The following is a 56689-nucleotide window of genomic DNA, read 5'->3' on the forward strand; positions in this document are numbered from 1 at the left end:
AATATGCCCCTGAAATCAGCGGCACCCTCAACCGCGCTGAGATCTCCTCTTTCCGCCCGCCCCCCGTACGGTCGGCATTCAATTTCGAAAGTCGCGAAAAAGCTGACCACTCCCAGCCAAGACATCTACCTTGCAGACGCAGATACCTGGAATTTCCGGAGACTACAGATGACGAAGACCCTTACTTCTGTTGCGGCCCTGTTTGTTCTGGCTGGCGCCGCTGGCGCGCAAACCCTGCCGTCCTGGAACGACAGCGCGTCCCGCGACGCGATCATCAGCTTTGTCGATGCAGTCACCGAAGAAGGTGGCCAGAATTTCGTTCCCGAAGCGGACCGGATCGCGGTTTTCGACAATGACGGCACGCTCTGGACCGAACAGCCTGTCTATTTCCAGGCGATCTACGCGCTGGACCAGGTCAAGGCACGGGGCGCAGAAGACCCCTCTCTGCTGACTTCCGATGTGCTGAAGGCCGCCGCAGCCGGAGATCTGGAAACGGTTCTGGCCAGCGGCATGGACGGCGTGCTGGAGGTCATCAACTTCAGCCACTCCAACGTCACGGTCGCGGATTTCAAGGCCAGCGCCCATGATTGGATGACCAGCGCAACCCATCCGCAATCGGGCATGGCCTACGCCGAGATGACCTATCAGCCAATGGTCGAACTGCTGGAATATCTGCGCGAAGAAGGTTTTGCGACCTATATCGTCTCGGGCGGCGGCATTGATTTCATCCGCGCGATTTCGCAGGACGCCTATGGCATCCCGCCCCAGCAGGTCGTGGGCAGCGAAGGCACCACCCATTACGAAGTCATCGACGGCACCCCCACCCTGATGAAGGACGGCGGGCTCAGCTTCAACGACGACAAGGACGGCAAGCCGGTCGGAATCGAACGCTTCATCGGCAAGCGCCCGATCTTTGCGGCCGGCAATTCCGATGGCGATTTCCAGATGCTGGAATGGACCAGCGCCGGCGAAGGCCCCAGCCTTGGCATGCTGGTGCATCACACGGACGACACACGCGAATACGCCTATGACCGCGAAGGTCATATCGGCGTCTTGAACATGGGACTCGACGAAGCCGAAGCTCGCGGCTGGGTTATCGTCGATATGGCTCAGGACTGGTCTGCCATCTGGACAGGTCAGGACTGACGCCAAGGAGCGGGTCTCGTCACATCCCCAATTGATGAGACCCGCGTACCTTTTTGCATGTCCCCTCGGGGACATGCGTTTCCGGCGCATTGATCCGGAGACCAGAGCGAAAAAACCAAAGCTTGTATGTGTTTCCCGCTCCTTGGGCCTATGGACGCTCCGAGGTCTCGCCTTGTGCGGGTGAAGCGACCCGAACGGCTCTGTGCCCTCCCCGTGGACGCAAATGAAATGACGCGTCGCCATCATTTCCTCGGCGTTTCCTCGGCGTTTCCGGACCCTCGGAATTCCGGCGCCCATGTCGCGATGCTGCCCAGCACGAAGCCCTGGCGTCGGATCATCTCGTCGACCTCGGCCATGACCGTTTTGGTTTCGGACCGTCGCAAGCCGTATCCCCACGTGCCGACGCAATGGTTTACCCCGGTGGACCGGGCGCGGCGGATCACTCCACGCGCATTGCCTCGGTCTCGATGGTGATCTGCACCTCGTCGCCGACCAGCCCGTTGTCGACGCCGTAGCGCATGCCGAAGTCGCTGCGCCTGACGCTGCCGCGCGCCGACAGGCCCAGCACAAAGCGCTTGTGGCCAAAGGGATAGGCCTCGGCCTTGTTCAGCGTCACCTCCAGGGTCAGCGGTCTGCTTTCTCCCAGCAGGGTCAGGGTGCCCTCGACCGTGCCGGAGTTGTCACCCTTCGGGGTGCCGCCATCGGCGGTGAAGGTCATCACCGGATGCGCGGAGACGTTCAGGAAATCGCCGCTGCGCAGGTGCTGGTCGCGCGCCTCGTTCAAGGTGATCACGGTGTCAGTCCTGACCCGGACTTTCAGGTCCGACAGCGCCTGCGTGTCCATGTCGTAGGTGAAAGCGCCCTCGATCCCGCTGAACAGGCCGAGCCTGCCGGCATACCCGGCGTGGGACACCAGAAAGGACACGGTAGTATGGCTCGGGTCGAGCTCGTAGCGGGCGGGGTCCGCCCGAGAGGGCGCCGCCAGCAGGACCAGGGAAGCCGAAAGCAGGAGGGTCTGTCGCATGTCCACTTCGCTCGCAGTGAGGGTACCGTACGAACGATAGCACGCGGGCGGCGCGGTACGAAGGGGTGTGAAAGCCACGGCTTCCTTTGCATGATCGTGCTGGTCCGTCCCCTCCTTGGCCGTTCCGGGCCGAGGCTTCCATGGCTCACCGCCTTCCACAACCAGATCCGTTCACCCGACAGTATCTCGGAAATGTGACCCGCGCGGTTTCCGCGGATTGACGCTCCGTCGCATCCATGGCCCGCCATGCGACCCCGAAACGCTTGACAGCGTGACCGCAAAGCTCACTTCATCTCCTATGGCAGGTTTCGCATATTTCCGTCTTCGCGCCCTCGACGGGCCGTTCTCCCGAGCGTTGGGATCGCCGCCGCGCAGCTTTCTGGCGGCGGTTCTGCTGTGTGTGCCTGCCGTGGGGCTGGGCGCGGCGGTCCTTTGCGCCACTGCGCCGACGCTCGCCGCAAACCTCGCCATTGCGCTGTTTCTGACCGCCTCGGCGCTGACCTACCCAGCCCTGCGCGGCACCTACCCCCATCCGGCTTTAGGCGCCTGCAACCTGATCACCACCCTGCGCATGGCCATGGTCTGCGTGTTGGGCGCAGCGGTCGCGCAGCCCGTGCCGCATGCCGTCCCGCTGTTCACACTGGCAATGGTCGCGCTGGCCCTCGATGGGGTCGACGGCTGGCTGGCGCGGCGGTCCGGTTTGGTGTCCGGCTTCGGCGCCCGCTTCGACATGGAGGTCGACGCCGCCCTTGCAGCCGTCCTCGCTCTGCTCCTGATCCGCATGGACGACGGAGGCATTGGGCCGACCGCCGCGCTGATGGTGCTGGGCGCGGCGCGCTACGCCTTCGTCGCGGCGGCGATGATGCTGCCCTGGCTGCGCCGCCCCCTGCCCTTCAGCCAGGCACGGCGCGCGATCTGCGTGGTCCAGATCGCCGCGCTGTCGCTGTTGCTGCTGGTTGGCCCGGCTAGCCTTGCCGGCCGGATCGGCCTGACGCTCGCGGCGGCCTTGATCCTGTGGTCCTTCGGGCGCGACATCCTCTGGCTGTACCGTCGGCGCGGGCTGCACTGCGCGTGAGGGACAAGCGCAAACGGGACCTGGAGATGGCCCTCGGCGCAGTGGCGCTGTTTGGCGTGCTCGCCCTTCCGGGACGCCCCTCTCAATTGGTGCCCGGTGCGATCTGGGTCGTGCCCCTGGAACTGCCCGCCCTGCTGGGGATGATGCTGGCACTTGGCGCCTGGCCCCGGATCGCCCGGGTCGTCGCCTTGTGTCTGGTGGCCCTGCTGACCCTTCTGACCGCGCTCAAGGTGGCGGACCTCGTGACCTACGAGGCCTTCTCGCGCCCCTTCAACCCGGTTGTCGATCTGTTCATGTTTCCCGCTGCAATGAACCTGCTGACCGGCAGCCTGGGGCGGCCTCTGGCCCTTGTGGTCGCCGTGCTCGCGGGGCTGGCCGTGGGGCTGACCGGCTGGCTGATCTACCGCGCCCTGCGCGCGTGGTGCCTGCCCTCCGCGCGCCCTGGTGCCCGGATCGCAGCCTCGGTCGTGGCGCTGTTCGCCCTGGGATGGACGGCGCTGGCCTCCGGGCAAACGGTCGGCCTGACGGCGCGGGATCTCGACCCGCCGGGCGACGCAATGACCACGCGGCTGGCGCTGGCCCAGGCCCGGCGCGGCGCGGATGCCGCGCGAAAGCTGGCAGCGTACCGCGTCGCGGCGGCGCAGGATCCCTATGCCCGGGGCGAGACCCTGTTCGATCTGCTGGAGGGCCGGGACGTCGTGATCGTCTTCGTGGAAAGCTACGGCCGCACCAGTTTCGACAATCCGCTCTACCGCCCCACCCACGTGCCGACCCTGCAGGCGGCCGAGGACGCGCTGCGCGACAGCGGCCTTGCCATGGCAAGCGGCTGGCTGACCGCGCCGATCGCGGGCGGGCAAAGCTGGCTCGCCCATGGGACGCTGGCCTCGGGTCTGGCGACGGCGGACCAGGCACGCTACGCCGCCATGCTGGCCAGCCCCCGACAGACGCTGTTCCACCTCGCACGCGGGGCGGGGTACCGCACCGCCGCCGTGATGCCGGCGATCACCCTGCCCTGGCCCGAGGGGCCGATGCTGGGGTTCGAGACGATCCTGGACGCCGCCGACCTGCACTATGCCGGGCAGCCCTTCAATTGGGTCACCATGCCCGATCAGTATACGCTCGACGCCTATCCCGACCTGCTGGGGGACGATCCGCGGCCCGATTTCCTGCAGATCGCCCTGATCTCGTCGCACGCGCCCTGGGTGCCGGTGCCGCAGATGGTCGATTGGGCCAGGGTGGGCGATGGCAGGATCTTTGACCGCTGGGCGACCTCGGGCGATCCGCCCCGGGTGGTCTGGAAAGACCGCGACCGGGTGCGTGACCAGTATCGCCAGGCCATCGACTACGCGCTGCAGGCCGCCTTCTCCTTCGCCGCGCGGCAGGGCGGCGCAAACGCCCCGCTGATGATCGTACTGGGCGACCATCCCCCGGCGGCCTTCGTGTCCCAGATCGACGGCAAGGACGTACCGGTCCACATCATCGGGCCGCCCGAGGTGCTGGCGCGGCTGGACGCCTGGGGCCTGAAGGAGGGGCTTGTCCCGGACGAGACAGCACCTGTCTGGCCCATGGAGGACTTCCGCGACCGCTTCATCACAGCCTACACCTCGACCCTCGCCGCGCAGGACGGGACATGAGCGCACGGCTCAAGACCCTGGCGCGGTTTGCCATGTCGGCGGCGCTGGTCGCGGGGGTACTTGTGGCCCTTGATGCCGGCGCAGCCTTGAAAAAGCTGTCCTCGGCGGATCCGCTGTGGCTCTTCGTCACGGCCCTTCTGCTGAGCGCGCAGACCTGGGCCATGGCCCTGCGCTGGCGGCTGGTGGCCGCGCGTCTCGGGGTGCAGATCGGGGCGGTGCGGGCGGTGACGGAATACTACCTTGCCCAAGCGGTGAACATGACCCTGCCCGGCGGGGTGCTGGGCGATGTCACCCGCGCCGCACGCAGCCGCGAAAGCGCCGGGCTTGGCCCCGCGGCCCTGGCCGTGGCGCTCGAGCGGTTGGCAGGGCAGATCGCCATGGGGACCATCCTTGGCTTGGGGTTCCTGCTCGCGCTGGTACTGCCGGGCGGCATGGCCTGGCCCCGGCCCATGGCGACGGGGATCAGCGCCGGCGTGCTGGTCGCCCTGTTGGCTGGCGTCGCCCTGCACCACATGGCACTGCGAAAGCCCGGCACCCGCGCGGCCCGCTTCGCCGCTGCCCTGTCGCGCGCGCTGTTCGCGCCGGACATCCGGGGACGCCAGATCGCCCTCGGACTGCTTGTCGCGGGGCTGAACCTCGCCGCCTTTGCCGCGGCCGCGCGGGCCACCGGTACCACGCTGCCGCCCGAGGCCTGGGTCACCCTGATCCCGCTGGTGCTGACGGCCATGGTCATCCCACTGTCCATCGGCGGCTGGGGCTGGCGCGAGGGGGCGGCGGCGGCGTTGTTCCCCATTGCCGGCGCCTCCGCCGAAGCGGGTGTCGCCGCCGCGCTGGCGTTCGGGCTGGTGCTTCTGGGGATCAGCCTGCCGGGCGCCCTGGTGCCCCTGCTGGCGCGACGCCGCTTGCCTGCGCCGGATCCCCCCCTAAGTTCAAAGACAGAAAAATTGTCCCGTTGTCAGGAGACCCCGCCGTGACCCATGCCAGTCCCGCGTACCGCCCCACCCTTACCCGCCGCCGCCTGCTGGGCACCGGCCTTGGCGCCGCGGTGCTGAGCCTTGGCGGGGGCCTGGCCCGTGCCCAAACCCGCGAGGTCGCGCTGCAACTTTCGTGGCTGCATTCGGTGCAGTTCGGCGGCAGTTATATCGCCAGGGACAAGGGCTATTGGACGGACCAGGGCCTGTCCGTCGCGTTGAACCCCGGCGGGCCGAACGCGCCGGTGGAGCCGCCCGTGGTGGCAGGCAACGCGCTGGTGGGCATTTCCGCCGCCGATTACACCGCCGCCGCCGTGGCGCAGGGCGCACCGTTCAAGATCATCGGCGTGGCGATGCAGAAGAACCCCTTCGTCATCGCCTCGCTTCCGGACAACCCGGTGAACGAACCGAAGGACCTCGAAGGCAAGCGCATCGGCATGGCGGTTGCGAACACCCCGGTGCTGCAAGCCCTGTGCAGTCTGAACGACGTCGACATCGACGCGATCGAAGTGGTGCCGACCCAATACGATGCCGCCCCGTTAGTGGCCGGCCAGGTCGATTGCCTGCTCTGCTGGGCGACGGACCTGCCCGTGGCCATGGCAATCCAGGGGATCGACAGCGTCACCATGCTGATGGCCGACCACGGGTACGCCGTCCATTCGCAGACCTACATCGCCACGCAGGACAGCATCGCCAACCGCCGCGACGACCTGATCGCCCTGCTGCGGGGCGAGGTTATGGGCTGGAACGACTACCACGCCGACCCCGCCGCCGCCGCCGCCCTGACGGTCGGAATGTTCCCCGATGCCGGCCTAGACCTGCAGACCCAGGAACTGCAGGCCGAACGCCAGGTGCCGCTGATGTTCTCGGACCTGACCGAGGAACACGGCTTCGGCTGGTTCACGGACGAAACTGTGGCCGCCAACGTCGAGACCCTCGCCCTGCTGGGGCGCGACGTCAGCCCCGACATGTGGGACCGGTCTCTGCTGCAGGACGTGCATGACGGGTAAGGACCACCCCCGTGGCGATGTCGTCTGCGACGGCGTATCGCACCGTTTCGACAGCCGGAACGGCGCGGTCGAGGCCCTGGGGCAGATCGACGTGACGCTGGAGGGCGGGCAGACAACCGCCCTGGTCGGCCCCTCGGGCTGCGGCAAATCCACCCTGCTGCGCCTGATCGCGGGACTGGACAGCCCCACCACGGGAACGGTGCACATCGGGGACGAGAGCCCCCGCGACCTGCGCCGCCGGGGCGCCTTGGCGATGGCGTTCCAGGATGCGTCCCTGCTGCCCTGGCGCACGTTGCGCAGCAACGTCGCGCTTGCCCTCGGCCTGTCGAGGCGCAGCCCCGATCCGGCGGCTGTGGACGCCATGATTGCCCGCGTCGGCCTTTCTGGGTTCGAGGCGCGGCGACCGGCTGAGCTGTCCGGCGGCATGCGCCAGCGCGCCGCCATCGCCCGCTGCCTCGTGGGGCGGCCCGAGCTGTTGCTGCTGGACGAGCCTTTCGGCGCGGTGGACGAGCTGACCCGCCGCCGCCTCAACCACGACCTACCGGCCCTTTGGCGGGAACGGGGCACCACGGCCCTGCTGGTCACCCATTCGATCACCGAGGCGGTGCTTCTTGCCGACCGCATCCTGGTCATGTCGCCCCGCCCGGCCCGGATCGTCGCCGACTTCGCGGTAAAGCTGCCCCGGCGCGAGGACCCCGGCACCGAGGACACCGACGCCGTCCGCACCCTGCGCGCCGAGGTCTCTGCCGCCCTGCTCGAAAGCGCCGACCAGCGGGTTGCCGCACAGTGATGCGCCGTTTCGCGACCTTCCCGGCGGTTAAGGCCCTGCCAGGCCTCCTCGCCGTTGTCGTCCTGTGGGAGATCGCCGCGCGGCTGAACGCCGGCAGCTTCGTCCTGGCCGGTCCGGGGGCGATTGCGGTCTACCTCTGGGACAATGCCGGGCTGCTGGGGCGGGCTTTGGCGGCCAGCCTTCACAGTGCCGCATGGGGGTTTTTATGGGGGAACCTGGCCGCCATGGCGCTTGCGGTTACGGTGGTGCTGGTGCCGCGCAGCGAGCGGCTGATCGGGACACTGGCGCTGATCGTCTTCTGCCTGCCACTGGTGGCGACGGGCCCGATCCTGCGGGTGCTGTTCGGCACCGGAGCGGGGCCGCAGATCACCCTTGCCGCGCTGGCCGTCTATTACACCACCTTCCTGCCGCTGGTCGTGGGGCTGCGCGCGGTGCCGCGGGGGTGGCTTGATCTTGTGGAAATCCACGGGCGGGGGCGGTTGTCGCAGATGATCCATGTCCGCGCGCCCGCTGCCTTGCCCTACCTGCTGGCCGGGTTCCAGATCGCCGCCCCCGCGGCGGTGCTGGGCGCGCTGGTGGGCGAGTTCACCGGGGCCGAGCGGGGCCTGGGCGTTCTGACCGTGCGCGCGATGAGGGCGATGGACGTCAATGCGACCTGGGCCGTGGCCATCCTGGCAGCCACCGTTTCGATCGCGGCCTACGGGGCGCTTGGCCTGCTCGCCCGGCGCCTCAGCCGCGCGGGCCCGGCGCTGCTTCTGGCGCCTCCCGGCGTGCCCACGGACCGGTCGCTCTGGTCCGGCGGCCTGTCGATGGCAGGCGTCGGGCTGGTGGCGGTTGTCCTGTGGCAAGGGGTCATGGACCTTTTCGATCTCAACACCTTCTTCGCCAAGCGACCCGGCGACGTCTTCGCCTTCCTCTTCACCGGGCCCGACGCTGCGGCCAACCGGGCCGTGCTGTTCGCGGCCTGCGGCGAGACCCTGACCTTTGCCTTGCCCGGCTACCTGGTCGGCCTTTTGCTGGGGGCGGCACTGGCCTGCGCCATCGTACTGGTGCCCGGGCTGGCCCACACGGCCCTGCCCGTATCGGTTGCGCTGCGCTCCATCCCGATCATCACGACGGCCCCGCTGATCGTGCTGGCCCTGGGGCGGGGCGCGACGGGCACCATCACCATCGTCGCCGTGATGATCTTTTTCCCCACCCTCGTGACCTGCCTTCAGGGCCTGCGCCAGACGCCGGGCCAGATCATCGACATTTTCGACACCTATGCCGCCGGGCGATGGCGCGTGCTGACCCTGGCGCGGCTTCCGGCCATGCTGCCCGCGTTCTTCGCCTCGGCCCGCATGGCGATCCCGGCCGCGATCCTGGCCGTGACCACCGCCGAATGGCTGGCGACCGGCAAGGGGATCGGCGCGCTGATGGCGCTTACCGCGTCAACCTCGGCCTACGGGATGCTTTGGAGCGCCGTCCTTCTGGTCGCGCTTGCCGCGGCCCTGGCCTATGGCGCCGTGGCGCGGATCGAGGCGCGGGTGCTGGCCGTCTTCGCGCCGGAACAGGGGGCGCGATGACACGGCTGTCGATCACCTTTGCAATTCCCGGCGACCGATACCAACGCACCGGCGGATACATCTACGAATCCCGCGTTCTCGACGCCCTGCGGGACCTAGGCCACGACGTCGAACACCTTGAATTGCCTGACGGCTTCCCCAACCCCACCCCGACAGAGCTGGCCGAGACCCGCGCCCTGCTGCGCGCCGTGTCCCCCGGGCGGATCCTGCTGCTGGACGGTTTCCTGCCCGGCTGCCTTGGGCCCGAGGGACTGACCGGGATTGAAGCGCCAATGGTCCCCATCATCCACCACCCCCTGGGCCTCGAGACCGGTCTGGACCCCGCCCGGGCCAGGCAGTTGCTGCGCGATGAAGCCGCAGGTCTGCGCCTGGTCCGACGCATCGTGGTGCCCAGCCCTCACACCGGCCTGCTGCTGACGCGGGACTTCGGAATCGACAGCGCGCTGATCGACATGGCCGCGCCGGGTTTCGACGCGCCCGAAGCGGCGCCCCGCCCGATCTCGCCACCCCTGATCCTGTCGGTGGGTCTGCTGGCACAGCGCAAGGGCCATGACGTCCTGCTGCGCGCGCTGGCCCAACTGGGCGATCTCGACTGGCAGGCCCGCATCGTCGGAGGTGTCCACGACCCTGCGCTGGCCAAGGCCCTGCACGGCCAGGCGCAAGACCCGGCGCTGCGCGGCCGTGTCACCTTCACCGGCCTGCTGAGCGACATCGAGGTCGATCGCGCCTACGCCGAGGCGTCCCTGTTTGCCCTCGCCACCCGTTTCGAGGGCTACGGGATCGTCTTCGGCGAGGCGATGCTGCGCGGCCTGCCCATCGTGACCTGCCGCGCCGGCGCCGTCCCCGACACTGTGGGCGAGGCCGCCGACCTGGTGCCCCCCGACGATCCCGAGGCCTTCGCCGCCGCCCTGCGCCGCAGTCTCACGGATCCCGCACACCGCGCCCGTCGCGCCCACGCATCACGCACTGTCGGGGCCGCACTGCCCTTGTGGCAGGACACCGCCCGCAGCATCGCGCAAACGCTGGCCGTGGCGCAGGGCGATGCAGGCGGCAAATCGGTTTGACCGACTGAGAAGCGGTGGCCCAAAACGACAAGCTGCGAACCTCGTTCTTGACGTCTGCTTTCATGACACCTTCACGCATTTGGAAGCGCCATGAGACAAGTGCGTCTCGGGGGCGTCACGGATTGTCGACGGGGACATCACGGGGGCATCCATCCACGCACAAATCGTTTGATGGCCGAGGCTCGCCTTTCCCCGAGTGGACTTAACCGAAACCTCCCGGGTCGGGTAGTCGAGCGCGGTGTAACCGTTCGAGACGGCAATGCGGACCTGGCGTGCGGCGACCAGAGCCACCCTGAAAACTCTGACGAAGAGCGGGCCGCACCCTGCGGCGAAGTCACCGACACGGCCGATCGGCATCCGACAGGTTCAGAAGGCCAACGAAAGTCTTCGTGATGCGATTGGAGTGTTTCACGGCGAGGATCGCCCTGTGCCTCACAGATCGCACTACACCGCGGCCAAGACGTTGGCCGATGCGGGTGTCGACATTTCCGACATTCAAGCGGTGGCTGGGCACAAGACACTTGAAACGGCTCAAAAACATGCCTCTGGCGCAGACCAGAAGAATGCATCCAAATGCGATCAGCAGAAGCGGAACCGAAACAAGGAGAAATCCGAAAAGCGCAAGACAAACTGCGAAACCGTTCCGGGACCGCAGTGGCAAGCTAGGCAGACTCGAGAGAATGATCAAAATTCCAATGTGGTGCGGGTGAAGGGACTCGAACCCCCACGCCATAGGCGCCAGAACCTAAATCTGGTGCGTCTACCAATTCCGCCACACCCGCAACACGCCGTGGGTCTGTCGCCCGCCGCGCAAGGCGGTTAGTAGCAAAGCCCCCGCCCCGATAGAAGCCATAATCGGCAGGCAGGACGCATAACTTCCGGCATGAGCCGGCAAAGGGCCGAAAGGCCCTGTATGACTATTTTCCACCCGACTACGCCACGGGGATGCGCAGCCCCGGAACTTTCCGATGGACGGGATCTTCAAAACCTCCGTTTTCGGGTCAATTCCGCTGCTCTCATGGGGTCTGTTCCATGGCGGTTCCTGGTCCGGTGGCAGTTCGAAGGGTCGTTACCGCCTTGCCACCTGCACGGATTGCCTGCCGGTACCGCCGTCCTGACGCCGGCGGGCGAGCGCCCCTTCGAAACCCTCGCCCTCGGGGACCGCATCATCACCCTTGGCACCGCGGTCCTGCGGAGCATTTCGCGCCACCAGATCACCTGCCTTGCCGTGCGCTTTTCCTGCTGTCAGGAGCGACGCATGCGGGCCGTGATCCTGCCCTGCCGGGAACCAGTCCTCGTGCGAAACCGGCGCAACCTCGCAAGCCGAACCAAGCCGAGGCCGCCCCATCCCCTTGCCATGCTGACACCGACAGTGGATCGGGTCGACGACGTCCGAGCCCATGGCCTTGGCCATCTCGACGTCACGGTGCTTCGATGGCGCTTTGCGCGGGATCAAATCATCCATGCCTCCGGGCTGGAACTGCTTGCCTCGGACGACTGAAGCGCCCTCAGCACGGCCGGGATCGCCTCTGGCAGGTCCTCGGAGATCAGACCGGGACCATAGCCGCGTGCGGCCTCGACATGCAGCCAGGCAGCCATTCCTACGGCATCGAACGGCGCGAATCCGCGGGCCAGCATCCCGGTTACCAGACCGGCAAGAACATCGCCCGTGCCGGCCGTGGCAAGCCAGGGGGCTGCGCGGCCCCTCAGCGCGGCGTGGATTCGCACCCGTCCGTCCGGAGCGGCGATGACGCTGGTGGGACCTTTCAACAGCACCACGGCGCCGGACCGACGCGCCGCGTCCCGGACAGCGTCCAGACGCGAATAGGCCGGGCCATGCGGCGGCGTCCCCCGCAAGCGCGCGGCAAGGTCCGGGAAAAGCCGGGCAAATTCGCCATCATGCGGCGTCAGCACCGCCGCGCCGGAGCCGATGGCCGCGAACAAGGTGGCGGGCGCCTTTGCGAAAGCCGACAGCGCGTCGGCGTCCAGCACCACCCCCCGCCCCGCGGCAAGGGCCTCAGGCACCAGCGCTGCCGCGCGGTCCAGCCCCATGCCCGGCCCGAGGCACAGCGCATTGATCCGGCGATCCTGCAACAGCGCTTCCAGTGCCGGGGCGTCTTCCACATCGCGCATCATAAGCGCAGTGATCGTGGCGGCGACCTCGGGCCGGGCCGCCATGGGCACCCCAAGCGTCACGAGACCCGCACCAATGCGCAGCGCCGCCCGCGCCGCCAGTCGCGCCGCGCCCGTTGCCCCGGTCCCACCACTGACCACCAAAGCATGTCCATTGCCGTACTTGTGGCCTTCGACCGCCTTGATGGCGGCCGGAGAGGCCAAATCGCGCTCGACCAACTCCGCAGGGACCTTCGAGGGCAGATCGGGCCAATCAGGCTGCCCGCTCGGCAGACCGATATCAACCACCTTCAGCGCCCCGCCGGCCTGAGCGCCATTGGCCAGGAAATGTCCCGGCTTCGGGCGGTGAAACGTGACCGTGAGATCCACCTGAAGGGAGGCTGCCGCGGTCTTTTCGTCCCCAAGGACCCGCCCCGAATCCGCGCAGATGCCCGACAGGATATCCACTGCTACCCGGTTGCGCGCGCGCGCCAAGGCCGCGTTCAGGCTGGCCGTCACCTCTGGTGCCAGACCGCGCCGCAATCCGGTGCCGAACAGGGCATCCACGACAAGATCCACCGTCGCATCCCTGTCTGGTTCAACCGAAAAAGGCCACGTTTGCCCGATATCACACCACTGCCGGTAATTTTCGGCTGCATCGCCGCGCAACCGCCCCGGATCGCCCAGAAGACGCAGGTGAATGTTCCATCCGCGCTTGGCCAGCAGGCGCGCCACGACGAATCCATCCCCCCCATTGTTTCCGGGTCCACAAAGGATCTCGGCCCGCCGCTGCCCGTCTTGCAGGTCAGGCCAACGGGCCAAACAGGCGCTGACAACACCGCCCCCTGCGGCCTCCATCAGGTCCGCCCCGGTGACCACCCCAGAAGCCATCGCCACAGCCTCGCAGGACTGCATTTCCGATCCGGTCAGCACCGCTGACATGGTTTTTTCATTATGCATAAATTTCGGGCTTCCAGCAAATTTTTTACGCAGCATTTTCACGCGGCCTCTAGCCTCCGCGCGGGGTTTCACATTACTCAATTGTGAGTGCGCTGCGAAAGTGGTCTGACCGGACTGACGTTACTGCGAGGAGTTTCCGATGAAAAAAATCGAAGCGATCATCAAGCCGTTCAAGCTTGATGAAGTCAAGGAGGCGCTTCAGGACGTGGGCGTTCAGGGGCTCTCGGTCATCGAGGTCAAGGGTTTCGGCCGTCAAAAGGGCCATACCGAACTCTATCGCGGCGCCGAATATGTTGTCGACTTCCTGCCGAAGGTGAAAATCGAGGCAGTGCTGGACGACGACCAGGTGGATAGCGCGATTCAGGCCATCATCGATGCTGCCAAGACCGAGAAGATCGGTGACGGCAAGATCTTTGTGTCGCCGATCGAGACTGCTATCCGTATCCGTACCGGTGAAACCGGCACGGACGCACTCTAATCAACACCCCTTACAGGGTGGACGCGCGGCAACGCGCGCACCTTCAAGAGACTCAAAACCGAAGGGAAAAGGGAATGAGCAAGGACAAGGTTCTCAAGCTGATCAAGGACGAGGACGTCGCATACGTCGACATCCGGTTCACCGATCCGCGGGGCAAACTGCAACACGTGACTGTCGTGGCCGACCTGGTCGACGAGGATTTCCTCGACGAAGGCTTCATGTTCGACGGCTCCTCGATCGCGGGCTGGAAGTCCATCGAAGCCTCCGACATGAAGCTGATGCCCGACACTGAATCGGCCTATGTCGACCCCTTCTATGCGGAAAAGACGCTCTGCGTGCATTGCTCGGTCGTCGAACCCGACACGATGGAGCCCTATGAACGCGACCCGCGCGGCACCGCGCAGAAGGCCGAAGCCTACCTGATCTCCTCCGGAATCGGCGACACCGCCTTCATGGGTCCGGAAGCGGAATTCTTCCTGTTCGACAACGTCAAATACTCCGTCGGCATGAACAAGGTGTCCTTCGAAGTGGACGCACTGGACGCCTCCTGGAACACCGACACCGACTACGAGATGGGCAACACCGGCCACCGTCCGGGCATCAAGGGCGGCTATTTCCCGGTCAACCCCGTGGACGACGCCCAGGACATCCGTGCCGAGATGCTTTCGACCATGAAACGCATCGGCATGAAGGTCGACAAGCACCACCACGAAGTTGCCTCCTGCCAGCACGAACTGGGCCTGATCTTCGGCACCCTGACCACCCAGGCCGACGAGATCCAGAAGTACAAGTACATCATCCACAACGTGGCCCAGGCCTACGGCAAGTCGGCAACCTTCATGCCCAAGCCGATCGCCGGCGACAACGGCACCGGCATGCACGTGAACATGTCGATCTGGAAGGACGGCAAGCCGCTCTTCGCAGGTGACAAGTACGCCGACCTTTCGGACGAAGCCCTGTACTACATCGGCGGCATCCTGAAGCACGCGAAAGCGCTGAACGCCTTCACCAACCCCGGCACCAACTCCTACAAGCGCCTGATCCCCGGCTTCGAAGCCCCGGTTCTGCGTGCCTATTCCGCTCGCAACCGCTCCGGCTGCGTCCGGATCCCGTGGTCGGAATCGCCCAAGGCAAAACGCGTCGAAGCCCGCTTCCCCGATCCTTCGGCCAACCCCTACCTGTGCTTCGCTGCCCTTCTGATGGCCGGCCTCGACGGCATCAAGAACAAGATCCACCCCGGCGACGCGATGGACAAGAACCTCTACGATCTGCCGCCCGAAGAGCTGGCCGATATCCCCACCGTCTGCGGGTCGCTGCGCGAAGCCCTGGACGAGCTGCAGAAGGACATGGACTTCCTGCTGGCGGGCGATGTCTTCACCAAGGACCAGATCGACGGCTATATCGGCCTGAAGATGGAAGAGATCGAAGCCTACGAGCACACGCCGCACCCTGTGGAATACAAGCTCTACTACTCCTGCTGATCCCTTTCGGATCTCGCAGACAAGGGGCGCCTTTCGGGGCGCCCCTTCGCGTTTGCGGGGGGCGATCTGGCGATTGGGAGGCCGATTGGCCTGTGTTTGGAGCCGGGGCAAAGCCCCCTCGCCCGCAGTCCGTGCACAGCCTGGTACGCGCGTTGCCTGAAGCTTGGGGCCCGGCCTTCAGGCAGGAACGACAAAGGTATGGATGCCGAAGATCACGACCCTGGTCTGCGGCAAGCGCAGGATCGTCTGACGTTCAGAGCGATGAAAGGGTGCCTCGCGGTCGTAGCGGGCGTCACGCGGCAGGTATTCGCTCGCCGGATTGAACAGCTCCGGCGCCCGGTTCCCGAGGAAATTGGCCCGCCATAGCGGTCGCCCGACCTGAACGCCATCCAGCAACCGCTGCACGCGCCTGGCCAGCCCGTCGTCATATTCCTTCACCGGGATATGGATGCTGCGCATCGGGCGCATGAACTTTTCCGCCAGGGTCCATTGCGAGGGAAAGCACAGGACCGCGCCGGTCAGCACGTGTTCCTCGGCCCCGTCGCGCTTTTCCATGATGCAGAAATCCTCTTGCACCAGCCGGCCCAGGGTCGCCATTGGCACCGCGCGATCCAGCGGCACGGTCACGCCGTCCGGGCGCGTGACGCTTTCTGCATTCACGGCATAGTCATCGTGGGCGCGCAGCACCTCGAGCACCGTATCATAAAGCTCCTCGGCCACCGGACGGGCCTCCGGGTCCAGCGCAAGCACGTCCCCGGGCCGCGTGGCGATCAAGTGGTCCCGCAGGGCCATCTGACCGGCAAAGGCGTCGTCCACCAGCAGCCAATTGGCCGGGTCGAGAGGCGCAGTGCCCGGCAGACGCTCGGGCACCTTGTAGGGCAAGGCGGATTGGGTGATCGGTTCCATGATCAACCCATACGCTTGCGCCCGGTCCCTGGCGAGCGCTCCGTTGCGCGAAAGCAAAAAGGGCGCCCCGCGAGGCGCCCTTTCCGATCAGAATTTCATCACCGTCGCGGGGGCCGTCTTGGGGCCACCGGCAGCGAAGGGTATGGTCAGGACCGTGCCTTGCCGACCAGCTTCCAGGCGGCAGGCAGCAGCAGCGCAGCCAGAGCGAGTTTCAGCGCATCGCCCAGGACGAAGGGTGCCAGACCCCATGCCAGGATCGGCTGGTCCCAGCCGTAAAGCTGACCCAGCCACAGCAGGCCGGGAACATAGAGCAGGACATTGCCAAGCAGCATGGCCAGCGCCATGCCCTTGACCGAACGGTCCCAGCCGCGTTGCGCCAGAGCCCCCAGCAGCACGGTCGCCATGACATAGCCAACCAGGTAACCGCCTGTGCCGCCCATCATGTAGCTGATGCCGTTCAGATCCGCGGTCGAGCTTTGGAAAATGTCAAAGCCCAGCATGCCGAGCAGCATGTAACCCACGATTGTCACCAGCCCGAGACGCGCGCCATAGGCCGCACCGATGGTGAGCACGGCGAAGGTGCCCATGCTGACCGCGACAGGCGAACCCGGCACCGGCAGCTTGATCTTGGCCATCACAGCCAGCAGGACGATCCCCGCCAGCACGAGAACCACCTGCTTGACCCGAAGGGCAAGGCCTTCTGTCGGGCCGAAGGTCTCGGTCAGGACCTTTGCGCTCATAGCCTGGGACATGTGTTTCCCCTCCATATCCTCGATGAATGTTCCCACCGTGATGCCTCAGCCCATGACGAAGCGCAAGTTTCTTGCGGCACTGCAGCGAGTGCAAATTGCAAATCCGCACTTTGCAAAACAGCTAGTTTTGCAAAATCTGCTAAATACCGGGCCTGTGCCCATCCACCGACCCGTAGCATCTGCCCGGCCTGTAGCTGAGTATTTATGGCCAGATGAAAGAGCGCGTCGGCGCTTCGGACGGTGCTGGAATGGCGGCTCAGGCGCGGGTGTAGCGGGTCTGCATGCCGTAGTCCTTGCGCGGTCCGGTCACGCGCCAATGGGCGGTCCAGTCCGGCCATCGGCTGAAATCATAGGTCACGAGGTAGAGATCAGGGGCGCAGTCGTGGCGCGCCTCGGGGGAGATTTCGCCCGGAGCGAAGTCGTGAAAAAAACGGCCATCGTCGAAATCCACTGCGATCCGGGCGCCGACCGTACGCCAGAGATAGCGCCGCTCTGCCGCAAAGCTTTGCCCGGCGAGCTGCATGGTTCCGGTTTCCGTCACCTCCAGAGCGCCGCCACCGGACGGGGTATCCAAAGGGCAGAACCGGGCCAGCCCTTCCAGGCGGGCATCTTCGCCAAGCGCATTGGCAACGCGCCGTTCGATCCGCCAATCGCCTTCGAATGATCCAAGATCGCGCATCCTTGCCCCTTTTCCGGTGGGTGGCGGGCCAGCCCGCACCGCCTGCGGCCTTGCCGCCTTGGCCCCAAGGCAGTAAAGACCGCGCGACACCGCGTAAAGCCGTTCCAGAGGAGCCTCGCCCATGATCCCCCGCTATGCCCGCAAGGAAATGACCGACATCTGGGAGCCCGCGACCAAGTTCCGCATCTGGTACGAGATCGAGGCCCATGCCTGCGATGCCATGGCCGATCTGGGCGTGATCCCACGTGAGAATGCCGATGCCGTCTGGAAAGCCAGGGACGTGGAATTCGACGTGGCCCGTATCGACGAGATCGAGGCGGTCACCAAGCATGACGTCATCGCCTTCCTGACCCACCTGGCTGAACATGTGGGCAGTGACGAGGCGCGATTTGTGCACCAAGGCATGACATCTTCGGACGTGCTGGACACCTGCCTGAACGTGCAACTGGTCCGCGCCGCCGACATCCTGCTGGCCGACATGGACAAGCTGCTGGCCGCGCTGAAGAAACGCGCGCTTGAGCACAAGATGACCGTGCGGGTCGGACGCAGCCACGGCATCCACGCCGAACCCACCACCATGGGCCTGACCTTCGCGCGTTTCTACGCTGAGATGGACCGCAACAAGGCCCGCCTGCAGGCAGCCCGGGCCGAGGTTGCCACCGGCGCGATTTCCGGCGCTGTCGGTACCTTTGCCAATATCGATCCGGCGGTCGAGGAACACGTCTGTGCCAAGCTGGGCCTTTCCCCCGAGCCGATCAGCACCCAGGTCATCCCGCGCGACCGTCACGCGATGTTCTTTGCCGTGCTCGGCGTCATCGCCAGCTCCATCGAGAACGTCGCGATCGAAATCCGGCACATGCAGCGCACCGAGGTCCTTGAAGGCGCCGAGTTCTTTTCCATGGGGCAGAAGGGTTCTTCTGCCATGCCGCACAAGAAGAACCCGGTGCTGACCGAGAACCTGACCGGCCTGGCCCGACTGGTGCGCATGACCGTCATCCCGGCGATGGAAAACGTGGCCCTCTGGCACGAGCGCGACATCTCGCATTCCTCGGTCGAACGCGGCATTGCGCCGGATGCGACCGTGACGCTTGATTTCGCGCTGAACCGGCTGGCCGGGGTCGTCGACAAGATGATCATCTACCCGCAGAACATGCTCGACAACATGAACAAGTTCCCCGGGCTTGTCATGTCGCAACGCGTTCTGCTGGCCCTGACGCAGGCCGGTGTATCGCGCGAGGCCGCCTATTCCATGGTCCAGCGCAACGCCCTGAAAGTCTGGGAAGAGCGCCTTGATTTCCGTGAACTGCTGCTGGCCGATGAAGAGGTCGTCGCGGCGCTCGGCACCGACGGCATCAACGAGAAATTCGACATGGGCTATCACACCAAGCATGTCGACACGATCTTTACCCGCGTCTTCGGCGAAAGTTGATCTGACCGGCGGATCCGGTGAAACGGCGCGCCCCGGTGCGCCGTTTTGCATTTGCGGCCCCTGATCTGACTGGTCGCGACTAAAGCCTTTTTTCACCCTTCCCTGCTTATCTGGCGCAAACCAGACACGAGGGGACTATGGGCAATCTGACGCCACTGGCACAGTTCGGATCATTGGCCCCGGCCACACCGGGCGTCCTGACGCGCAAACAGAAGGCTGCAATCATCGTGCGGGTGCTGCTGAACAGCGGGACCGACCTGCAGTACAGGGATTTCCCCGAAGAATTACAGGAGGAACTGACCTTCCTGCTGGGCACCATGCGCCATATCGACCGCGACACGCTTGGCCAGGTGGTCGACGAGTTTGTCGAGGAACTGGATTCGCTTGGCCTGACCTTCCCCAAGGGACTGGCCGGGGCCCTGTCGATCCTGGATGGCAAGATCAGCCCGCATACCGCCGCCCGCCTGCGCAAGGAAGCCGGCGTGCGCCAGACCGGCAATCCATGGGAACGGCTGGGCAATCTGGATGTGGCCAAGCTGCTGCCGATCGCCGAAAATGAAAGCATCGAGATCGCAGCGGTCATGCTGTCCAAGCTTGATACCGACAAGGCGGCGAAACTTCTGTCGATGCTGCCGGGCCCAAGGGCGCGGCGCATCACCTATGCGGTTTCGCTGACCAGTGGCATCACGCCCGACAGCCTTGACCGGATCGGCCTGTCTCTGGCCGCCCAACTGGACAGCCAGCCGGAATCAGCCTTCGACAAGGGGCCTGTGGAACGGGTGGGCGCGATCCTGAACTTCTCCACCGCCTCGACGCGGGACGATGTGCTGGAAGGCCTTGACGAGACCGACGCCGCCTTTGCCGAACAGGTCCGCAAGGCGATCTTTACCTTCACCAACATTCCCGCGCGGATCGCCCCACGGGACGTGCCGAAGATCGTTCGGGGCATTGACCAGGCCATGCTCGTCACGGCCCTCGCCGCCGCGACCGACCCGGAATCCGCCAAGGCCGCGGAATTCGTTCTTGCCAATATGTCCGCCCGCCTTGCCGACAGCCTGCGCGAGGAAATGAGCGATCGCGGCAAGGTCAAGGCGAAGGATGCCGAAGAGGCCATGAACGAGGTCGTCGCCGAGATCCGCAAGCTGGAGGCCTCCGGCGAACTCCTTTTGCTGTCCGGGGATGACGAATCCGAAGACGAATGAGCCGGGCGGCTTTCGCGGGCATCAGCCGGCCGGCGGGACCTTGCGCGTTTTTCGTCGCAGGGCCGGCACCGGCAGGCCTGTCCCGGCTGGGTCACCTTGCAAACCCGCTGCTGCGGCGAATGCAAGGTCGGCTCATGGACAGTTGGGGTACCTTTTCGCATATCAGACCAACAGGCTGATATAGAATATAAAACCCGGTTCAGAACGCATGCATGGGGACCACGCACATCCGCGCGGACGGCGCCTGCGCCCCTCGGCGCCTTTCTGGACAGGGGCATGGCGCGGCCCTAGTAGTTGGCGGAGCCTCACGCCCGGCATCCGGCCCGGCCCCCGGATCGGAGATCCCATGTCCAACAATGCCCGCGCCATCCTGCTGATGATCATCGCGATCCTCTGCTATTCCTCGATGGATGCGACCGCCAAGTCCATCGCCGAGGACACCAACACGATCATGGCGCTCTGGGCGCGTTATGCGGGTTCCGCACTGGTGGTGATCGCGATCACATGGCGTCGATTGGGCAAGGTGGCGCGGTCGCGGTTCCCGGTCATGCAGCTGGTGCGCGGGGCTTTCCTTCTGGGCGCGACGGCAAGCTTCTTTACCGGCTTGCAATTTCTCGGGTTGGCCGAGAACACTGCAATCATGGATCTGAACCCGGTCCTGATTACCCTGGGGGCTGCGCTGTTCCTCGGCGAAAAGCTGGGTCCGCGTCGCATTGCGGCCATTGCCGTGGCACTGACCGGCGCCTTGATCGTGATCCGGCCCGGTTCAGCCGTCTTCTCGATCCACGCGCTGCTGCCGATGATGGCTGCCTGCTGCTATGCAGGTTTCTCGCTGATCACCCGCTACATGGGGGATCGCGAAGATCCCTGGACCTCGCTTCTCTACGGTGCGGGGCTTGGCGCGATCTTGGTCACGCTACTTCTGCCCGGCTCCTGGGAAATGCCCGGTCCGGCCACGGCCGCAAAGATGGTGCTCCTGGCCGCGCTTGGCACCGTCGCGCAGATGCTGCTGATCCGCGCCCTTTCGATCGGCGAGGCCGCGATGCTGGCGCCTTTTGCCTATGTCGGGCTGATCAATGCGACCTTCCTCGGGATGGTGGTCTTTGGCGAATATCCCGACCTCTGGACCATTGTCGGTGCGCTTGTGATCGTTGCGGCCGGTGTCTATGTATGGCACCGCGAAACGCGCGCGGGCCACAAGACCGCGCTCTCTGCCGAAGCGAAAACACCGCCGGAAGGGCTTTGATCCACCATGTCGTCTAGCGCCGCCCCTTTCCGTGTTCGCGCCGGCCATTTTCTGGTCAACCTGGTGCTGGGCGGCTTGATGGCCCTGTTGCTCGCCCTGCCCTATGGCATGCGCGTCAATCTTACCGGCTGGCTGTTCGCCCATGTGGTCGGCCCCCTTGCAGGCTGGCGCAAACGCATCCGCGAGAACCTGTCCCTGATCTGGCCCGACCTGCCCGAAGACCGCCTGCGCGCGCTTGAACGCGGGGTTGCCGATAATTCCGGCCGCAGCCTGATCGAGATCTATTCGTCGCGGGAACTGCGGAACCGGCTGGCCGGGCAACAGTTTGTCGGACCGGGGGTGCCCGCCTTTGATGCGGCCCGTGCGGCCGGGCGACCAATCGTGTTTGCCTCGGCCCATTTCGGAAATTACGAGGCCGGGCGCGCGGGTCTTGCCAATATCGGGTGCAGCGTCGCCGCCCTCTATCGTCCGCTGAATAACCCGTATTTCAATCGCCACTACGAAGCAGCCATGTCGGTGTCCGGCGCCCTGTTCCCCCGCGGGCGGCGCGGATTGGCCGAAATGGTGCGCCACCTCAAGCAGGGCGGAAACCTGGCGATCCTGCTCGATCAGCACATGGGCTCCGGCGCCGAGCTGACCTTCATGGGGCACCGCGCCTATACCTCGACCACCTTGCTGGAAATCGCGCGTCGGCAGAACGCGCTGGTTCTGCCCTGTTTCGCGGTGCGCCAGCCTGATGGCCTGAGCTTTGAGTTGCGGCTCGAGGCACCGATCCCGGACATGGAACCGGAGGCCATGGCCCAGGCCTACAACGATGCCCTGGAAGTAAAGGTGAAGGCGCATCCCGAGCAATGGCTCTGGGTGCACCGGCGCTGGAAGGACGCAGGCTAGGCGGCGAAAACCAAAGGCCCCGACTTACGGCAGCCGGATCGCGCCGGCGATGGAGCCATGGTTGGCCCTTTGCAGCAGCACCGCCCCCGGCAGGTCCGACCCCGGTTGGAAGCCGATGTCCAGGACCCCGGTGCCGTCCCATTCGCCTAGGTTGGTCCAGGACGAGACGATGTTGACATAGGTCACTTCGGTCCCGGCGTTTTCGCCGCGCTCGATCTGCACCGTCTTGGACGGCAGGTACTGGATCAACTGGATCAGCAGCGGTTCGGCCGGGCCCGTCGCGTTGCGCGACACCACTGGCCCGCCTTGCGGAGCCTCATTGCCCGCCACCAGGGGCGCCGAGCCTTCGCGCGCGGCTGCAACCAGATGCAACCCTCCGTCCGCTTCGGCGCGAATCTGCAGGGCGAAAGCATCGGGCAGGCTCCGGTGCAGGGTGATGAATTCCGCCAGCTGCATTGGATGGGTGCCTTTCACGAAGCTCGCCCCGCCCACGATCATCTGAGGCGTGTAGATCATCCGTTTGCCGCGCGCCTGCGCGTAGGCCTTCTGGCGATGGGTAAAGGCAGGGTTGGCCAGGCTGTCCTTCCAGCCCAGGTAATCCCAATAATCGACATGCATGGCGAGTGGCAGCACATCCGTCCGGCTGGCCAGTTGCGCCATCAGCGCGTCAGCCGGCGGACAGGAGGAACAGCCCTGCGAGGTGAACAGCTCCACCACGACCGGAGAGGTCGTCTGAACCGGGGCATTTGTGCTCCAGACGTCATCCGGCACGGACGCGCCGGCGGTCTGGGCATCAGCCGCTCCAGCGCTCCACAATGGAAGAGCCGCCAGCAGCCCTGCCATCAGCAATGCCTTGCGACGTCCGATCATTCCGAAATCTCCGGTCCAGTTAAACACCGCAGATGGATAGCCAAGCGATGCCGAAATAGCCAATCAAGGTTTTGCGAGAGATCCGTCAGCGCGCCGACCTGTGATGCAAAGTCAACGATTGTCGGAAACGGGCGCCCTGCCACACCGCCGCCGCGCCATGAGGGTCCCGGGTTGCAACCGAGACGATTTTCCACAGCGCCGCTTTCCCGTGCACTGCCCGCCCGATTGCTGCAAAGGTCCCGCGCCCATGCCGTCGCGCAGCGAAATTGGCGACTCTGTGCACAAATGTATACTAAAAACTCCGCGACCCTCTTGATCGACACCCGCCAATGGGGCAGAAGCAAGTCAGCACATACCCCTCATTCATCTCGGAAGGGAGCCATCTCCATGCCAATTCAAGTCGGACAGGACACCGCCAAGACGCGCAAGACGCTGACGGTCGGTGACAAGAGCATTGCCTATTATTCGATCCCGGCCGCCGAAGCCGCCGGGCTCGGCGATTTTTCCAACCTGCCCGCCGCCCTCAAGGTCGTGCTGGAGAACATGCTGCGCTTCGAGGACGGCAAGACCGTCACCGTCGACGACATCAAGGCCTTTGCCGAATGGGGCGCGAACGGGGGCAAGAACCCGCGCGAGATCGCCTATCGCCCGGCCCGCGTGCTGATGCAGGATTTCACCGGCGTTCCGGCGGTCGTCGACCTGGCCGCGATGCGCGACGGGATCCTCGGCCTTGGCGGTGACGCCAAGAAGATCAACCCGCTGGTGCCCGTCGACCTTGTCATCGATCACAGCGTCATGATCGACGAATTCGGCACCCCCCGCGCCTTCCAGATGAACGTTGACCGGGAATACGAGCGCAACATGGAGCGCTATACCTTCCTGAAGTGGGGCCAGACTGCCTTCAACAATTTCCGCGTCGTGCCGCCGGGCACCGGGATCTGCCACCAGGTGAACCTTGAATACCTGGCCCAGACCGTCTGGACCGACAAGGATCAGGACGGCACCGAAGTCGCTTATCCCGATACGCTGGTCGGCACCGACAGCCACACCACCATGGTCAACGGCGCCGCCGTTCTGGGCTGGGGTGTCGGCGGGATCGAAGCCGAAGCCGCCATGCTGGGTCAGCCGATTTCGATGCTGATCCCCGAAGTCGTCGGTTTCAAGCTGACCGGCGCCATGGTCGAAGGCACCACCGGCACCGATCTGGTTCTGAAGGTCGTCGAAATGCTGCGCGCTCACGGCGTTGTCGGCAAGTTCGTCGAATTCTACGGTGACGGCCTCGACAATCTGCCGCTGGCACAGCGCGCGACCATCGCCAACATGGCCCCGGAATACGGCGCCACCTGCGGCTTCTTCCCGATCGACGACGAATGCCTGCGCTACCTGCGTCAGACCGGCCGGGACGAGGACCGCATCGCGCTGGTCGAAGCCTATGCCAAGGAAAACGGCTTCTGGCGGAACCCTGGCTATGCGCCGGTCTATACCTCGACTCTGGAACTGGACATGGGCGACATCGTGCCCGCGATCTCGGGTCCGAAACGCCCGCAGGACTACGTCGCACTGACCAGCGCGGCCGAGGCCTTCAAGAAGGTCGTCGCCGATTTCCGCGGGATCGACCTGTCCGAGCCGGCACAGGAAATGGCCGATGAAGGCCCGACCCCGACCCTGACCAAGCCGCTGATCAAATCGGCCAAGGTCGATGGCGAGGATTACGAACTGAACGACGGCTCGGTCGTGATCGCCTCGATCACCTCCTGCACCAATACGTCGAACCCCTATGTGCTGATCGGCGCAGGTCTGGTCGCCCGCAAGGCGCGCGCCCTGGGTCTGAACCGCAAGCCCTGGGTCAAGACGTCGCTGGCACCGGGATCGCAGGTCGTCACGGGATACCTCGACGCCGCTGGCCTGTCCGAGGATCTGGATGCCGTCGGCTTCAACCTGGTCGGCTATGGCTGCACCACCTGCATCGGCAACTCCGGCCCGCTGCAACCCGAGGTCTCCAAGGCGATCAACGACAACGACCTGATCGCCACCTCGGTCCTGTCGGGCAACCGGAACTTCGAAGGCCGGATTTCCCCGGACGTGCGCGCCAACTACCTGGCCTCGCCGCCGCTGGTCGTGGCCTATGCGCTGGCCGGTGACATGAACATCGACATCGCCAACGACCCCATAGCCCAGACCCCCGAAGGCAAGGACGTCTACCTGAAGGACATCTGGCCCACCGACGAAGAGATCGCGACCCTGGTCGAGCAGGTCGTCACGCGCGAAGCCTTCCTGTCCAAGTACGCCGATGTCTTCAAGGGCGACGAGAAATGGCAGGCCGTGGAAGTCTCCGGTGGGGAAACCTACGACTGGCCGCCGACCTCGACCTATATCCAGAACCCGCCCTATTTCCAGGGCATGGGCAAGGATGCGGGCACGATCTCGGATATCGTGGATGCCAAGATGCTGGCGGTTCTGGGCGACATGATCACCACCGACCACATCTCTCCGGCCGGGTCGTTCAAGGACAGCACCCCTGCTGGCCAGTACCTGATCGAACGTCAGGTGCCGGTGCGCGAATTCAACTCCTACGGGTCGCGTCGCGGCAACCACGAAGTCATGATGCGCGGCACCTTCGCCAACATCCGCATCAAGAACGAGATGCTGGACGGCGTCGAGGGCGGCTATACCAAGGGCCCCGATGGCGAACAGACCTCGATCTACGACGCCTCCATGGCCTACCAGGAGGCCGGCACGCCGCTGGTCATCGTGGGCGGTGAACAATATGGTGCCGGGTCGTCGCGTGACTGGGCGGCCAAGGGTACGGCCCTGCTGGGCGTCAAGGCCGTGATCGCGGAAAGCTTCGAGCGGATCCACCGGTCCAACCTGGTCGGCATGGGCGTGATTCCCTTCGAGTTCACCGGGGGCGACAGCCGCAAGTCGCTGGCGATTACCGGCGACGAAAGCTACACCATCCTCGGCCTGGCCGATGTGACACCGCTGCAGGAAGTGCCCTGCGCGATCACCTATGCGGATGGCACCACCAAGACCGTGACGCTGAAATGCCGGATCGATACCGCCATCGAAAAGGAATACGTCGAACACGGGGGCGTGCTGCATTACGTGCTGCGCGACCTTGCCAAAAGCTGAACCTGATTTCAGGGTGATGACGGAAAGGGTCCTCTTCGGAGGGCCCTTTTTGTTTTGGCGAGATCGTGTTGTCGAGAGGCGGCATCGGGGCCGCTACCGCCCTTGGCCTGCGGCCAATTTCCCCGGAGTATGTCGGACAGGATCAGGTCCGGGCGGTGTTTGGGTCAGAAACCCCGCTGGAAAGCCGGAACCCTGCCCCGGCCAGCGCCGTTTGGTTGGCATGGACATGCTTCTCGATTTCGTCTCCGGTCCCTGGTTCATCACCCTATGGCTGGCCCTGATGCTGCCGTCCCTGCTGGTGTTGATCCTGGACCTGCACTACCGCAACAGCCACCTGATGCCGCTGATGAAACTGGTCTGGGGGCTGAGCGTCGCCTACTCCGGTCCCATCGGGCTTGGCATCTATTGGGTCGCGGGCCGCAAGGAAATCTCAAACGATAGCGACTGGCGTCGGGCCTTTCGGTCCGTGGCACATTGCTATTCCGGCTGCGGGTTGGGCGAAATCACCGGGGTCGCGATTGCCGTGGGTCTGTTGCAGGCCGGCAATACGGTCACGGCAGCGGTGACCTTTGCGCTGGCCTATATCTTTGGCTTCGGCCTGACCGTCGGGCCCGAGATCCAGGGCGGTACAGATTTCCGCCAGGCGATAGCCGATGCCTTCAAGGCCGAGACCCCCTCCATCGCGGTGATGGAGATCGTCGCCATCGGCGTGGACCTCAGCCTTGCCGGCAGCGCCGGAATGGGCGAGTGGGTCTTCTGGTCCTCGCTGGTGATCTCGCTCAGTTGCGGCTTGTTCGCCGCCTGGCCCGTGAATTACTGGCTGATCCGCAAGGGCGTGAAAGAGGGCATGATGGATCCGCGCATGACCGATCATGGGTCCGGCGACGAAAATGAGGGATGCGAAGGGCACGGACAGCACGCCCATTGACCATCCTTGCGCGCTATTCGGCGGCCCGTTCAAGGGCGGGGTTGATCGTGCCTTCCAGCACCCTCTGCGTCACCGGCCCCGCAAAGCGTTCCACGATGCGCCCTTCTCCGTCCACGACGAAGGTTTCCGGCACGCCGTAAAGACCCCATTCGATGCCGGCGCGACCCGAGGTGTCCGCGCCCACGGCAAGATAGGGATTGCCCAGCTCGGCCAGAAATCCCTGTGCCGCGCCGGGCTGATCCTTGTAGTTCACGCCATAGATCGGGATGCCGCGATCCTCGGCAAGCGCGATAAGGTTGGGATGCTCGACCCGACAGGGCGCGCACCAGCTGGCCCAGAAATTGACCAGTTTGACCTCGCCATCCGCGAGGGTCTCATCCGGCGAAAAGACCGGCAGATCCCCAAGATTGTCCAGTTGAACGACCGGGGCCGGTTTGCCGGTCATCGCGCTTGGCAATTGATCCGGATCTTCCCGCTGCATGCCCAGAAAGAACAGGCCCGCCAATCCGGCAAAGATCATCGGTGGCAATATCATCAGTGGCTTAACGGCCATTCTTGATCCTTTCTTCGACGACGCGCAGGGCCGCCTTGACCCGTCGCGCGCGCCAGATGCTGGCGCCGCAGATCACCGCCAGAAGCAGCAGGGAGACGCCATAGGCGCTTAGCACCGTGACCGCGTATTTTCCCAGGTCGGGTATCATTGCATGCGCTCCCGCGTGGTCAGGGCCCGCATCCGGCGGGCGCGGATTTCCGTTTGCGTCCGCAGCAATACCAGCGCCAGGAACAGCAGCACGAAGCCCCCGATCGACACCAGCAGCGGCCAGTAGAAGACATCGGCAACGTTTTCCTCGGCGTCCATCGACAGGGACGCCCCCTGATGCAGACCCTGGTTCCAGAACAGCACCGCGTAACGCGACAGCACCGCAAAGACCGACCCGACCATGCAGAGGATCGCGGTCAGATCGGCAGCGGTATCGTCGTCTTCGACCGCCGACCAAAGGGCGATGTAGCCAAGGTAGAACAGGAACAGGATCAGGAAGGAGGTCAGCCGCGGGTCCCAGACCCACCAGGTGCCCCACATCGGCTGGCCCCAGATTGCACCGGTCGCAAGGGCAATCAACGTCATCGTGGCCCCGACAGGCGCGGCGGCGCGGGCCGCCAGCGCGCTGACGTGATGACGCCGTACCAGCCAGATCAGCGAGGCGACCAGCATCATCAGCCATGCATTGATCGCCAACAGGGCTGCGGGCACATGCAGGTAGATGATCTTGACCGTCGATCCCTGGCGGTAATCCTCGGGTGTGAAGAAAAAGCCCCAGACCAGCCCGACAACCAGTGTCACCCCGGAAGCGACGGCCAGCGCAGGCAGGACCTTGTCCGAGGTCTCGATGAACTTTTTCGGGTTCGCATATTGCCAGATAGAGGCCATGCCCTCTCCTATCCCATTCGGCTCGGGGGCCAATTCACATTATCGCAAGTTGACCCGCAAGACCGCCGCGCTGGCAAAGGGCAACAGTGCGATTGTGCCGCAGGTGATCCCCCCGAGCAGTAACAGTGGGGTGGCTGTCGACAGGCCTTCGGCACCGCGCCGGGCGGCCTCGGCCCCGAAGATCAGGGTCGGAACGTAAAGCGGCAGAACAAGCAGGCTCAGCAGCAGACCACCGCGCTTCAGCCCCACGGTCAGCGCGGCGCCGAAGGTACCGATGGTGCTGAGTGCCGGTGTGCCGATCAGCAACGACAAGGCCAGCCACGGATAACCCGGCCCCGGTAGCGCCATCAAAACGCCCAACAAGGGCGCGGCGAGGACCAGCGGCAAGCCGGTGGTGATCCAATGCGCCAGGGCCTTCAGCGTCACGATGGCCTCAAGCGGCACCGGGGCGGTCGCCAGCAGGTCCAGCGACCCGTCTTCGTAGTCAAGCGCCAGGATCCGGTCCAGCGACAGCAGGCAGGCCAAAAGGGCCCCCACCCAGAGGATTCCCGGTGCCACCCGCGCCAGCAGCGTATTCTGCGGCCCAATCCCGAAGGCCACTAGCGCGACCAGCACCAGGTAGAAGGCCAGCCCAAGGCCAAAGCCGCCCCCTGCCCGCAGCGCCAGCCGCAAGTCGCGTAACAGAAGCGCTCTCACAGGAAAGCCTCGTCCAGATCGCCCGGCTCGGGAAGACGCGCCTTGTACGGGCTGACATCCAGAACCCGCGCCTTGGGCAGGCCAAGATCGATATGGGTGGCAATGATGGCAAGGCCGCCGCCGGTGAGATGCCGTTGCACCGCGGCGGCAAACAGGGCCACCGAAGCGCTGTCCAGAGAGACCGTCGGCTCATCCAGCAACCAGATCGCGCGTCCCGTGACCACGAGCCGCGCCAACCCCAACCGGCGCTTCTGCCCCGCCGACAAGGTTCCGGCACGGCGTGGAGCAAGGTCGCTCAGACCGAAATCCTCCAGCGCCCGGTCGATGCCGCGCTGTCCATGGACCTCGGCCCAGAAGGCAAGGTTCTCGGCCACGCTCAGCTGCGCCTTTATCCCGTCCGCATGGCCCGCATAGGCGAGATGATCACTCTCGACCGACAGACGCCCCGCCAGCGCTGGTTGCAACCTGGCCAGAACACGCAGCAAGGTCGTCTTCCCTGATCCATTGGGACCGCGCAGGACTAGCGCCTCTCCTGCAGAAACGGAAAAATCCAGCCCCTCCAGCAACACCAGGCCACCCCGTCCAACGCTCAGATTTTCCACGAGAAGAGACATGCTTTTCCATAGCGCAGAGCCGCGTTCTACGGAAGGCTCGCAATTCTGGAAAGCACTGGCTTCTTCGACGTTCCGACGCCTCCGGCGGGAGTATTTTTCGCCAGATGATAAAGAGCCGCGAATAATGTAACGGATGAGACGATGGCGGCTCTCTCATCTGGCCGGAAATACTCCCGCCGGAGGCCGGACGAACCTGCCAGCAGGCATCCCGCTTGATCACAGGACGGCGCCCCCGACGTCAGACGCTCAACAGGGCGGCCGCGACGCGCCGGCCTTCGGACAGCAAGACGTTGAAGGTCCGGCAGGCAGCGTCGGAGGTCATGATCTCGGTTCCGATCCCGGCGTCATCGAGCCTGTCGCGCAGGTCTTTCGGGAGTGGCGTCAGCGTCGGTCCCGTTCCAATGAACAAGACGTCAACCTGCCCCGCCAGCGCCAGCAAGGCGGCGCTGTCTTCATAGCCGCTCCAGGGCGCGGTGTCGTCGGCCGTGACGATCAGCGGTGCCGTCATGACCTGACCCGCAACGCGGAAAAACCCCGGCCCATAACCGTCGATGGGCCGGGCATTGTCGTAATTGATCTCGACCAGGTGCATTGAGCCCCCATTTCTTGCGGCAGGGCCGCCGGATAGCGCCGGCGGCCCGGGAATCAGGCGTCGATATTGGCGAACTGGTTTCCGGCGTTCTTGTCCGGTTTGGTCCAGTCGCGTTTCACCCCGAACCAAAGCACCACGTTCTTGGCCACGTAGACCGAGGAATATGTCCCAATGACCACCCCCCAGGTGATGGCAAAGACGAATCCGCGGATCACGTCTCCGCCCAGGACCAGCAGCGCGATCAGGGCGATCAGCGTGGTACCGGAGGTCATGATCGTGCGCGACAGGGTTTCGTTCACCGAAACGTTCATCACCTCGACCAGCGGCATCGTCTTGAACTTGCGCAGGTTTTCCCGCAGCCGGTCGAAGATCACCACCGTGTCGTTGATCGAGTAGCCGATGATCGTCAGCAGCGCCGCGATGGTCGCCAGGTCAAAGCGGATCTGGAACAGCGCGAAGATCCCGATGGTAACAAGCACATCGTGGAACAGCGCAAAGACCGCCCCAAGCGAGAATTGCCATTCGAACCGCAGCCAGATGTAGAACAGGATCGCCGCCAGAGATGCTGCCACGGCCAGGAAGGCGGTCTTTACCAGCTCGCCCGACACCTTGGGTCCAACGCTTTCGACGCTGGTGAAGCGGATCGTGGGATCAACCTCCTGCAGCGCGGTTTCGACACGGGAAATGACCTCGGCCGAGGCGCTTTCGGTCTCGTCCTGGGCCTGGATGCGGATCGAGGCAACGTGCTGATCCCCGCTGAACGTGGGATCGAAAATCTCGGAGATCACCACGTCGCCCAGCTCGAGCCCGTCCAGCGCGGTCCGGTAATCGGCCACGGACACCGCGCTTTCGCTTTCCGTGCGGATCGTCGTACCGCCCCGAAAATCGATGCCGAAGTTCAGACCCATCACCAGCCACAGCACGACCGAGGCGACCATGGCCGCACAGGAAATCCCGAAGGTCAGACCACGGTATTTGAAGAAGTCGATCTTCGTGTTGTCGGGAATTAGTTTCAGCCGCATCTCAGACCTCGATCTTCTTGGGCCGAGCCCGTTCGAACCATGTAACGATCAGCAGTCGGGTGATCCAGATCGCGGTAAACACCGAGGTCAGGATGCCGATGGCCAGCGTCACCGAAAAGCCCCGCACCGGGCCGGAGCCAAGCACGAAGAGGATCGCCGCCACGATAAAGGTGGTGATATTGGCATCCACGATCGCCGAGAGCGCGCGGTCATAGCCAAGCTCGATGGCCCGCGCCGGACCCTTGGCGGTCTTGCTTTCCTCGCGGATGCGTTCGAACACCAGCACGTTGGCGTCGACCGCCATGCCGATGGTCAGCACGATGCCCGCGATCCCCGGCAAGGTCAGCGTCGCGCCGATCATGCTCAGGATGCCGAAGATCAGCCCGACGTTCAGGATCAGCGCGATATTGGCGAAGATCCCGAACAGGCCATAGCTGAGCGCCATGAAGACCAGCACCGCGATCCCGGCCACGATACAGGCGATCTTGCCTGCCTGGATGCTGTCGGCGCCCAGTTCCGGCCCAATGGTGCGTTCCTCGAGGAAATCAAGCCCCGCAGGCAGCGCCCCGGCGCGCAGCAGGACAGCTAGGTTGGTACTTTCCTCGACCGAGAAGTTGCCGGTGATGATGCCCGAGCCGCCCGCGATATGGGCCTGGATTACCGGGGCCGAGATGACCTCGTCATCCAGGACGATCGCGAAGGGATTGCCGATGTTCTGCGCGGTGTAGTCGCCGAACTTGCGCGCCCCCGAGGGATTGAAGCGGAAGCTGACTGCAGCGCGCCCGTTCTGGTCGAAGGTCGGCTGCGCGTCGGTCAGCGCCTCGCCCGAAACCACGGGCGCGGTTTCCAGCAGGTAGAAGACGCCCGGTTCATCCAGCGACGGCAGGATTTCTTCGCCGGCAGAGGCCGAGGCATCTTCGCTGACGCCACGGCGCACGACCGGTTGGAAGCTGAGTTGCGCGGTGGTGCCGATGATCTCTTTCAGCTCGTCGGCGGAGCCAACGCCCGGCACCTCGATCAGGATACGATCCTGACCCTGACGCTGGATCGTGGGTTCGCGGGTCCCGACCTCGTCGATACGACGGCGAATAATTTCAAGGCTTTGGCGGACGGTACGGTCGTCCATCGCCGTGCGCTCGGCTTCGGACAGGTTGACAGTCAGCACGTCGCCGGTGCCCGAAACCTCGATATCCGTGGCCCCGGCACCGGTCAGTGACACGACCGGCTGCGCCAGGCTGCGCACCGTGCGGATCGCGTCATCCATGCCGTCGGGGGAGCCGATGCGCACCTTCAGTTCGCCGCCGTCCGAGGGCAGCAGACGGATGGTACCGACGCTGTCACGCTGATCGCGCAACAGGTTGCGCACATCCGGCCAGAGTCCCTGCATCCGGGTTTCATAGACATCCGCCACCCGCACTTCGGCCAGCAGATGCGCCCCGCCCCGCAGGTCGAGGCCCAGGTTGACGAGACCAGAGGGCAGGAAGGAAGGCCAGCCTGTCCCCGTGCTCCCGGCGCTCACTTCATCGTTATATCGTTCCACCCGCGGGTAGAAGACATTCGGAAGGGCCAGCACCAGACCGAGGGCGACAAGCCCCCAGATCAGGACCCGTTTCCACGTTTCGATCTGCAGCATATTGCTGACCCTTTCGCGACTGGCTTATTTCGCTTCCGCGGCCGGCTCGGTTTTCGAAATGACATTGGACAGCGTCGATTTCACGACACGGACCTTGACGCCTTCGGCAATCTCGACTTCGACTTCGCCGTCTTCCTTGACCTTGGAGACCTTGCCGATGATGCCGCCCTGGGTGATCACCTGGTCGCCACGCCGTACGCCTTCGACCATCGCCTTGTGGTCCTTCATCTTTTTCTGCTGGGGACGGATCAGCAGGAAATACATGATCGCGAAGATCAGGATGAGGGGCAAAAACTGTCCAAGTGCTGCGGGGTCCATTCAAGGTTCCTTCTGGCTGTGTGCTGACGGGCCAAGCCCGCGAATTTCGCCGGAACCTATGTGCGAGGGGGCGGGATTGCAAGGATGGATGGGGGGCCAGTGGGGCTTTCGGGGGCTCCACCTTGACCACGTTTCGGTGAGCGGTGTCGGGCTGGTGCGCCGCATCCGACTGGTCGTTGGATCAATTCAGTCATGCCTCGGTGTTTCCGGGCTTGAACGCTGCCATGGGCTTGCCACGCATCGCAGGGTGGTTGACGCTGTGGAACGGTGAATGTGGGGATTGGCGCATGGCAAAGAACACCAAAGATCTGTTCGACTGGCTTGGCCTCCCGACCGAGCCAGACTTTTCCCGCGCTCGCTGCCTAGGCAAGACATTTGGTTTCATCTTGTTTGGAACGGTCCTAGCCCTCGCTGGCTTGGTCCTGTTCGAGACGTTCTCTGCACTTTTAGGTGTTGGTCTGGAAGACGGCACTACGCAGCACGAGGCAATCCGAAATACCGGCCTCGCCCTTGCGGCGATCCTCGGCGTGCCCTTTCTGATATGGCGAAGCATCGTCGCCCAGAAGCAGGTCGATGTGACGGAACAGGGCCACATCACCGACCGGATCAACAAGGCGGTCGAGGGGCTGGGAGCGGAGAAGATGGTAAAGCGCGTGATCGAGACGCCACGCTATCAGAAGACCGGCAGGCCGGAGGCCGACAGGAAATGGGTCCGTGACGCCGATGGAAATCCAGTCCCTGCCCTTGGTCCGGACAGCACGCCCCCTTGTCGAAAGGGAGACCTTGGAAAGCACCGAGCCAAACCTGGAAGTCCGCATCGGCGCGATCCTCTCGCTGGAACGCATTGCGCAGGACAGTGCCCGCGATCACATCCAGATCATGAAGATCCTTTGTGCCTATGTCCGGGAGAATATCGGCGGACGGCAGATCGCGATGCCGGCAGAGGATGCCAGCCCGGAGAAGTGGCGGGAATGGGGCGGGTCGGCCTCAACGCCGCTCCGGCTGGATCTGGACATGGCGCTGAAGGTCATCGAAGATCGGGATCCAACCCGCAAGGCCCACGAAGCGATCGCCACACCGCCATATGTGCTTGGCCTTGAGCGGTTGGAGGCAACCAAGCTCGATCTCTTCGGGCGGAACCTTGAAAAGGCGAACCTCTCGGGCGCGCGTATGCAAGGGGCGCACCTCGTGGACGCGACGTTGCTTGGGGCGAAGCTCGGGGGCGCGCAGTTGCAGGGGGCGGACCTCGGGGGCGCGCAGTTGCAGGGGGCGAATCTCGAGGACGCGAAGTTGCAGGCGGCGGACCTCTGGGGTGCTCAGCTCGACATTAAAACCTCCTTGGCACGGGCTGATTTTCGGGGCGCCGCGGTCAAGAACGTCGACTTATCAAATGTACCCCAGATCACCGGTCACCTTACGTCCCTTTTCGGCGACGCTTCGGTAAGCTTGCCCTCCGGGGCACGGCCGGGACAGGAAGGTTGGCCAGAAAAGTGGCCGACATTCGAATTGGATCCCGGAGAATTCCGGAATGAATGGCAGAAGTGGCAGGCCGACCCGGAAGCCTACACACCACCCATCGAGAACCTCCGCCCTTAAGATGCGTGTTCACACGCACCACCCCGCCCCCCGCCCAAAATCCCTTTGTCCCATGCCCTCAATACGATGCGCACCGACGCCCCTGCGCCCCTCGCACCTTCCGGTTACCATTCCGGAAGGAATCCGGCATAACCCCTGCACGAATCTCATCCCAAGGAGTGCAAGACATGCATGACATCCGCACCATCCGCGACAACCCGGCCGCTTTCGATGCCGCCCTGTCCCGCCGTGGAAGTTCGCCGCTGTCGTCTGACATCCTTGCGCTCGACGAAACCCGTCGCGCCCGGATCAATGCCGCCGAGACCGCGCAGGCCGAGCAGAACAAGGCCTCCAAGGAAGTCGGCAAGGCCAAGGCCAGCGGCGACGAGGCCGAATTCGAACGCCTGCGCGCGCTGGTCGCCGGCAAGAAGGAAGAAGTCGCGCAACTACAGGCCGAGGCCAAGGACCTGGACGCCCAGCTGATCGACCTGCTGATGGGCATCCCCAACCTGCCCTTCGACGACACGCCCGATGGCGCCGACGAATCCGAGAACGTCGAGATGCACCGCAAGGGCACCCCGCCCGCCTTCGACTTCAAGGCGCTCGAGCATTACGACCTGCCCTCCGTCAGGAACGGCATGGATTTTGAAACCGCCGCCAAGCTGTCGGGCAGCCGCTTCGTCGTGCTCTCGGGCGCGGTCGCGCGCATCCACCGGGCGCTGGCGCAGTTCATGCTGAACACCCATGTCGAGGAAAACGGCCTGACCGAGACCTGGACCCCGGTGCTGGTGCGCGAAGAGATGATGCGCGGCACCGGCCAGTTGCCGAAGTTCGGCGAAGACAGCTATCAGACCACCAACGGCTGGTGGCTGGTGCCGACCGCCGAGGTGCCGCTGACCAATATCGTGAACGACTGCACGATCGAGGAAAGCTACCTGCCGCGCCGCTATGTCGCGCACACGCAGTGCTTCCGTTCCGAAGCGGGCTCGGCCGGGCGCGACACCGCCGGCATGCTGCGCCAGCACCAGTTCGAGAAGGTCGAGATGGTTTCGATCACCCATCCCGACAAGTCCCGGGACGAGCTGGACCGCATGACGACATGCGCCGAAGGCATCCTGGAACGGCTCGGTCTGGCCTATCGCACCGTGGTGCTTTGCACCGGCGACATCGGCTTCGGCGCGCGCCGCACCCATGACATCGAGGTCTGGCTGCCGGGGCAGGATACCTACCGCGAGATCTCCTCCGTCTCGGTCTGCGGCGACTTCCAGGCGCGGCGCATGAACGCCCGCTTCAAGCCTGCCGAGGGCGGCAAACCCGGCTTCGTGCACACGCTGAACGGCTCGGGCCTTGCTGTCGGGCGCTGCCTGATCGCGGTGCTGGAGAACGGTCAGAACGCCGATGGCTCCGTCACCCTGCCCGAGGTCCTGTCGCCCTACCTTGGCGGCAAGCTGACCCTCACGGTCGAGGGCACGCTGGCCTGACAAGGCGCCCCCGCGAGACACGACATTATGAAGGCCGGGGGTGAACCAACCCCCGGCCTTTCGCGTAGTATGCATGAAGCATATGTCCGAAAGACAAGGGAGAATTCACATGCCGCGGATCAAGGCCATCCTGGTGCTACTGGCGGTCGTCGCCTTTGCACTGTCGCCCGTGCTGTCGTCGGGCTTTTCCGGCTTCACCGGCGATCAGTTCCCGATCCCGCAGAACGACCCGCCGATCCAGCCGCTTGGCCTGACCTTCGCGGTGATCTGGACGGTGATCTACGGCTGGCTGATCGTGATGGGCGTCTTTGGCCTGTTGCGGCGCGCCGAGGATCCCGCCTGGGACCGCGCCCGCTGGCCGCTGCTGGCGAGCCTGGTTCTGGGGGCCATGTGGATCCCCACCGCCAATGCCTCGCCCATCTGGGCCACGCTGATGATCTGGGCCATGCTGGGCACGGCGCTCTGGGCGCTGTTCCTGGTGCCGGTGAAGGATCGGTTCTGGTTGCAGGCACCGGTCGGCCTTTACGCGGGCTGGCTGACGGCGGCGGCCAATGTCGGCACCGCCGTGGTCGCCACCGGATACGGCGCGACGCCGGTGCTGGTGGTGCACGGAGCCTTCCTGATCGTGGCAAGCTGGATCGCCATAGCCGTCGCGCGGATCGGCGGGCGCTATCCCTTCTACGTGCTGGCCATGCTCTGGGCATTGGGCGGCATCGTCGCGGACAACCTGATCGCGGGGCGCTGGATCTTCGCGGCCGTGGCCGCCGTGATCTTCGTCGTGCTCATCCCGGTGGGGTGGCAGAACCTCGAAAGGTTCCGCCGCGCCGTTTAGGAGGGCTTGCGCCCCAAAGGCTTGCCGCCCGAGGGACGCGAACCGCGCTTCTTCGGCTTGGCATCCGCAGGCGCCTTCCCAAGGTGCTTGCGCAGCCGGGACGGGGTCGATTTCGTCTTGTTCTGGTAGGGGTTGCGATCCCCCTGCCCGCGCATGGTCAGCCGGATCGGCGTGCCGGGCATGTCGAAATCGCCGCGCAGGCCGTTCACGAGATAGCGCGAATAGCTGGCCGGCATCTTGTCGGGGTGCGAGCACATCACGACGAAGCCCGGCGGCCGGGTCTTGGCCTGGGTCATGTAGCGCAGCTTGATCCGGTGACCGCCCGGCGCGGGGGGCGGGTGCTGTTCCAGCATCGCCTGCAGCCAGCGGTTCAGCTTGCCGGTCGAAACACGGCGGTTCCAGGTTTCGTGTGCCTTGATGATGGCCGCCTGCAGACGGTCGAGGCCACGGCCCGTCTTGGCCGACACGGTAATCAGCGGCGCGCCGCGAAGTTGGGGCAGAAGACGTTCAAAGCTTTCCTTCAGCGCCTTCAGCTTTTCCTGCTTCTCGTCCTCGATGTCCCACTTGTTGACCGCGATGACCACGGCGCGGCCTTCGCGCTCGGCAAGGTCCGCGATCCGCAGGTCCTGTTGTTCAAACGGAATGGCGGCATCCAGCAGCACCACGACGACCTCTGCGAACTTGACCGCACGCAGACCGTCGGAAACCGACAGCTTCTCGACCTTGTCCTGCACCTTGGCCTTCTTGCGCATGCCGGCGGTGTCGAAGATCTTCACCGGCACCCCGTCCCAGTCGACGCGAAGCGAGATCGAATCCCGCGTGATCCCCGCCTCGGGTCCGGTCAGCAGACGCTCTTCGCCGACGATCTTGTTGATCAGCGTGGATTTCCCGGCGTTCGGGCGGCCGACGACGGCGACCTGTAGCGGCCGTTCTGCGGTCGGGCGCCAGGCGGCTTCGTCTTCTTCCTCGGTCCCGTCTTCCTCGCGCAGGTCGACATCGAGCTGGGGCGCGAAGGTTTCGGCCAGGGCCGCGCGTTCCTCGAATTCGTCCGAGATCGGCATCAGCATGGAGTAGAGCTCGGACATGCCTTCGCCGTGTTCGGCCGAGATGCGCAGCGGTTCGCCAAGGCCGAGGCCATAGGCCTCGATCACGCCGGCGTCGGCGGCGCGGCCTTCGGACTTGTTGCAGCCCAGGATCACGCGCGGGGCCCGCTTGCGCAGGATCTCGGCGAATAGCTGGTCGGTCGGGGTCACACCGGCGCGGGCGTCGATCATGAACAGGCAGACATCGGCCATGTCGACGGCGCGTTCGGTCAGCTTGCGCATCCGGCCCTGCAGGCTTTCGTCGGTGGCTTCTTCGAGGCCGGCGGTGTCGATCACGGTGAATTCGATGTCCCCCAGCCGCGCCGCACCTTCGCGCAGGTCGCGGGTCACGCCGGGCTGGTCATCGACCAGGGCGATCTTCTTGCCGACCAAGCGGTTGAACAGGGTCGACTTGCCGACGTTGGGACGGCCGACAATGGCAAGGGTGAAGGACATGGATTGCGCCTCGCAGGGGTTAGACCGGGGCAGATACACCAAAGCGCAGACTTGCGAAAGGGCGGATCTGAGCCCGCCCTGCGCTTCAAGCGCGGGGGTGGCCCCCGCGTCCGGTCGTTCCGTTTCTCAGGTCACGCAGGCGGGCCGCCGCCTAGCGGTAGGCGTGCAGCACACCGTCGCGCGAGACCACATAAAGAATACCGCCCGCGACAACCGGAGCCGAGGCCGCGCCGCCTTCGATCGGAAGACTGCGTGTCAGGGCACCGGAGACCGGATCAAAGAAACGCACCAACCCGTCGCTGGATGCGGTGACCAGACGACCGCCAGCCAGGATCGGGCCATAATGGGCATAGACCTGTTCCTGCTTCTTGGGCTTCGTGCCGGTGAAGAAGGGCAGATCGACCGCCCAGATCCGTTCGCCGCTGCTGGCGCTCAGGCGGATCAGCTTGTTCTCGTCCGACAGCAGGAAGACCGAATTGCCCGCCGGCCAGACCGGATTCATCGGGCCCTCGTCGGCGGTCCAGAGGCGTTCGCCGTTTGCCAGTTGCAGGGCGACCATGCGCCCGGACTGGTTCCCCGCAAAGACCGTGTTGCCCGAGATCACCGGATCGCCCGTGATGTCGCTGATGTTGGAGCGCGCAAAGCCCTCGCGCCGCCCCGAGATGGGTGCGGCCCAGATCCCCAGACCCCCGCGCCGGAAGGCAGCACGCAACTCGCCCGACCCGAAGCCGAAGATCACGTATTGGTCGTTGACCGCCGGGCTGGGCGCGCCGGACAGGTTGTTGATGTCGGGGGTGGCACTGGTTTGCCACTGCACCCGGCCATCGGATTGATTGATCGCCCAGCCCTCTTCTTCGCCGGCCGTGACATAGACGAGGTCGCCGTAGGCCGAGGGCGCGCCAGTGGCCGAAGCCCCCAGCTTCTGTTGCCATAGAACCGCGCCGCTGGCCGGATCAAGCGCCGTCAGCATACCATAACCCGAAGCGACGAACAGCCGCCCGTTGGCGTAGGCCAGACCGCCGCCCGAGGCTTCGCCGGCGCGGTCCTGCACCGGGGTCAGGTCGCGGCTCCACAAGGTTTGTCCACCAGGCGTGACGGCCGTGACACTGGCCCCCGCATCCATGGCAAAGACACGTCCCGCGGCAACGACCGGATCGGCGGTGATCTCGGATTTGCGGGTCTCGCCCTCTCCGACGGAGACGGCCCAGATTTCCTGCGCATTGGCGCCAAGTGCCGCGTTGGAGGTCCGTGTGGCGGGCGATCCCGCGCCTTGGGTCCAATCCGCATTGGCGGAAATCGCCGGCAGCGAAATCGGCTCGGCCCGGTTGACGGGCGGGGCTTCCTGGGCTGCGGTGTCGCCCGTGACGGCGTGCAGATCTTCGCGCGGCCCGCTCAGCAGGATCTCGCGCTCCGTGCAGGCCGACAGGGCCATGAGCCCCGCAACTGCCGCGACAATCGCCGCGTGTCCGACCGGCTTGCGGCCCCGCGCCGCAGACCCGAAGGCCCTTGAACGCCCAACTTGTGCGGATTGCACCGAATGGTCCGATTGCACCACTTGCCCGGTGTCAGCCACTGGCCCCGAGTTATGGGATTTCGTCACTGCCTTTGCCATGCCCGCCCTTCGTCTTGACGCCATCTAATGCCGCGTTTCCGGATAATCCGGTTTCGAGGCTCTTGTCGCTTCAATCTTGTCGCATCAAGGAGTTACCCGCGCGGTGTCCTGTCCGACCCGCGCATCGAACCCTGTCAGCCCGCCTCGGCCGGTGTGCCGCCCAGGGCCACAATCAACTGACTTGTACGCTGTTGCAAGCCCTGCGTCGCCTCGGCATCCGCCTGAATGGACTGCAAGGTTTCCAATGCCTTTTCGTTATCCCCTTCCTCGACATAGGTCAGGGCAATCTGCTCTTCGGCCAGCAGGCGCAGGGGCGCACCCGGTGCCGCCAGCTGACGAAAGCCTTCGCGCCGGTCGGCCGGTTCCATGCTGTCGGTTTCCAGCATCAGCCGCTTGAAGGTCGCGAGCTGCTGATAGATCGGGTTCAGCCCCTCGCCGCCGACATTGGCCAGCAGATCCGCCGCACCGGCAGAATCGTCGCCTTCGGCAGCCGCTTCGGATGACGCGATGAAGCCGATCAGGGCCACCTGGCCCGCGTCATCGGTCTCGATCTGTTGCAGCGCCGCGATCCGGTCCCCGGCGCTGTCGTTTTCCAGCGCCGCCAGGATCGCATCACCGAAGGCCTGGGCGCTGGCGGCTGCACGGGCCTTGGAATATTCATTCCAGGTCGCGCCCGCGACGATGGCCAGGACAACCAGCACGACGATCCAGCCATAGCGCCGGATGGCACCGAAAAGCCGGTCGCGCCGAAGCTCGTCATTCACCTCTTCAATGAAACTGTCACTGTCGCTCACGCCGGGCCTCCCGTGGAATTTGCGCCCCTCTTAACCCAGCCCCCCGCCCCTGCCAAGCCCGCTGCCTGCGCGCATGTCCCCCGGCGGCGGTGCCCTGCCCCGAACTGGCCCGAACTGGCCCGCAGGGTCAGGTCCGCCCCGGGTGCGACACCAAAAATGTTGCGCTGCAGCAGCGGATTCGCCAAGGTGAGACCAATAGTTCAGTTTCTTTCCTCAAAAGACTTGTATTGTCCTGCGCCCTCTCTAACCCGGGTTGCAACTTTGCGTGAAACATCAGGTGCGGATCATGCGTATTATTTCATTCCTTTCTGCTGTTCTCGTAGTGGCAATTCTCTATGTGGTGCTGATCGAGCGGGACGCGCTGATGGCCTTCGCCCGTGGCGAAGGGCTGGGAACCGCGCTGGCCATCGCCCGCGACGAACCGACGCTGGCAACCGCCGAGGCCGCCGAAGCCCCCCCTGTCGATACCAATGCATCATCTGAACCGGCTGAGCCTGCCGCCGCAACCGCTCCGGATGCGCCCCGCCCGATCCGCGTCGTCGCCATGCACAGTGCTGCGACCCATCTGGACAATGCAATCCTGCTGCGGGGTCAGACCGAAGCGGCCCGGCAGGTGGAACTGCGCGCCGAAACCAGTTCTTCCGTCACCTCGGCCCCGCTGCCGCGCGGCACGCTGGTCAGCGACGGCGATCTGCTGTGTCAACTGGATGCCGGCACCCGCGAGGCCGCCCGGGCCGAAGCCGAGGCGCGTCTGGCCGAGGCCGAAGCCAGCGTTCCCACCGCCGCTGCCCGTGTCGCCGAGGCCGAAGCGCTGCTGGAAGAGGCCGAAATCAACTTTACCGCCGCCGACAAGCTGAGCGAGGGCGGCTTCACGTCCTCCACCACCCTTGCGGGCCGCCGGGCGGCCGTGCGCGCCGCCGAGGCCACGCTGTCTGCCGCGCAGGCCGGGCTGACCTCGGCCCAGGCCACGATCCGCGGGGCTCAGGCCAGCGTCGCCACGGCCGAAAAGGAAATCGAACGGCTTGAAATCCACGCGCCCTTCGATGGCATCCTTGAAAGCGACACGGCGGAAATCGGCTCCTTCCTGCAGGCGGGCGGACTTTGCGCAACGCTGTTCGACCTCGATCCGATCATTCTGGTCGGCTACCTGCCCGAAATCGACGTGGAACGTGCCGGCCTTGGCGCCACCGCGCGGGCCGAACTGACCGCCGGGGGAACCCAGGTCGCGGGTCAGGTCACCTTCCTGTCCCGGTCTGCCGATCCCACCACGCGCACCTTCCGGGTCGAAATCGCCGTACCCAACCCCGACCTGCGCATCCGCGACGGCCAGACGGCCGCGATCATGATCGAAGGCGCGGGCCTGCAGGCGCATCTGGTGCCGCAATCGGCGCTGACGCTGAACGATGACGGCGTGCTCGGCGTGCGCATGGTCGACGCCGACAGCCTGACCGCCTTTGCCCCGGTCGAGATCATCCGCGACAGTGGCGCGGGCATCTGGGTCACCGGCCTGCCCGAAACCGCCGATGTGATCGTGATCGGGCAGGAATACGTGGTTGCCGGCGTGCCGGTGATCGCCTCCTTCGACATGCCGGGCGAGGCGGGGCAATGACCGGCCTCATCGACTGGGCCGCCTCGCGCGCCCGGATGATCCTGGCCTTCATCGCCCTGTCCCTGCTGGCGGGGGGATATTCCTATGCCACCCTGCCCAAGGAAGGCGAACCGGATATCGAGATCCCGGCGCTGTTCGTTTCGGTCCCCTTCCTCGGCATTTCCGCCGAGGACAGCGAGACCCTGCTGGTCAAGCCGATGGAGGCCGAATTCGCCGATCTCGACGGGCTGAAGACCATGACCTCGACCGCAGCAGAAGGCTATGCAGGCGTGGCGCTGGAATTCGAATTCGGCTGGAACAAGACCGAAACCATGGCCGATGTCCGCGACGCCATGGGCAAGGCCGAGGCCAAGTTTCCCACCGGCTACGACAGCTATTCGGTGAACGAGATCAACTTTTCCGAATTCCCTATCCTGATCGTGAACCTGACCGGGGCGGTGCCCGAACGCACCATGGCCCGCATCGCCGAAGATCTGCAGGAAAAGATCGAAACCCTGGATTCCGTGCTGGAAGCCGGGATCGCCGGTAACCGCGACGAAATGGTCGAGGTCGTCATCGACCCCCTGCGGCTGGAAAGCTACAACGTCACGGCAGCCGAATTGCTGGCCGTGGTGCAGAACAACAACCAGCTTATCGCCGCCGGCGAGGTCGACAGCGCCGCGGGGACATTCGCCGTCAAGATCCCCGGCTCCTTTGACGAGATTCAGGATATCTACAACCTGCCGGTCAAGCTGAACGGCAACCGCGTGGTGACGCTTGGCGATCTGGCCACCATCCGCATGACCTATGAGGACCGCACCGGCACCGCGCGCTTCAACGGGGACACGACGGTCGCGCTGCAGGTGGTCAAGCGCAAGGGCTACAACATCATCGACACCGCCGCCGCCGTGCGCGCGATCGTCGAAGACTCCGCCGCCGCCTGGCCCGAAGAGATGAAGGCCGCCGTCCACGTCGGCAGTTCCAACGACCAGAGCCGCGTCGTCGGCTCCATGGTCGACCAGCTGGAAGGCTCGGTCCTGACCGCCATCGCGCTGGTAATGATCGTGGTGCTGGCCGCCCTCGGCCCGCGCCCGGCGATCCTTGTCGGCTTCTCTATCCCGACCTCCTTCCTGCTGTGCTTCGTACTGCTGTCGATCATGGGGATCACGGTGTCCAATATCGTGATGTTCGGGCTGATCCTGGCCGTGGGGATGCTGGTCGACGGCGCCATCGTGGTGGTCGAATACGCCGACAAGCGGATCTCCGAAGGTACCGGGCCGATGCATGCCTATGTCGAAGCCGCCAAGCGGATGTTCTGGCCGGTGGTGTCCTCGACAGCGACGACGCTCTGCGCCTTCCTGCCGATGCTGTTCTGGCCCGGCGTGGTGGGGCAGTTCATGGGCATGCTGCCGGTCACGCTGATCTTCGTGCTGTCGGCCTCGCTCATCGTGGCGCTGATCTACCTGCCGGTGATGGGCGGGGTCATCGGCAGGATGGCCCGCGCTTTCGACAGGTCCTCGACCTGGATGCGCCGGGCCTTCCCGTTCTGGCTGCGCGCACTGCTGGTGCCGGTGACGATATACGGCATGTACATCGGTGCCATGCTGACGATCAATCCGGGCTACCTCGGCGGCGCGGCCCCCTCCGGCCCCACTGCCGCCCTGCCCGGTATCGCGCTGTTCCTGATCGCCAGCTTCGCCGCCTCGATCACCATGGGCGCAGTGCGCCGGCCCGATCAGGGCGGCGCCGTGCGCACCCGCCGCCGCACGCCCTTCGGCTGGGTCATGTGGGCGATCACCGCCAACCCGATCATGCCGCTGGTCACTGTCGCCGCCGTCATAGGCTTCGTCTTCGCCACTTTCGCCTACTACGGCCAGCACCAGAAGGGCGTCGAATTCTTCGTCGAAAGCGAGCCCGAACAGGCCATCGTCTATGTCCGCGCGCGCGGCAACCTGTCGCTCGACCAGAAGGACGCGCTGGTGCGCGAGGTCGAACAGATCATCCTGCGCCACCCGGGCGTGAAAAGCGCCTTTGCCTTTGCCGGCGAAGGCGGGCTCGATTCCAACACCGGCGGCGCGGAACCGCCCCTCGACACCATCGGCCAGATCAACCTTGAGATCATCGCCTGGGAAGACCGTACCGACCGCCCCGAGCTTGACGGCAACACCGTCATCGACGAGCTTACCGCCGCCGCCGAACAGGTCCCCGGCATCAGGATCGAAATCCTCGCCGGTGACGCCGGGCCGGCCTCCTCCAAGCCCGTGCACCTGCGACTGAAGGGCGACAACTGGGACGACCTGATCGCGGCCACCGAACTGGCCCGCGCCCGTTTCGACCAGACCGAAGGCCTGACCCTGATCGAAGACACCCTGCCCCTGCCCGGCATCGACTGGCAGATTGACGTCGATGTCGAAAAGGCCGGCCGCTACGGCGCCGATGTCGCCACGGTCGGCGCCATGGTCCAGCTGATCACCCAAGGGCTCGAGCTTGACACCATGCCGGTGGAAACCTCGGACGAGGAAATCTCGATCCGACTGCGCCTGCCCGAAGAGGACCGGGTGCTGTCCACCCTCGACACCCTAAAGGTGCGCACCACCGAAGGGCTGGTGCCGCTGTCGAACTTCATCACCCGCAAGCCGGTCAAGAAACTGGCGCAGATCAAGCGCGTCGACCAGACCCGCTTCTTCGACGTGAAGGCGGGCGTCGCCACGGGCCTCATGACCACCACCACAGCCCCGCGCAGCGGCGAAACCATCGAGGTCCCGATGACCCCGAACGAACGCATCGAAGTGCTCACCGAATGGCTCGAAAGCGGCGCCCTGCCGGCGGGCATCACCTATGAATGGACCGGAGATCAGGAAGACCAGGCGGAATCCGAGACCTTCCTGATGACGGCCTTCTCGGCCTCGCTCGCACTGATGTTCATCATCCTGCTGGCCCAGTTCAACAGCTTCTACAACTCGGTGCTGGTGCTGCTGGCGGTGATCATGTCGACGGCGGGCGTGCTGATCGGCATGCTGGTCATGGATCAGGCCTTTTCCATCATCATGACCGGTACCGGAATTGTCGCCCTTGCCGGCATCGTGGTGAACAACAACATCGTGCTGATCGACACCTACCAGGAATATTCCGCCTATATGCCGCGGATCGAGGCAATCATACGTACCGCCGAAGACCGCATCCGCCCGGTGCTGCTGACCACCGTCACCACCATGGCCGGCCTCGCCCCGATGATGTTCGGCCTCTCGCTCGACTTCTTCGGGGGGGGCTATTCCATCGACAGCCCGACGGCGCTCTGGTGGAAACAACTGGCCACGGCGGTGGTCTTCGGCCTCGGCATCGCCACCGTGCTGACCCTCGTCTTCACACCCTCCATGCTGGCCCTGCGCGTCTGGGCGGGGCACTATCTTCTCTGGATCGCGCGCGGTCTGGCCTCTCTGTCCCTGGGACGCTCCTCGCAGGCCGCCCGCGACTGGGCCCTGCGCCGCGCTGCCCGACGTGTCCGCCACCCCGAAATCCTCTGGCCGCTCGAGGACGCCGCCCAGGCGCACCCCCATATCGCCCGCGCCGCCGAATAGCAAAAGGACCCGCGCGGTTCCCCCCGCGCAGGCCCAGATGTTTCCCTGTTCCAAATATCCCGGGGAGTCTCCCGCAGGGAGACGGGGCAGAGCCCCTCTTCCCCCAAGTATGACCTTAATCCGACATCAGGCCGCCTCTTCGGCCTCCGCCGATTGCCGCGCCCAAAGCGCTGCATAGCGCCCGTTGCGCGCCAGAAGGTCGGCATGGGTGCCCTCTTCGACCACCAGCCCCTTTTCCAGCACCACGATCCGGTCCGCATCCGCGATCGTCGACAGGCGGTGCGCGATGGTCAGCACAGTGCGCCCCTCACCCGCGCGGTTCAGCGCCGACTGGATCTCGCGCTCCGTATCGGTATCCAGCGCACTGGTCGCCTCGTCCAGCAGCAGGATCGGCGGGTTCTTCAGCAGTGTCCGGGCGATCCCCACGCGCTGCTTTTCCCCGCCGGACAGCTTCAGCCCGCGCTCCCCCACCTTCGTCTCGTAACCTTCGGGCAGCGACATGATGAAATCGTGGATCTGCGCCGCCTGCGCCGCGCCGGTAATCTCTTCCGGGGTGGCATGTTCGCGGCCATAGGCGATGTTGTAGCCGACCGTATCGTTGAACAGCACCGTGTCCTGGGGCACCACGCCGATCACGTCATGCAAGCTGTCCTGGGTCACGTCGCGCAAATCCTGCCCGTCGATGCGGATCGCCCCGCCACTGACGTCGTAAAAGCGGAACAGCAACCGCCCGATGGTGGACTTCCCGGAACCGGAGGACCCGACCAGCGCCACCTTCTGACCCGGTGCGACCCGCAGGCTGACACCCTTCAGGATCTCGCGCTCGGGATCATAGGAAAAGTGCACATCGTCCAGCACCACTTCGCCGCCCGAAACCTCGATCCGCCTGGCGCCCGGCTTGTTCTCGACCTCTGCAGGCTGATCGAGCAGCAGGAACATCTCTCCCATGTCCACAAGGCTCTGGCGGATCTCACGGTAGACGGTGCCGAGCATGTTGAGCGGCATGGTTATCTGGATCATGTAGCTGTTGACCAGAACGAAATCCCCGACGGTCAGGGTGCCGTTCTGTACGCCCATGGCCGCCATCACCATGACCCCGACAAGGCCGGCGGTGATCAGCACGCTTTGCCCGAAGTTCAGGAAGGCCAGCGAATAGGCGGTCTTCAGCGATGCGGCCTCATACCCGGCCTGGGCATGGTCATAACGCCGGGCCTCGCGGGCCTCGGCGCCGAAATACTTGACCGTCTCGAAGTTCAGCAGGCTGTCGACCGCCTTCTGGTTGGCATCGGTATCCTGGTCGTTCATCTCCTTGCGCAGTTTCACCCGCCATTCGGTCACCTTGAACGTGAACAGGGTGTAAAGCGCGATGACCGCAGCGACCACGACAACATAGGTGACGTCGAAAACCACGGCGAGGACCACCGCGATCATCAGCAATTCCAGGATCAGCGGCCCGATGGAAAACAGCATGAAGCGCAGCAGAAATTCGATGCCCTTCACCCCACGTTCGATGATCCGGCTCAACCCGCCGGTCTTGCGCGTCAGGTGATAGCGCATCGACAGGCGGTGAATATGCACGAAGGTCTCAAGCGCGAGCGACCGCAGCGCCCGCTGCCCGACCCGCGCAAAGATCACGTCTCGCAACTGCTGGAACCCGACCGACATCAGCCGGGCCATCCCGTAGGCGACGGTCAGCCCGATGGCCCCGATGCTGAGCATCCATGCCGCGCTGTCCCCGCCATCCTCGGCCAGGGAATCCACCCCGGCCTTGTACAGAAACGGCGTCCCCACGGCGATCAGCTTTGCCAGAAACAGCACCACCAGCGCCCAGCTGACGCGGCGACGGACCCAGGCATGTTCCTTCGGCCAGAGATAGGGCCAGACACGCGCCACGATCCGCCCGCTGTTCTTCGGCATCTCCGTGGTTGTCACTTCCGAATGGCGTGGGCTCATCCCTGGCTCTCCTCTTGTCCGCGCGGCACATATAACTTAACGTCCGAATAGTTCAACACTACATGAATGGTTGAAAACATGCAGCGCCAGGACGTTCTCGACTGTCTCGCCGCCCTCGCCAACGAGACGCGGCTGGATATTATGCGCTTTCTGGTGCCTCACGGCACCACCGGCGCCCCCGCCGGGCAGATCGCGCAGCAAATCGCGGTTTCGGCCTCGCGGCTGTCATTTCATCTGAACGTGCTGGAACAGGCCGGGCTGGTCTCGCCCGAGCGCAAGGGGCGGATGGTCTTCTACAGCGCCCGGCCCGCGCGGCTTGGCGGGACCATTGGTTACCTGCTGTCGGATTGCTGCGGAGACGATCCCGGCGTGCGGTCCTGCTGCCTGAACGTCATGACGCATCGCGCCGTGACGCCGCAGGCCAAGCCGTTCAATCTGCCGCTGGAAGAGTGAACACCTGTCCCGGATAGATCAGATGCGGGTTGCGGATCAGCTCGCGGTTGGCCTCGAAGACGCGCACATAAAGCACGCCCTGCCCATAGCTGTCCCGCGCGATCGCCCAAAGCGTATTGCCGGGCTGGATCGTCACCTGTTCCGCCGGCCCTAGCGCGGCGGTCTGCGCGGCGGCGATACGTTCGGGGGTTTCGCGTTCAAAGGGCGTCTCGACCCGGCTCAGCACCTCACCGGCGTCATCCACCTCGTCCAGACGCAGGCTGTAGACGCCCGGCTCGACCTCGGTCAGGCGGGACTCCCATTCTCCTGAGGCGCCAACATCGACCGTCGCGCGCAAGATGCCGTCGAGGTAACAGCGCACGTAACCACCGGGTCGCGCCAACCCGCTGAGGACCACGGCACCATTGGCGTCATAGGCAATCGTGCTCAGCTCGACACCGCTGATTCCGGTGGGCGCATCCGATTGTTGCAGCACCTGAACGCCGTCGCCTTCGGCCATGAGAACCGTTGGCACCGGGGCCGCAGCGGCGACAACCTGCGGCGCCTCGACAGAACCCGCGGGTTCGACCGGGCTGGCCGGACTGTCGGTGGCTTGCGGTGTCTCTGCCGCCAAGGCGGCGATTTCGGGTTCGGCTTCCGACGTGGTTGCGGGCTGCGCCGCCGCTGTAACCACAGGGGCCAGGATCACCTGCTGATCGGCCAGCGTATCGGCGATGCCATCGGCGCCGACGCCCTGAAGCGTCATGACCTGAGCAGCCTGCCCCGGGGTGATATCCAGAAAACTGACAAAGCGCCCATCGGCCCCGGCGAGCGAGCGGTCGATTTCCACCCCGTCCAGTTGGATCGAAACCGAGGTATTGGGTGCCGCCTGCCCTGCGACCAGCGCGGTCCCGTCGCCTTCCATCCGCACGATGTCGAAGCTGGGGGCGACGGCGGTCTGCTCCGCTTCGACGTCGGGGACCGGCACAGGCGCGGCGGGTTCGGCAATCTCTTCCGCTACCGGGGCGACGGGATCAGGAGACAAGTCATCGGAAACGGCGGCATCTTCGGGCGGGATTTCCGCGGCCTGTGCGGCGGTTTCAGGCGGCGTGACAGCGGCCAACTGTCGGGCTTCTGCGGCGTCCGGCGCGGGCTGCGGGGCGTCCACTTCTGTCGCGATTTCGCTGGCCGGGGCGGGCGCCGGCTTCCCGCCATCCTGCGGGCCGATCCAGCCGAAAAAGATCGCGGCACCGCCGGTCGCAAGTCCCCCTGCCACGACGGCAAAGGCTGGCAAACCAAAGTTCTCCGCAAGTTTCACGACAGATGTCCCCGATAGTCCTCATGCAGCGCGCCCATCCGGGCGGTTGAGCACTCATATCAACAAGGCTATCACCGGTCAAAAGACATTGAACCCAAGGGGCCGTTTGAAATGACAAAAGCATCCATCTGTGTCTATTGCGGCTCACGCCCAGGCGTGAACCCGGCTTATGTGCAGGAAGCCCGCGCGCTTGGGGCCGGGCTGGCGCCGCGCGACTGGCGGCTGGTCTACGGGGCCGGCGATGTGGGGCTGATGGGCGAAGTGGCCCGTGCGGCCCAAACTGCGGGGGCCGAGACCTTTGGCGTGATCCCCACCCACCTGCTGGACTGGGAAGTCGGCAAGCGCGACCTCACCCGGTTCGTTGTCACCGAGACGATGCACGAACGCAAGAAGGTCATGTTCGTCAATTCCGACGCCGTGGTCGTCCTGCCGGGCGGCGGCGGAACGCTGGATGAATTCTTCGAGGTGCTGACCTGGCGCCAGTTGGGTCTGCATGCCAAGCCCATCGTGCTGGTCAACGTGGACGGGTACTGGGATCCCCTGCTGGACATGATCGAGAACATCGTCACCCAGGGGTTCACCGACCGGGCCGTGGCGGAAATGATCACGCCGGTTGGAGATGCCGAGGGCGCGCTGAACGCCCTCGGCCAGTTGCTGCCTTAAATCAGCTGCTTGCCTCGGCCATCTCGGCCTTCAGCAGCTTTTCGATTTCGGGGACCGGGTGATTGGTCAGGCTCTTGGGCACTTCGCCGATCACCTTGTCCGCGACTTCCTTGTGGATCGACTTGCGCAGTTCGCCCAGGGTCTTGGGCGGCGCGACCAGCACGATCTTGTCGAAGGCCCCGCGATGCGCCAGACGATAGAGGATATCCGCCATCTCGTCGGCAAAGCGTTCCTTCGCAAGCTCGTGCCAGTCGGTGTCATCCATGGCAGAGCGTTGGCCGACGCCGTTGTCGGACTTGCGACCGGGGCGATTGGCGCTTTGTTCACGGTCCGAGGGGTTTTCCTGCTCTTCCTTGCGGATCACCTCAAGGTTGGGGTTCTCGGCATCGGTGATGTTGCGCAGAAAGATCGCCTTTTCGCCGTCGGCCACCATGACCCAGCAATCATTGGGAATATCGGTCATTACACCTTCTCCTTGTCGCCGGAACCGTTCTGATCCTGGGCCAGGGGCCGGGTATGTTCGCCCGGCGTGGTGTCGAGGCCCTTCTTTTCGTCGCGGGTACCGACCTTGGTCTGCAATTCGCCGCCCTTGCGACCCTGCTGACCTGCAGGTTCCATGTTCTCGGGGGCTTCGCCAAGGATCTCCTCGGTGTCGCGGCTGCCGTCCTTCGATCTGACGCGTTCGGCCATCTTGCTCCTCACTTTCTTTACGTGCGTTGCAGGGATGAAACGCGCCCCGGTCGCCATCCGTTCCCTTGCGCATATCGGATCGGCGCCTGACCGCCGCGAAGGGAACCGGGGCACTGAAACGCAAAACGGCGCGGGAAAACCCGCGCCGTTTCAATCAGGTAGAAGCCGACGCTCACATACGCGAGGCGACGTTTTCCCAGTTCACCAGCTTGTCGAGGAAGTTCGACAGGTAGGCGGGACGCTTGTTGCGGAAGTCGATGTAGTAGGAGTGTTCCCACACGTCGCAACCCAGCAGAGCGGTCTGGCCGAAGCACAGCGGGTTGACGCCGTTTTCGGTCTTGGTGACCTTCAGGCTGCCATCGGTGTCCTTGACGAGCCAGGCCCAGCCGGAGCCGAACTGGCCGGCACCCGCGGCCGAGAAATCTTCCTTGAACTTGTCGACCGACCCGAAGGCTTCGACCAGCGCCTTTTCAAGCTCGCCCGGCATGGCCGAGGTGCCCGGACCCATCATTTCCCAGAACTGGTTGTGGTTCCAGAACTGCGAGGCGTTGTTGAAGATACCGTTCTGGGCGACGGCGTTCGCGTCGTAGGTGCCCTTGATGATCTCTTCGACGGATTTGCCTTCCCACTCGGTCCCGGCAATCGCCTTGTTGCCGTTGTCGACATAGGCCTTGTGGTGAATGTCGTGGTGATATTCCAGCGTTTCCTTGGACATGCCGAGATCGGCAAGTGCGTCGTGGGCATAAGGAAGATCGGGAAGTTCAAAAGCCATTTTGGGGCCTCCTTTGCTTGGAGTTAACAAATTCTCTGCGGCATAGATGGTATTCCTCGCCCCCGAAGGTCAAGGGCATTTCCCCCAGCTTTCCTGCACAGGCACCCCTTGGCCCTCTGCAAGCTGCGGGAAAGGGCCGGTGGGCGGGGATCAGCCGTAAAGCCCGACGATCCCGTCTTCGCGTGCCGCATCGCAAAGGATGGTAAAGACATATTCGGCAACGGAGCGGAAGCAGACCAGTTCGATCCGGCCGGGGACCGGGCACCAGAAGGCGGCGGCGACCTGACCCAGATGCGTGCGGCGGATTTCCCCGATGGCGAAGGCGTCCGGATCCATGTCCACCGGGGCCAGCTTGGCGATGACCTCGCGCACCAGACCATCCGGTCCGATCAGCGAAAACAGGCTGCGGGCATGGCTGACCTCGACGGCGCTCAGGGCCGGGTCGCTCATGTCGGCAGCAAAGCGCGCCATGGCGGCGCCCGTCTCGGCCAGCGGAAGGCTGACCAGCAATTCATCGGGCGACATCCAGGCGATGGCGGCCTCGCCCTGTGCCGAGATCCCGCGCCGGTCCGGCATGACACAGCCGGTGACGGCAGTGGCCACGCGGCGCAGGCTTTGGTCGGTCAGATCTCCGCGCAGGGTGATCATGCCGCGCAGCGGTTCTTCGGTCACACGCACGTAGCCGTCGAAATGCGCGCCGTTCAGGGCATTTACCGGGGCCGGTCCCATCAGATCAGACATTCTGCTTTTCTCCTGCCTTGTCGTAGAACACCGGGTCCACGACCTTTGCCTTGACCGACCCGCCGGCCAGCTTGGTGACATCCACCGTCTCGCCCATCCGCTCGGGTCCGCGTTTCAGCAGCGCCATGGCGATGCCACGGTTCAGCGTCGGCGAATGATAGGTCGAGGTGACCCGACCTTGCATGTTGCGCTGATCCTTGTCGTTCTGACCCACGTCGAGGATATAGGCGCCGTCCTCGATCACGGAGCCGTCGACAGTTTCCAGCCCGACCAGCTTCCAGCGTTCGGCGTCCTCGAAATGGCTGCGCAGCTGGCCGCGCTTGCCGATGAAATCGTCCTTCTTCTTCGAAATCGCCCAGTTCAGCCCAAGGTCCTGCGGGATCACCGTGCCATCGGTTTCATCCCCGATCATGATGAAGCCCTTTTCGGCGCGCAGCACATGCAGCGCCTCGGTCCCGTAGGGCACGGCGTCAAAGCCGCGACCGGCGGCGACCAGTTCATCCCACAGCGCACGGCCCTGCCCGGCGGGCACGGCCAGTTCATAGCTAAGCTCGCCCGAGAAGGAGATCCGGTAGATCCGCACCGGAATGCCCCCGACCAGACGGTCGGCCCAGGCCATGAAGGGCAGCGCCTCGGCGGAAATTTCGGGCGTGCCGAGCACCTCGAGCAATTGCCGCGCCTGGGGGCCGACAACGGCGATCTGCGCGTATTGCTCGGTCACGTTGACCACGTGGACCTTCAGGTCCCACCATTCGGTCTGCAACCATTCCTCCATATGGGCATGGACGTTTTCGGCCCCGCCGGTGGTGGTGTGGACAAGGAAGCTGTGCTCATCCAGCCGCGCCACGACGCCGTCATCCATCAGGAAGCCGTTCTCGTTGCAGACCAGACCGTAGCGGCAGCGCCCCGGCTTCAGGGTCGACATCATGTTGGTGTAGATGAGGTCCAGGAACTTGCCCGCATCCGGCCCGCGCACGATCAGCTTGCCAAGGGTCGAGGCATCCAGAAGCCCGACCCGTTCGCGCACCGCCGTCACTTCGCGGGCGACCGCATCGGCGTGACTTTCGCCCGCCTTGGGATAGCAATAGGGCCGCCGCCAATGGCCGACCGGTTCCCAGTGGGCGCCGTTGGCCTCGTGCCAGTCGTAAAGCGGCGTCTTGCGCAGCGGCTGGAAGGCCGCGTCGCGCGCCGATCCGGCAATCGCACCCATCGAGATCGGCGTATAGGGCGGGCGGAAGGTCGTGGTTCCGACCTCGGGGATGGTCACGTTCAGTTCCTTGGACAGGATCGCCAGACCGTTGATGTTGGACAGCTTACCCTGATCCGTCGCCATGCCGAGCGTCGTATAGCGCTTGGCATGTTCGACGCTTTCAAAGCCTTCGGCGGCCGCCAGTTGGACATCCGTCACCTTCACGTCGTTCTGGAAATCGAGCCAGCTTTTCGAGCGCAGCTTGTAATCCGCTCCTTCGGGCATGACCCAGGCCGGGGCCAGCGGGATCTCGGCCGGCTCAGTCACCTGCGCGGGCTGGTGATCGCCCGGCGCAAGGCCAAGGCGTTCGCAGGCCAGGCGCCCGGCTTCGCCCGCATCGCCCAGGGTTTCCGACAGGGTCTGCGCGCCACTGGCCGCCCCGGCCGTCAGCACGAAGGGCGTGCCTTCACCGCCCGTGGGGGCACGGGACGGGTCGGGGCGGAACATCGCGCGGTCGTCGTCCCAGATCAGCTTGCCGCCGCAATGGGACCACAGGTGCACCGCCGGGGACCATCCGCCGGACATGGCCACGGCGTCGCAAGGGATTTCCTCGATCACGGCGCCGGACCCGGCCTGGGCGCAAAGCGCCACGCCGGTGACCCGCTTGCCGCCCGAAACATGGGCCACGGCACGGCCGTTTTCGACACGGATGCCAGCTTCGCGGGCCTGGAAAGCCAACGCGCCGCCGCCCGCCGGGCGCATGTCGATCACCGCCGCCACGTCCAGCCCGGCCTGCCTGACTGCAAGGGCGGTCCGATAGGCGTCGTCGTTGTTGGTCACGATGACCACACGGTCCCCGACCGCCACGCCGTAATCGCAGATGTAATCGCGCAGCGCCCCGGCCAGCATCACGCCGGGAACATCGTTGCCCGCAAAGGCGATCGGGCGTTCGATCGCGCCGGTCGCCACCATCACCTGACGCGCCCGGATGCGCCACAAGCGGTGACGCGGCCCGGCCTTGTCGCCAAGGTGATCGGTCAGCCGTTCATACCCCAGCACATAGCCGTGATCATAGACCCCCGCCCCCATGCAGCGCAGCCGCAGGGTGACATTTGGCATCGCGGTCAGTTCGGCCACCATTGCGGTGACATGATCGGCCACCGACGTACCCCCGACCTCGCCCCCACTCACCGGGGCGCGACCGCCCCAGTGTGCACCCTGTTCCAGCAGCATCACGCGGGCGCCGGTGCGCCCCGCCTCCAGCGCGGCTGTCAGGCCTGCGACACCGCCGCCGATGACCAGCAGATCGGCGTGGGCATAAAGATGTTCATATCGGTCCGCGTCGCGATCCTTCGGCGCCTTGCCCAAGCCGGCCGAGGCCCGGATGATCGGTTCGTAGACATGCTTCCAGAAGGCCCGCGGCCCCATGAAGGTCTTGTAGTAGAAACCCGCCGGGAAGAAGCGCGACAGCTTGCTGTTGATCGCCCCGACATCGAATTCAAGGCTCGGCCAGTGATTCTGGCTTTGCGATTCCAGCCCGTCGAACAGTTCCTGCGTGGTGGCGCGCTGGTTGGGTTCGAACCGGCCGTCCCGGCCCAGCCCCATCAGTGCATTGGGCTCTTCGGCGCCCGAAGCGACGACGCCGCGCGGGCGGTGATACTTGAAACTGCGCCCCATCAGCATCTGGTCATTCGCCAGAAGCGCCGAGGCCAGAGTATCACCTTCGAACCCACTGAAACGGCGGCCGTTGAAGGTGAATTCCAGCTTCTTGTTGCGGTCGATCCTGCGTCCGCCCTGTGCCAGTCTGCTGCTCATTGCGCGATGGCTCCCTTGTTCGTGTCTTTTCCGGCCATTGTCTTGAAACCTGTTGCGGGCGCGATCATGCGATGTCGCGCCATTTGAAACCGGGGCGTTTCTTGCGGATCAGTTCCACAAGGTCTTCGGGCGGGGTCGTGGTCTGCGCCGAATAGGTGCCGAAGACTTCCAGCGTGGCGGTATCGCGGGCGGCATGGAACCACTTGCCGCAGCCCGTCACATGGCGCCAGCGTTCGAAATGCACCCCGCGCGGATTTTCGCGGTGAAACAGGTAGGTCTCGAAGTCATCATCCGAGGATCCGGGGCCGAAACGCTTCAGATGCGCCTCTCCGCCGCCATGAAATTCGGTCTCTTCGGCAGTGACGCCGCAATAGGGGCATTCAAGCAGCAGCATGGGCGGGCTCCTGGGCAGGGGACAATTGGACAGTCGATACTTGGGACGCAAAAAGGCCGGACGCACAAGGCGTCC

The 56689-nt window shown here is 64.9% G+C and carries 51 protein-coding genes and 1 tRNA gene; 24 read left to right on the forward strand and 28 right to left on the reverse strand.

Annotated elements, in window-relative coordinates; all coding sequences use genetic code 11:
• Nucleotides 1–168 precede the first annotated feature (168 nt).
• Nucleotides 169–1146 (forward strand): HAD family hydrolase, encoded by a 978-nt coding sequence (locus tag PSAL_RS05880; protein ID WP_119840784.1) that lies wholly within the window; start codon nt 169–171, stop codon nt 1144–1146.
• Between the two features lie 439 nt (nt 1147–1585).
• On the opposite strand, the gene PSAL_RS05885 is transcribed toward PSAL_RS05880, so the two are convergent.
• On the reverse strand, nt 1586–2170 hold the full coding sequence (locus PSAL_RS05885; RefSeq protein ID WP_119840785.1) for a YceI family protein: 585 nt from the start codon (nt 2168–2170) through the stop codon (nt 1586–1588).
• A 298-nt stretch (nt 2171–2468) separates the two neighbouring features.
• Here PSAL_RS05885 and PSAL_RS05890 point away from each other — a divergent pair, with 298 nt between their 5' ends.
• Genes PSAL_RS05890 through PSAL_RS05920 form a run of 7 tightly spaced genes read left to right on the forward strand, consistent with a single transcriptional unit; the run spans nt 2469 to nt 10279 of the window.
• The gene (locus PSAL_RS05890) at nt 2469–3245 is read left to right on the forward strand and encodes a CDP-alcohol phosphatidyltransferase family protein (RefSeq protein WP_119840786.1); all 777 of its coding nucleotides are present in this window, start codon (nt 2469–2471) and stop codon (nt 3243–3245) included.
• Between the two features lie 26 nt (nt 3246–3271).
• A complete protein-coding gene (locus tag PSAL_RS05895) occupies nt 3272–4879 on the forward strand; it encodes a sulfatase-like hydrolase/transferase (protein ID WP_119840787.1) in 1608 nt (535 codons plus the stop codon).
• Nucleotides 4876–5853, forward strand: coding sequence for a lysylphosphatidylglycerol synthase transmembrane domain-containing protein (locus PSAL_RS05900; RefSeq protein ID WP_231388629.1), 978 nt, complete (start codon nt 4876–4878; stop codon nt 5851–5853). Before PSAL_RS05895 ends, PSAL_RS05900 begins: the two co-directional genes overlap by 4 nt.
• Nucleotides 5832–6860 carry an ABC transporter substrate-binding protein gene (locus PSAL_RS05905; protein ID WP_408004202.1) on the forward strand — a complete coding sequence of 343 codons (1029 nt, stop codon included), beginning with the start codon at nt 5832–5834 and terminating at the stop codon, nt 6858–6860. Before PSAL_RS05900 ends, PSAL_RS05905 begins: the two co-directional genes overlap by 22 nt.
• Nucleotides 6850–7650, forward strand: a complete 801-nt coding sequence (locus tag PSAL_RS05910) for an ABC transporter ATP-binding protein (protein WP_119840789.1) — start codon at nt 6850–6852, stop codon at nt 7648–7650. Before PSAL_RS05905 ends, PSAL_RS05910 begins: the two co-directional genes overlap by 11 nt.
• Nucleotides 7650–9215: an ABC transporter permease gene (locus PSAL_RS05915; RefSeq protein WP_119840790.1), complete on the forward strand. Its 1566-nt coding sequence runs from the start codon at nt 7650–7652 to the stop codon at nt 9213–9215. Before PSAL_RS05910 ends, PSAL_RS05915 begins: the two co-directional genes overlap by 1 nt.
• Nucleotides 9212–10279, forward strand: coding sequence for a glycosyltransferase family 4 protein (locus tag PSAL_RS05920; protein WP_196222890.1), 1068 nt, complete (start codon nt 9212–9214; stop codon nt 10277–10279). Before PSAL_RS05915 ends, PSAL_RS05920 begins: the two co-directional genes overlap by 4 nt.
• 698 nt (nt 10280–10977) lie before the next feature.
• Here the strand turns inward: PSAL_RS05920 and PSAL_RS05925 are convergent.
• A tRNA-Leu gene (locus tag PSAL_RS05925) sits at nt 10978–11061 on the reverse strand.
• Nucleotides 11062–11372: 311 nt separating this feature from the next.
• Between PSAL_RS05925 and PSAL_RS05930 the strand changes: the two genes are divergently transcribed.
• On the forward strand, nt 11373–11780 hold the full coding sequence (locus PSAL_RS05930) for a Hint domain-containing protein (protein ID WP_119840792.1): 408 nt from the start codon (nt 11373–11375) through the stop codon (nt 11778–11780).
• Here the strand turns inward: PSAL_RS05930 and PSAL_RS05935 are convergent.
• The gene (locus tag PSAL_RS05935; protein WP_119840793.1) at nt 11732–13333 is read right to left on the reverse strand and encodes an NAD(P)H-hydrate dehydratase; all 1602 of its coding nucleotides are present in this window, start codon (nt 13331–13333) and stop codon (nt 11732–11734) included. The two genes, PSAL_RS05930 and PSAL_RS05935, sit on opposite strands and share 49 nt — an antisense overlap.
• A 157-nt stretch (nt 13334–13490) precedes the next feature.
• Here PSAL_RS05935 and PSAL_RS05940 point away from each other — a divergent pair, with 157 nt between their 5' ends.
• On the forward strand, nt 13491–13829 hold the full coding sequence (locus tag PSAL_RS05940; protein WP_119840794.1) for a P-II family nitrogen regulator: 339 nt from the start codon (nt 13491–13493) through the stop codon (nt 13827–13829).
• A gap of 74 nt (nt 13830–13903) precedes the next feature.
• Entirely contained in the window at nt 13904–15310 is a 1407-nt protein-coding gene (gene glnA / locus PSAL_RS05945) for a type I glutamate--ammonia ligase (protein ID WP_119840795.1), read from the forward strand.
• A gap of 177 nt (nt 15311–15487) precedes the next feature.
• On the opposite strand, the gene PSAL_RS05950 is transcribed toward glnA, so the two are convergent.
• From PSAL_RS05950 to PSAL_RS05960, 3 genes are all read right to left on the reverse strand, one after another.
• The gene (locus PSAL_RS05950; protein ID WP_119840821.1) at nt 15488–16216 is read right to left on the reverse strand and encodes a heme-dependent oxidative N-demethylase family protein; all 729 of its coding nucleotides are present in this window, start codon (nt 16214–16216) and stop codon (nt 15488–15490) included.
• A 146-nt stretch (nt 16217–16362) separates the two neighbouring features.
• Nucleotides 16363–16968, reverse strand: a complete 606-nt coding sequence (locus PSAL_RS05955) for a biotin transporter BioY (protein WP_119840796.1) — start codon at nt 16966–16968, stop codon at nt 16363–16365.
• A gap of 256 nt (nt 16969–17224) precedes the next feature.
• A complete protein-coding gene (locus PSAL_RS05960) occupies nt 17225–17770 on the reverse strand; it encodes a DUF6314 family protein (protein ID WP_231388630.1) in 546 nt (181 codons plus the stop codon).
• Here PSAL_RS05960 and purB point away from each other — a divergent pair.
• The 4 genes from purB to PSAL_RS05980 all read left to right on the forward strand — a co-directional run bounded on the left by purB (nt 17769) and on the right by PSAL_RS05980 (nt 22415).
• Nucleotides 17769–19076, forward strand: a complete 1308-nt coding sequence (gene purB / locus PSAL_RS05965; protein ID WP_119840798.1) for an adenylosuccinate lyase — start codon at nt 17769–17771, stop codon at nt 19074–19076. The genes PSAL_RS05960 and purB overlap by 2 nt on opposite strands.
• A gap of 137 nt (nt 19077–19213) precedes the next feature.
• Nucleotides 19214–20278 carry a flagellar motor switch protein FliG gene (locus PSAL_RS05970; protein WP_119840799.1) on the forward strand — a complete coding sequence of 355 codons (1065 nt, stop codon included), beginning with the start codon at nt 19214–19216 and terminating at the stop codon, nt 20276–20278.
• A gap of 346 nt (nt 20279–20624) precedes the next feature.
• Complete coding sequence (locus tag PSAL_RS05975) at nt 20625–21524, forward strand: DMT family transporter (protein ID WP_119840800.1); 900 nt, start codon at nt 20625–20627, stop codon at nt 21522–21524.
• A 6-nt stretch (nt 21525–21530) separates the two neighbouring features.
• A complete protein-coding gene (locus PSAL_RS05980) occupies nt 21531–22415 on the forward strand; it encodes a lysophospholipid acyltransferase family protein (RefSeq protein ID WP_119840801.1) in 885 nt (294 codons plus the stop codon).
• A gap of 24 nt (nt 22416–22439) precedes the next feature.
• Here the strand turns inward: PSAL_RS05980 and PSAL_RS05985 are convergent, their stop codons facing one another.
• Nucleotides 22440–23285: a DUF1223 domain-containing protein gene (locus PSAL_RS05985; RefSeq protein WP_119840802.1), complete on the reverse strand. Its 846-nt coding sequence runs from the start codon at nt 23283–23285 to the stop codon at nt 22440–22442.
• A 387-nt stretch (nt 23286–23672) separates the two neighbouring features.
• Here PSAL_RS05985 and acnA point away from each other — a divergent pair, with 387 nt between their 5' ends.
• The gene (gene acnA, locus PSAL_RS05990) at nt 23673–26417 is read left to right on the forward strand and encodes an aconitate hydratase AcnA (RefSeq protein WP_119840803.1); all 2745 of its coding nucleotides are present in this window, start codon (nt 23673–23675) and stop codon (nt 26415–26417) included.
• Between the two features lie 220 nt (nt 26418–26637).
• Nucleotides 26638–27345: a DUF4396 domain-containing protein gene (locus PSAL_RS05995; protein ID WP_119840804.1), complete on the forward strand. Its 708-nt coding sequence runs from the start codon at nt 26638–26640 to the stop codon at nt 27343–27345.
• Between the two features lie 13 nt (nt 27346–27358).
• On the opposite strand, the gene PSAL_RS06000 is transcribed toward PSAL_RS05995, so the two are convergent.
• The 10 genes from PSAL_RS06000 to PSAL_RS06045 form a co-directional block, all read right to left on the reverse strand.
• The gene (locus PSAL_RS06000; RefSeq protein WP_119840805.1) at nt 27359–27898 is read right to left on the reverse strand and encodes a DsbE family thiol:disulfide interchange protein; all 540 of its coding nucleotides are present in this window, start codon (nt 27896–27898) and stop codon (nt 27359–27361) included.
• Nucleotides 27888–28046: a heme exporter protein CcmD gene (gene ccmD, locus PSAL_RS06005; RefSeq protein ID WP_196222891.1), complete on the reverse strand. Its 159-nt coding sequence runs from the start codon at nt 28044–28046 to the stop codon at nt 27888–27890. The genes PSAL_RS06000 and ccmD overlap by 11 nt, the downstream gene beginning before the upstream one ends.
• Nucleotides 28043–28774 (reverse strand): heme ABC transporter permease, encoded by a 732-nt coding sequence (locus tag PSAL_RS06010; protein WP_119840806.1) that lies wholly within the window; start codon nt 28772–28774, stop codon nt 28043–28045. The genes ccmD and PSAL_RS06010 overlap by 4 nt, the downstream gene beginning before the upstream one ends.
• Before the next feature lie 39 nt (nt 28775–28813).
• A complete protein-coding gene (gene ccmB / locus PSAL_RS06015) occupies nt 28814–29470 on the reverse strand; it encodes a heme exporter protein CcmB (protein ID WP_119840807.1) in 657 nt (218 codons plus the stop codon).
• The gene (gene ccmA, locus PSAL_RS06020) at nt 29467–30084 is read right to left on the reverse strand and encodes a heme ABC exporter ATP-binding protein CcmA (protein WP_119840808.1); all 618 of its coding nucleotides are present in this window, start codon (nt 30082–30084) and stop codon (nt 29467–29469) included. The genes ccmB and ccmA overlap by 4 nt, the downstream gene beginning before the upstream one ends.
• A gap of 238 nt (nt 30085–30322) precedes the next feature.
• Nucleotides 30323–30676 (reverse strand): Mth938-like domain-containing protein, encoded by a 354-nt coding sequence (locus tag PSAL_RS06025; RefSeq protein ID WP_119840809.1) that lies wholly within the window; start codon nt 30674–30676, stop codon nt 30323–30325.
• Nucleotides 30677–30729: 53 nt separating this feature from the next.
• Nucleotides 30730–31698 carry a protein translocase subunit SecF gene (gene secF / locus PSAL_RS06030; protein WP_119840810.1) on the reverse strand — a complete coding sequence of 323 codons (969 nt, stop codon included), beginning with the start codon at nt 31696–31698 and terminating at the stop codon, nt 30730–30732.
• A gap of 1 nt (nt 31699) precedes the next feature.
• Entirely contained in the window at nt 31700–33331 is a 1632-nt protein-coding gene (gene secD / locus PSAL_RS06035) for a protein translocase subunit SecD (RefSeq protein ID WP_119840811.1), read from the reverse strand.
• A gap of 24 nt (nt 33332–33355) precedes the next feature.
• A complete protein-coding gene (gene yajC / locus PSAL_RS06040; RefSeq protein ID WP_119840812.1) occupies nt 33356–33649 on the reverse strand; it encodes a preprotein translocase subunit YajC in 294 nt (97 codons plus the stop codon).
• A gap of 446 nt (nt 33650–34095) precedes the next feature.
• The gene (locus tag PSAL_RS06045) at nt 34096–34242 is read right to left on the reverse strand and encodes a hypothetical protein (protein ID WP_196222880.1); all 147 of its coding nucleotides are present in this window, start codon (nt 34240–34242) and stop codon (nt 34096–34098) included.
• A 130-nt stretch (nt 34243–34372) separates the two neighbouring features.
• On the opposite strand from PSAL_RS06045, the gene PSAL_RS06050 reads away from it, so the two are divergent.
• From PSAL_RS06050 to PSAL_RS06060, 3 genes are all read left to right on the forward strand, one after another.
• Complete coding sequence (locus PSAL_RS06050; protein ID WP_119840610.1) at nt 34373–35245, forward strand: pentapeptide repeat-containing protein; 873 nt, start codon at nt 34373–34375, stop codon at nt 35243–35245.
• A 167-nt stretch (nt 35246–35412) separates the two neighbouring features.
• Nucleotides 35413–36705, forward strand: a complete 1293-nt coding sequence (gene serS, locus PSAL_RS06055; protein WP_119840611.1) for a serine--tRNA ligase — start codon at nt 35413–35415, stop codon at nt 36703–36705.
• A 109-nt stretch (nt 36706–36814) separates the two neighbouring features.
• Entirely contained in the window at nt 36815–37537 is a 723-nt protein-coding gene (locus tag PSAL_RS06060; RefSeq protein ID WP_119840612.1) for a hypothetical protein, read from the forward strand.
• On the opposite strand, the gene der is transcribed toward PSAL_RS06060, so the two are convergent.
• The 3 genes from der to PSAL_RS06075 form a co-directional block, all read right to left on the reverse strand.
• Nucleotides 37534–39075 (reverse strand): ribosome biogenesis GTPase Der, encoded by a 1542-nt coding sequence (der, locus tag PSAL_RS06065; protein ID WP_119840613.1) that lies wholly within the window; start codon nt 39073–39075, stop codon nt 37534–37536. The two genes, PSAL_RS06060 and der, sit on opposite strands and share 4 nt — an antisense overlap.
• A 151-nt stretch (nt 39076–39226) precedes the next feature.
• Nucleotides 39227–40687: an outer membrane protein assembly factor BamB family protein gene (locus PSAL_RS06070; RefSeq protein WP_231388631.1), complete on the reverse strand. Its 1461-nt coding sequence runs from the start codon at nt 40685–40687 to the stop codon at nt 39227–39229.
• A 134-nt stretch (nt 40688–40821) separates the two neighbouring features.
• Nucleotides 40822–41481 carry a hypothetical protein gene (locus PSAL_RS06075; RefSeq protein ID WP_119840615.1) on the reverse strand — a complete coding sequence of 220 codons (660 nt, stop codon included), beginning with the start codon at nt 41479–41481 and terminating at the stop codon, nt 40822–40824.
• 286 nt (nt 41482–41767) lie between these two features.
• Between PSAL_RS06075 and PSAL_RS06080 the strand changes: the two genes are divergently transcribed.
• Entirely contained in the window at nt 41768–43090 is a 1323-nt protein-coding gene (locus PSAL_RS06080; RefSeq protein ID WP_119840730.1) for an efflux RND transporter periplasmic adaptor subunit, read from the forward strand.
• Nucleotides 43087–46647 carry an efflux RND transporter permease subunit gene (locus PSAL_RS06085; protein ID WP_119840616.1) on the forward strand — a complete coding sequence of 1187 codons (3561 nt, stop codon included), beginning with the start codon at nt 43087–43089 and terminating at the stop codon, nt 46645–46647. The genes PSAL_RS06080 and PSAL_RS06085 overlap by 4 nt, the downstream gene beginning before the upstream one ends.
• Before the next feature lie 126 nt (nt 46648–46773).
• Here PSAL_RS06085 and PSAL_RS06090 read toward each other — a convergent pair whose 3' ends face one another.
• A complete protein-coding gene (locus PSAL_RS06090) occupies nt 46774–48600 on the reverse strand; it encodes an ABCB family ABC transporter ATP-binding protein/permease (RefSeq protein WP_119840617.1) in 1827 nt (608 codons plus the stop codon).
• A 78-nt stretch (nt 48601–48678) separates the two neighbouring features.
• Here PSAL_RS06090 and PSAL_RS06095 point away from each other — a divergent pair, with 78 nt between their 5' ends.
• Nucleotides 48679–49053: an ArsR/SmtB family transcription factor gene (locus PSAL_RS06095; RefSeq protein ID WP_119840731.1), complete on the forward strand. Its 375-nt coding sequence runs from the start codon at nt 48679–48681 to the stop codon at nt 49051–49053.
• Here the strand turns inward: PSAL_RS06095 and PSAL_RS06100 are convergent.
• Nucleotides 49031–50308, reverse strand: coding sequence for a LysM peptidoglycan-binding domain-containing protein (locus PSAL_RS06100; RefSeq protein ID WP_196222881.1), 1278 nt, complete (start codon nt 50306–50308; stop codon nt 49031–49033). The two genes, PSAL_RS06095 and PSAL_RS06100, sit on opposite strands and share 23 nt — an antisense overlap.
• Before the next feature lie 153 nt (nt 50309–50461).
• On the opposite strand from PSAL_RS06100, the gene PSAL_RS06105 reads away from it, so the two are divergent.
• Nucleotides 50462–51013: an LOG family protein gene (locus PSAL_RS06105; protein ID WP_119840619.1), complete on the forward strand. Its 552-nt coding sequence runs from the start codon at nt 50462–50464 to the stop codon at nt 51011–51013.
• Nucleotide 51014: 1 nt separating this feature from the next.
• On the opposite strand, the gene PSAL_RS06110 is transcribed toward PSAL_RS06105, so the two are convergent.
• The 6 genes from PSAL_RS06110 to PSAL_RS06135 form a co-directional block, all read right to left on the reverse strand.
• Nucleotides 51015–51476, reverse strand: a complete 462-nt coding sequence (locus PSAL_RS06110) for a host attachment family protein (protein WP_119840620.1) — start codon at nt 51474–51476, stop codon at nt 51015–51017.
• Nucleotides 51476–51703, reverse strand: a complete 228-nt coding sequence (locus PSAL_RS06115) for a hypothetical protein (protein ID WP_119840621.1) — start codon at nt 51701–51703, stop codon at nt 51476–51478. Before PSAL_RS06115 ends, PSAL_RS06110 begins: the two co-directional genes overlap by 1 nt.
• 172 nt (nt 51704–51875) lie before the next feature.
• Nucleotides 51876–52475: a superoxide dismutase gene (locus PSAL_RS06120; protein ID WP_119840622.1), complete on the reverse strand. Its 600-nt coding sequence runs from the start codon at nt 52473–52475 to the stop codon at nt 51876–51878.
• A gap of 150 nt (nt 52476–52625) precedes the next feature.
• Nucleotides 52626–53216 (reverse strand): sarcosine oxidase subunit gamma, encoded by a 591-nt coding sequence (locus tag PSAL_RS06125; protein ID WP_196222882.1) that lies wholly within the window; start codon nt 53214–53216, stop codon nt 52626–52628.
• The gene (locus PSAL_RS06130; protein ID WP_119840624.1) at nt 53209–56220 is read right to left on the reverse strand and encodes a sarcosine oxidase subunit alpha family protein; all 3012 of its coding nucleotides are present in this window, start codon (nt 56218–56220) and stop codon (nt 53209–53211) included. Before PSAL_RS06130 ends, PSAL_RS06125 begins: the two co-directional genes overlap by 8 nt.
• 64 nt (nt 56221–56284) lie before the next feature.
• Nucleotides 56285–56614, reverse strand: coding sequence for a sarcosine oxidase subunit delta (locus PSAL_RS06135; protein ID WP_119840625.1), 330 nt, complete (start codon nt 56612–56614; stop codon nt 56285–56287).
• Nucleotides 56615–56689 lie beyond the last annotated feature (75 nt).

The sequence above is a fragment of the Pseudooceanicola algae genome (assembly GCF_003590145.2).
Classification (GTDB): domain Bacteria; phylum Pseudomonadota; class Alphaproteobacteria; order Rhodobacterales; family Rhodobacteraceae; genus Pseudooceanicola; species Pseudooceanicola algae.

Excerpts from the sequence above, each read along its gene's own strand:
- PSAL_RS06120 (WP_119840622.1), bottom strand. The coding sequence starts at position 52,475 with ATGGCTTTTGAACTTCCCGATCTTCCTTATGCCCACGACGCACTTGCC.
- PSAL_RS06130 (WP_119840624.1), bottom strand. The coding sequence starts at position 56,220 with ATGAGCAGCAGACTGGCACAGGGCGGACGCAGGATCGACCGCAACAAG.
- PSAL_RS05950 (WP_119840821.1), bottom strand. The coding sequence starts at position 16,216 with ATGGAACCGATCACCCAATCCGCCTTGCCCTACAAGGTGCCCGAGCGT.
- PSAL_RS06135 (WP_119840625.1), bottom strand. The coding sequence starts at position 56,614 with ATGCTGCTGCTTGAATGCCCCTATTGCGGCGTCACTGCCGAAGAGACC.
- secD (WP_119840811.1), bottom strand. The coding sequence starts at position 33,331 with ATGCTGCAGATCGAAACGTGGAAACGGGTCCTGATCTGGGGGCTTGTC.
- PSAL_RS06095 (WP_119840731.1), top strand. The coding sequence starts at position 48,679 with ATGCAGCGCCAGGACGTTCTCGACTGTCTCGCCGCCCTCGCCAACGAG.
- PSAL_RS05970 (WP_119840799.1), top strand. The coding sequence starts at position 19,214 with ATGGGCAATCTGACGCCACTGGCACAGTTCGGATCATTGGCCCCGGCC.
- PSAL_RS06010 (WP_119840806.1), bottom strand. The coding sequence starts at position 28,774 with ATGGCCTCTATCTGGCAATATGCGAACCCGAAAAAGTTCATCGAGACC.
- PSAL_RS05940 (WP_119840794.1), top strand. The coding sequence starts at position 13,491 with ATGAAAAAAATCGAAGCGATCATCAAGCCGTTCAAGCTTGATGAAGTC.
- PSAL_RS05910 (WP_119840789.1), top strand. The coding sequence starts at position 6,850 with ATGACGGGTAAGGACCACCCCCGTGGCGATGTCGTCTGCGACGGCGTA.
- PSAL_RS05975 (WP_119840800.1), top strand. The coding sequence starts at position 20,625 with ATGTCCAACAATGCCCGCGCCATCCTGCTGATGATCATCGCGATCCTC.
- acnA (WP_119840803.1), top strand. The coding sequence starts at position 23,673 with ATGCCAATTCAAGTCGGACAGGACACCGCCAAGACGCGCAAGACGCTG.
- purB (WP_119840798.1), top strand. The coding sequence starts at position 17,769 with ATGATCCCCCGCTATGCCCGCAAGGAAATGACCGACATCTGGGAGCCC.
- PSAL_RS05995 (WP_119840804.1), top strand. The coding sequence starts at position 26,638 with ATGGACATGCTTCTCGATTTCGTCTCCGGTCCCTGGTTCATCACCCTA.
- PSAL_RS05885 (WP_119840785.1), bottom strand. The coding sequence starts at position 2,170 with ATGCGACAGACCCTCCTGCTTTCGGCTTCCCTGGTCCTGCTGGCGGCG.
- PSAL_RS06115 (WP_119840621.1), bottom strand. The coding sequence starts at position 51,703 with ATGGCCGAACGCGTCAGATCGAAGGACGGCAGCCGCGACACCGAGGAG.
- PSAL_RS06090 (WP_119840617.1), bottom strand. The coding sequence starts at position 48,600 with ATGAGCCCACGCCATTCGGAAGTGACAACCACGGAGATGCCGAAGAAC.
- PSAL_RS05935 (WP_119840793.1), bottom strand. The coding sequence starts at position 13,333 with ATGTCAGCGGTGCTGACCGGATCGGAAATGCAGTCCTGCGAGGCTGTG.
- PSAL_RS06060 (WP_119840612.1), top strand. The coding sequence starts at position 36,815 with ATGCCGCGGATCAAGGCCATCCTGGTGCTACTGGCGGTCGTCGCCTTT.
- PSAL_RS06070 (WP_231388631.1), bottom strand. The coding sequence starts at position 40,687 with ATGGCAAAGGCAGTGACGAAATCCCATAACTCGGGGCCAGTGGCTGAC.
- PSAL_RS06105 (WP_119840619.1), top strand. The coding sequence starts at position 50,462 with ATGACAAAAGCATCCATCTGTGTCTATTGCGGCTCACGCCCAGGCGTG.
- PSAL_RS06080 (WP_119840730.1), top strand. The coding sequence starts at position 41,768 with ATGCGTATTATTTCATTCCTTTCTGCTGTTCTCGTAGTGGCAATTCTC.
- PSAL_RS05900 (WP_231388629.1), top strand. The coding sequence starts at position 4,876 with ATGAGCGCACGGCTCAAGACCCTGGCGCGGTTTGCCATGTCGGCGGCG.
- secF (WP_119840810.1), bottom strand. The coding sequence starts at position 31,698 with ATGCGGCTGAAACTAATTCCCGACAACACGAAGATCGACTTCTTCAAA.
- PSAL_RS05920 (WP_196222890.1), top strand. The coding sequence starts at position 9,212 with ATGACACGGCTGTCGATCACCTTTGCAATTCCCGGCGACCGATACCAA.
- serS (WP_119840611.1), top strand. The coding sequence starts at position 35,413 with ATGCATGACATCCGCACCATCCGCGACAACCCGGCCGCTTTCGATGCC.
- PSAL_RS06025 (WP_119840809.1), bottom strand. The coding sequence starts at position 30,676 with ATGCACCTGGTCGAGATCAATTACGACAATGCCCGGCCCATCGACGGT.
- PSAL_RS06050 (WP_119840610.1), top strand. The coding sequence starts at position 34,373 with ATGGAAATCCAGTCCCTGCCCTTGGTCCGGACAGCACGCCCCCTTGTC.
- PSAL_RS05880 (WP_119840784.1), top strand. The coding sequence starts at position 169 with ATGACGAAGACCCTTACTTCTGTTGCGGCCCTGTTTGTTCTGGCTGGC.
- PSAL_RS05980 (WP_119840801.1), top strand. The coding sequence starts at position 21,531 with ATGTCGTCTAGCGCCGCCCCTTTCCGTGTTCGCGCCGGCCATTTTCTG.
- glnA (WP_119840795.1), top strand. The coding sequence starts at position 13,904 with ATGAGCAAGGACAAGGTTCTCAAGCTGATCAAGGACGAGGACGTCGCA.
- yajC (WP_119840812.1), bottom strand. The coding sequence starts at position 33,649 with ATGGACCCCGCAGCACTTGGACAGTTTTTGCCCCTCATCCTGATCTTC.
- PSAL_RS05985 (WP_119840802.1), bottom strand. The coding sequence starts at position 23,285 with ATGATCGGACGTCGCAAGGCATTGCTGATGGCAGGGCTGCTGGCGGCT.
- PSAL_RS06000 (WP_119840805.1), bottom strand. The coding sequence starts at position 27,898 with ATGGCCGTTAAGCCACTGATGATATTGCCACCGATGATCTTTGCCGGA.
- der (WP_119840613.1), bottom strand. The coding sequence starts at position 39,075 with ATGTCCTTCACCCTTGCCATTGTCGGCCGTCCCAACGTCGGCAAGTCG.
- PSAL_RS05960 (WP_231388630.1), bottom strand. The coding sequence starts at position 17,770 with ATGGGCGAGGCTCCTCTGGAACGGCTTTACGCGGTGTCGCGCGGTCTT.
- PSAL_RS05915 (WP_119840790.1), top strand. The coding sequence starts at position 7,650 with ATGCGCCGTTTCGCGACCTTCCCGGCGGTTAAGGCCCTGCCAGGCCTC.
- PSAL_RS06125 (WP_196222882.1), bottom strand. The coding sequence starts at position 53,216 with ATGTCTGATCTGATGGGACCGGCCCCGGTAAATGCCCTGAACGGCGCG.
- PSAL_RS05955 (WP_119840796.1), bottom strand. The coding sequence starts at position 16,968 with ATGTCCCAGGCTATGAGCGCAAAGGTCCTGACCGAGACCTTCGGCCCG.
- PSAL_RS06085 (WP_119840616.1), top strand. The coding sequence starts at position 43,087 with ATGACCGGCCTCATCGACTGGGCCGCCTCGCGCGCCCGGATGATCCTG.
- ccmD (WP_196222891.1), bottom strand. The coding sequence starts at position 28,046 with ATGATACCCGACCTGGGAAAATACGCGGTCACGGTGCTAAGCGCCTAT.
- PSAL_RS05890 (WP_119840786.1), top strand. The coding sequence starts at position 2,469 with ATGGCAGGTTTCGCATATTTCCGTCTTCGCGCCCTCGACGGGCCGTTC.
- PSAL_RS06110 (WP_119840620.1), bottom strand. The coding sequence starts at position 51,476 with ATGACCGATATTCCCAATGATTGCTGGGTCATGGTGGCCGACGGCGAA.
- PSAL_RS05895 (WP_119840787.1), top strand. The coding sequence starts at position 3,272 with ATGGCCCTCGGCGCAGTGGCGCTGTTTGGCGTGCTCGCCCTTCCGGGA.
- ccmA (WP_119840808.1), bottom strand. The coding sequence starts at position 30,084 with ATGTCTCTTCTCGTGGAAAATCTGAGCGTTGGACGGGGTGGCCTGGTG.